54 protein-coding genes (2 of these 54 running past the window's edge) are annotated in these 56,979 nt (G+C 56.6%); 28 read left to right on the forward strand and 26 right to left on the reverse strand.

Going from position 1 to position 56,979, the window contains the following annotated elements; translation table 11 throughout:
* The 3 genes from B7444_RS09485 to B7444_RS16770 form a co-directional block, all read right to left on the reverse strand.
* A protein-coding gene (locus tag B7444_RS09485) for a glutaminase (RefSeq protein WP_186810564.1) crosses the window boundary here: on the reverse strand, nt 1-520 show its 5' portion. The gene continues 419 nt to the left of window position 1, outside the view; 520 of the gene's 939 nt are visible here — the first part of the coding sequence; its start codon is at nt 518-520; the stop codon falls past the left edge of the window.
* A 60-nt stretch (nt 521-580) separates the two neighbouring features.
* The gene (cysG, locus tag B7444_RS09490) at nt 581-1,978 is read right to left on the reverse strand and encodes a siroheme synthase CysG (protein WP_007282192.1); all 1,398 of its coding nucleotides are present in this window, start codon (nt 1,976-1,978) and stop codon (nt 581-583) included.
* 138 nt (nt 1,979-2,116) lie between these two features.
* Nucleotides 2,117-2,269 (reverse strand): hypothetical protein, encoded by a 153-nt coding sequence (locus B7444_RS16770; RefSeq protein WP_007282194.1) that lies wholly within the window; start codon nt 2,267-2,269, stop codon nt 2,117-2,119.
* A 214-nt stretch (nt 2,270-2,483) separates the two neighbouring features.
* On the opposite strand from B7444_RS16770, the gene B7444_RS17360 reads away from it, so the two are divergent.
* From B7444_RS17360 to spt, 9 genes are all read left to right on the forward strand, one after another.
* On the forward strand, nt 2,484-2,609 hold the full coding sequence (locus B7444_RS17360; RefSeq protein ID WP_007282195.1) for a hypothetical protein: 126 nt from the start codon (nt 2,484-2,486) through the stop codon (nt 2,607-2,609).
* A gap of 83 nt (nt 2,610-2,692) precedes the next feature.
* A complete protein-coding gene (locus B7444_RS09495) occupies nt 2,693-3,268 on the forward strand; it encodes an HD domain-containing protein (protein WP_007282196.1) in 576 nt (191 codons plus the stop codon).
* A 153-nt stretch (nt 3,269-3,421) separates the two neighbouring features.
* Complete coding sequence (locus tag B7444_RS09500; protein ID WP_007282197.1) at nt 3,422-6,058, forward strand: TonB-dependent receptor; 2,637 nt, start codon at nt 3,422-3,424, stop codon at nt 6,056-6,058.
* Between the two features lie 691 nt (nt 6,059-6,749).
* Nucleotides 6,750-7,118: a hypothetical protein gene (locus B7444_RS16775; RefSeq protein WP_186004331.1), complete on the forward strand. Its 369-nt coding sequence runs from the start codon at nt 6,750-6,752 to the stop codon at nt 7,116-7,118.
* Entirely contained in the window at nt 7,115-7,480 is a 366-nt protein-coding gene (locus B7444_RS09510) for a hypothetical protein (protein ID WP_016737763.1), read from the forward strand. The genes B7444_RS16775 and B7444_RS09510 overlap by 4 nt, the downstream gene beginning before the upstream one ends.
* Before the next feature lie 2 nt (nt 7,481-7,482).
* Nucleotides 7,483-8,613: a hypothetical protein gene (locus B7444_RS09515; RefSeq protein WP_007282201.1), complete on the forward strand. Its 1,131-nt coding sequence runs from the start codon at nt 7,483-7,485 to the stop codon at nt 8,611-8,613.
* On the forward strand, nt 8,613-10,421 hold the full coding sequence (locus B7444_RS09520) for a fatty acyl-AMP ligase (protein WP_186810565.1): 1,809 nt from the start codon (nt 8,613-8,615) through the stop codon (nt 10,419-10,421). Before B7444_RS09515 ends, B7444_RS09520 begins: the two co-directional genes overlap by 1 nt.
* Before the next feature lie 102 nt (nt 10,422-10,523).
* Entirely contained in the window at nt 10,524-10,778 is a 255-nt protein-coding gene (locus tag B7444_RS09525) for an acyl carrier protein (RefSeq protein ID WP_007282203.1), read from the forward strand.
* Nucleotides 10,775-11,968, forward strand: coding sequence for a serine palmitoyltransferase (gene spt, locus B7444_RS09530; RefSeq protein WP_007282204.1), 1,194 nt, complete (start codon nt 10,775-10,777; stop codon nt 11,966-11,968). Before B7444_RS09525 ends, spt begins: the two co-directional genes overlap by 4 nt.
* Before the next feature lie 59 nt (nt 11,969-12,027).
* On the opposite strand, the gene B7444_RS09535 is transcribed toward spt, so the two are convergent.
* Both B7444_RS09535 and B7444_RS09540 read right to left on the reverse strand, forming a co-directional pair.
* Nucleotides 12,028-12,972 (reverse strand): hypothetical protein, encoded by a 945-nt coding sequence (locus B7444_RS09535; protein WP_007282205.1) that lies wholly within the window; start codon nt 12,970-12,972, stop codon nt 12,028-12,030.
* The gene (locus tag B7444_RS09540) at nt 12,965-13,915 is read right to left on the reverse strand and encodes a diacylglycerol/lipid kinase family protein (RefSeq protein WP_007282206.1); all 951 of its coding nucleotides are present in this window, start codon (nt 13,913-13,915) and stop codon (nt 12,965-12,967) included. Before B7444_RS09540 ends, B7444_RS09535 begins: the two co-directional genes overlap by 8 nt.
* A 125-nt stretch (nt 13,916-14,040) precedes the next feature.
* Here B7444_RS09540 and B7444_RS09545 point away from each other — a divergent pair, with 125 nt between their 5' ends.
* The 6 genes from B7444_RS09545 to B7444_RS09570 are packed head-to-tail and all read left to right on the forward strand — an operon-like array spanning nt 14,041 to nt 19,837.
* Nucleotides 14,041-14,949, forward strand: coding sequence for a metallophosphoesterase family protein (locus B7444_RS09545; protein WP_035730096.1), 909 nt, complete (start codon nt 14,041-14,043; stop codon nt 14,947-14,949).
* Nucleotides 14,946-16,097, forward strand: a complete 1,152-nt coding sequence (locus B7444_RS09550) for an LptF/LptG family permease (protein WP_007282208.1) — start codon at nt 14,946-14,948, stop codon at nt 16,095-16,097. Before B7444_RS09545 ends, B7444_RS09550 begins: the two co-directional genes overlap by 4 nt.
* A complete protein-coding gene (locus B7444_RS09555; protein ID WP_007282209.1) occupies nt 16,094-17,194 on the forward strand; it encodes an LptF/LptG family permease in 1,101 nt (366 codons plus the stop codon). Before B7444_RS09550 ends, B7444_RS09555 begins: the two co-directional genes overlap by 4 nt.
* Nucleotides 17,191-17,988, forward strand: coding sequence for a sterol desaturase family protein (locus tag B7444_RS09560; protein WP_007282210.1), 798 nt, complete (start codon nt 17,191-17,193; stop codon nt 17,986-17,988). The genes B7444_RS09555 and B7444_RS09560 overlap by 4 nt, the downstream gene beginning before the upstream one ends.
* Nucleotides 17,985-18,740 (forward strand): nucleotidyltransferase family protein, encoded by a 756-nt coding sequence (locus tag B7444_RS09565; RefSeq protein WP_007282211.1) that lies wholly within the window; start codon nt 17,985-17,987, stop codon nt 18,738-18,740. The genes B7444_RS09560 and B7444_RS09565 overlap by 4 nt, the downstream gene beginning before the upstream one ends.
* The gene (locus B7444_RS09570) at nt 18,737-19,837 is read left to right on the forward strand and encodes a glycosyltransferase (RefSeq protein ID WP_007282212.1); all 1,101 of its coding nucleotides are present in this window, start codon (nt 18,737-18,739) and stop codon (nt 19,835-19,837) included. The genes B7444_RS09565 and B7444_RS09570 overlap by 4 nt, the downstream gene beginning before the upstream one ends.
* Here the strand turns inward: B7444_RS09570 and B7444_RS09575 are convergent.
* Nucleotides 19,803-20,693 carry a glucosamine inositolphosphorylceramide transferase family protein gene (locus B7444_RS09575; RefSeq protein WP_007282213.1) on the reverse strand — a complete coding sequence of 297 codons (891 nt, stop codon included), beginning with the start codon at nt 20,691-20,693 and terminating at the stop codon, nt 19,803-19,805. The two genes, B7444_RS09570 and B7444_RS09575, sit on opposite strands and share 35 nt — an antisense overlap.
* 81 nt (nt 20,694-20,774) lie before the next feature.
* On the opposite strand from B7444_RS09575, the gene B7444_RS09580 reads away from it, so the two are divergent.
* From B7444_RS09580 to B7444_RS09590, 3 genes are all read left to right on the forward strand, one after another.
* Nucleotides 20,775-21,302 carry an MmcB family DNA repair protein gene (locus B7444_RS09580; RefSeq protein WP_007282214.1) on the forward strand — a complete coding sequence of 176 codons (528 nt, stop codon included), beginning with the start codon at nt 20,775-20,777 and terminating at the stop codon, nt 21,300-21,302.
* Nucleotides 21,303-21,313: 11 nt separating this feature from the next.
* Nucleotides 21,314-22,102: an inositol monophosphatase family protein gene (locus B7444_RS09585; RefSeq protein ID WP_007282215.1), complete on the forward strand. Its 789-nt coding sequence runs from the start codon at nt 21,314-21,316 to the stop codon at nt 22,100-22,102.
* Between the two features lie 91 nt (nt 22,103-22,193).
* Entirely contained in the window at nt 22,194-23,069 is an 876-nt protein-coding gene (locus B7444_RS09590; RefSeq protein WP_007282216.1) for a lipid-binding SYLF domain-containing protein, read from the forward strand.
* A 43-nt stretch (nt 23,070-23,112) separates the two neighbouring features.
* Here the strand turns inward: B7444_RS09590 and mltG are convergent, their stop codons facing one another.
* From mltG to B7444_RS09625, 7 genes are all read right to left on the reverse strand, one after another.
* Entirely contained in the window at nt 23,113-24,150 is a 1,038-nt protein-coding gene (gene mltG / locus B7444_RS09595; RefSeq protein ID WP_007282217.1) for an endolytic transglycosylase MltG, read from the reverse strand.
* Nucleotides 24,151-24,168: 18 nt separating this feature from the next.
* Complete coding sequence (gene fabF / locus B7444_RS09600) at nt 24,169-25,452, reverse strand: beta-ketoacyl-ACP synthase II (protein WP_007282218.1); 1,284 nt, start codon at nt 25,450-25,452, stop codon at nt 24,169-24,171.
* A 123-nt stretch (nt 25,453-25,575) separates the two neighbouring features.
* Nucleotides 25,576-25,815, reverse strand: coding sequence for an acyl carrier protein (locus B7444_RS09605; protein WP_007282219.1), 240 nt, complete (start codon nt 25,813-25,815; stop codon nt 25,576-25,578).
* 202 nt (nt 25,816-26,017) lie between these two features.
* The gene (gene fabG / locus B7444_RS09610) at nt 26,018-26,758 is read right to left on the reverse strand and encodes a 3-oxoacyl-[acyl-carrier-protein] reductase (RefSeq protein ID WP_007282221.1); all 741 of its coding nucleotides are present in this window, start codon (nt 26,756-26,758) and stop codon (nt 26,018-26,020) included.
* Nucleotides 26,759-26,770: 12 nt separating this feature from the next.
* Nucleotides 26,771-27,715 carry an ACP S-malonyltransferase gene (fabD, locus tag B7444_RS09615; RefSeq protein ID WP_015074785.1) on the reverse strand — a complete coding sequence of 315 codons (945 nt, stop codon included), beginning with the start codon at nt 27,713-27,715 and terminating at the stop codon, nt 26,771-26,773.
* 71 nt (nt 27,716-27,786) lie between these two features.
* The gene (locus B7444_RS09620; protein ID WP_231502922.1) at nt 27,787-28,533 is read right to left on the reverse strand and encodes a hypothetical protein; all 747 of its coding nucleotides are present in this window, start codon (nt 28,531-28,533) and stop codon (nt 27,787-27,789) included.
* A 23-nt stretch (nt 28,534-28,556) separates the two neighbouring features.
* Nucleotides 28,557-29,435 (reverse strand): class I SAM-dependent methyltransferase, encoded by an 879-nt coding sequence (locus B7444_RS09625; RefSeq protein WP_007282224.1) that lies wholly within the window; start codon nt 29,433-29,435, stop codon nt 28,557-28,559.
* 960 nt (nt 29,436-30,395) lie between these two features.
* Between B7444_RS09625 and B7444_RS09630 the strand changes: the two genes are divergently transcribed.
* Entirely contained in the window at nt 30,396-31,175 is a 780-nt protein-coding gene (locus tag B7444_RS09630) for an acetoin reductase (RefSeq protein WP_007282225.1), read from the forward strand.
* Between the two features lie 48 nt (nt 31,176-31,223).
* On the opposite strand, the gene B7444_RS09635 is transcribed toward B7444_RS09630, so the two are convergent.
* The 4 genes from B7444_RS09635 to B7444_RS09650 all read right to left on the reverse strand — a co-directional run bounded on the left by B7444_RS09635 (nt 31,224) and on the right by B7444_RS09650 (nt 35,751).
* Entirely contained in the window at nt 31,224-31,955 is a 732-nt protein-coding gene (locus B7444_RS09635) for a glycine betaine ABC transporter substrate-binding protein (protein WP_035730094.1), read from the reverse strand.
* 75 nt (nt 31,956-32,030) lie between these two features.
* Nucleotides 32,031-34,190 carry a M13 family metallopeptidase gene (locus tag B7444_RS09640; protein ID WP_007282227.1) on the reverse strand — a complete coding sequence of 720 codons (2,160 nt, stop codon included), beginning with the start codon at nt 34,188-34,190 and terminating at the stop codon, nt 32,031-32,033.
* A 14-nt stretch (nt 34,191-34,204) separates the two neighbouring features.
* The gene (locus tag B7444_RS09645) at nt 34,205-34,837 is read right to left on the reverse strand and encodes a Dabb family protein (protein ID WP_007282228.1); all 633 of its coding nucleotides are present in this window, start codon (nt 34,835-34,837) and stop codon (nt 34,205-34,207) included.
* A 92-nt stretch (nt 34,838-34,929) separates the two neighbouring features.
* Nucleotides 34,930-35,751 (reverse strand): acyl-ACP desaturase, encoded by an 822-nt coding sequence (locus B7444_RS09650; protein WP_035730093.1) that lies wholly within the window; start codon nt 35,749-35,751, stop codon nt 34,930-34,932.
* A 116-nt stretch (nt 35,752-35,867) separates the two neighbouring features.
* On the opposite strand from B7444_RS09650, the gene bioB reads away from it, so the two are divergent.
* Complete coding sequence (gene bioB / locus B7444_RS09655; protein WP_048855159.1) at nt 35,868-36,893, forward strand: biotin synthase BioB; 1,026 nt, start codon at nt 35,868-35,870, stop codon at nt 36,891-36,893.
* Between the two features lie 112 nt (nt 36,894-37,005).
* Entirely contained in the window at nt 37,006-38,310 is a 1,305-nt protein-coding gene (locus B7444_RS09660; protein ID WP_007282232.1) for an Hsp70 family protein, read from the forward strand.
* Between the two features lie 31 nt (nt 38,311-38,341).
* On the opposite strand, the gene B7444_RS09665 is transcribed toward B7444_RS09660, so the two are convergent.
* From B7444_RS09665 to B7444_RS09685, 5 genes are read right to left on the reverse strand one after another with little or no spacing between them, the layout of a single operon-like run.
* Entirely contained in the window at nt 38,342-39,166 is an 825-nt protein-coding gene (locus tag B7444_RS09665) for a hypothetical protein (protein WP_007282233.1), read from the reverse strand.
* On the reverse strand, nt 39,163-40,116 hold the full coding sequence (locus tag B7444_RS09670) for an MlaD family protein (RefSeq protein ID WP_007282234.1): 954 nt from the start codon (nt 40,114-40,116) through the stop codon (nt 39,163-39,165). The genes B7444_RS09665 and B7444_RS09670 overlap by 4 nt, the downstream gene beginning before the upstream one ends.
* A complete protein-coding gene (locus B7444_RS09675) occupies nt 40,116-40,844 on the reverse strand; it encodes a P-loop NTPase family protein (protein ID WP_007282235.1) in 729 nt (242 codons plus the stop codon). The genes B7444_RS09670 and B7444_RS09675 overlap by 1 nt, the downstream gene beginning before the upstream one ends.
* Nucleotide 40,845: 1 nt before the next feature.
* Complete coding sequence (locus B7444_RS09680) at nt 40,846-41,661, reverse strand: MlaE family ABC transporter permease (RefSeq protein ID WP_007282236.1); 816 nt, start codon at nt 41,659-41,661, stop codon at nt 40,846-40,848.
* Nucleotides 41,658-43,976 (reverse strand): cache domain-containing protein, encoded by a 2,319-nt coding sequence (locus tag B7444_RS09685; RefSeq protein WP_007282237.1) that lies wholly within the window; start codon nt 43,974-43,976, stop codon nt 41,658-41,660. The genes B7444_RS09680 and B7444_RS09685 overlap by 4 nt, the downstream gene beginning before the upstream one ends.
* A 246-nt stretch (nt 43,977-44,222) precedes the next feature.
* Between B7444_RS09685 and ygfZ the strand changes: the two genes are divergently transcribed.
* Together ygfZ and hisI are read left to right on the forward strand one after the other, a co-directional pair.
* Nucleotides 44,223-45,065 carry a CAF17-like 4Fe-4S cluster assembly/insertion protein YgfZ gene (gene ygfZ / locus B7444_RS09690; protein ID WP_231502920.1) on the forward strand — a complete coding sequence of 281 codons (843 nt, stop codon included), beginning with the start codon at nt 44,223-44,225 and terminating at the stop codon, nt 45,063-45,065.
* Entirely contained in the window at nt 45,062-45,472 is a 411-nt protein-coding gene (hisI, locus tag B7444_RS09695; RefSeq protein ID WP_007282239.1) for a phosphoribosyl-AMP cyclohydrolase, read from the forward strand. Before ygfZ ends, hisI begins: the two co-directional genes overlap by 4 nt.
* Here hisI and B7444_RS09700 read toward each other — a convergent pair.
* Genes B7444_RS09700 through B7444_RS09710 form a run of 3 tightly spaced genes read right to left on the reverse strand, consistent with a single transcriptional unit; the run spans nt 45,460 to nt 48,214 of the window.
* Nucleotides 45,460-46,239 (reverse strand): ribonuclease T2 family protein, encoded by a 780-nt coding sequence (locus B7444_RS09700; RefSeq protein WP_007282240.1) that lies wholly within the window; start codon nt 46,237-46,239, stop codon nt 45,460-45,462. The genes hisI and B7444_RS09700 overlap by 13 nt on opposite strands.
* Nucleotides 46,236-47,096, reverse strand: coding sequence for an S-formylglutathione hydrolase (fghA, locus tag B7444_RS09705; RefSeq protein ID WP_007282241.1), 861 nt, complete (start codon nt 47,094-47,096; stop codon nt 46,236-46,238). The genes B7444_RS09700 and fghA overlap by 4 nt, the downstream gene beginning before the upstream one ends.
* Nucleotides 47,097-47,098: 2 nt before the next feature.
* A complete protein-coding gene (locus B7444_RS09710; protein ID WP_035730091.1) occupies nt 47,099-48,214 on the reverse strand; it encodes an S-(hydroxymethyl)glutathione dehydrogenase/class III alcohol dehydrogenase in 1,116 nt (371 codons plus the stop codon).
* Nucleotides 48,215-48,450: 236 nt separating this feature from the next.
* On the opposite strand from B7444_RS09710, the gene B7444_RS09715 reads away from it, so the two are divergent.
* The 5 genes from B7444_RS09715 to B7444_RS09735 all read left to right on the forward strand — a co-directional run bounded on the left by B7444_RS09715 (nt 48,451) and on the right by B7444_RS09735 (nt 52,904).
* A complete protein-coding gene (locus tag B7444_RS09715; protein ID WP_007282243.1) occupies nt 48,451-49,326 on the forward strand; it encodes a bestrophin family protein in 876 nt (291 codons plus the stop codon).
* 54 nt (nt 49,327-49,380) lie between these two features.
* Nucleotides 49,381-49,968: a CarD family transcriptional regulator gene (locus tag B7444_RS09720; protein WP_007282244.1), complete on the forward strand. Its 588-nt coding sequence runs from the start codon at nt 49,381-49,383 to the stop codon at nt 49,966-49,968.
* A gap of 156 nt (nt 49,969-50,124) precedes the next feature.
* Nucleotides 50,125-50,925 (forward strand): SDR family NAD(P)-dependent oxidoreductase, encoded by an 801-nt coding sequence (locus B7444_RS09725; protein ID WP_007282246.1) that lies wholly within the window; start codon nt 50,125-50,127, stop codon nt 50,923-50,925.
* A 3-nt stretch (nt 50,926-50,928) separates the two neighbouring features.
* Nucleotides 50,929-51,309 (forward strand): response regulator, encoded by a 381-nt coding sequence (locus B7444_RS09730; protein ID WP_007282247.1) that lies wholly within the window; start codon nt 50,929-50,931, stop codon nt 51,307-51,309.
* 11 nt (nt 51,310-51,320) lie between these two features.
* On the forward strand, nt 51,321-52,904 hold the full coding sequence (locus B7444_RS09735; RefSeq protein ID WP_007282248.1) for a tetratricopeptide repeat protein: 1,584 nt from the start codon (nt 51,321-51,323) through the stop codon (nt 52,902-52,904).
* A gap of 5 nt (nt 52,905-52,909) precedes the next feature.
* On the opposite strand, the gene B7444_RS09740 is transcribed toward B7444_RS09735, so the two are convergent.
* A protein-coding gene (locus B7444_RS09740; RefSeq protein WP_007282249.1) for a translocation/assembly module TamB domain-containing protein crosses the window boundary here: on the reverse strand, nt 52,910-56,979 show its 3' portion. It continues 70 nt past the right edge of the window; only the last 4,070 of its 4,140 coding nucleotides appear in the window; its start codon lies beyond the right edge, outside the window; it ends in the stop codon at nt 52,910-52,912.

Raw genomic sequence — 56,979 nt, forward strand, 5'->3', positions numbered from 1 at the left:
AATTCGCAAGAGCTTTGTTTCGAAACCCGGTTTCTTCTTCCTGAGTTGCAACATCTCGGTCAATCAGAATGGTATCTGGATCAGCACTCAGCGGACGTAGAAGACCCAGCAGTTCATTCTGCGCGTCTTCCAAGCCGTAATGCGAAACCAGAATGTCCGAAACAACAATAGCCCCCGCATTAATGAACGGGTTTCTGGGTATTCCATTCTCGTTTTCAAGCTGAATAATGGAATTGAAAGCGCTACCTGACGGCTCCTGACGCACACGGCTCCATAAGCCCGCATCCACTGCGTTCAGGGCGAGAGTCAGTCCAAAAACCTTGGAGACGCTCTGGATGGAAAACGGCTCTTCAGCATCACCGACAGTATGACTGCCGCCCTCCGCATCAACAATCGCCATTCCAAACCGCCCCAGATCGACTGATGCTAGAGGCGGGATATAATTTGCCACCTGCCCCCGATCCGTCTCAGCACGCATTTCGTCTGCGATTTCCGAAATTGTGGCAGTCAGTGACGTCATGCAATACTTCTCCGGGTCAGGCATGGCGCTTCATCAAGTAACGCCATAGAGGCAAAATTCTTACAGTGAAATCACACGATGGCGGACGACTTCACCAACAATAACGAGTGCCGGCGATGACACCGCCGCTGTAGCCGCCTGGTCAGCGATTGTAGAAAGCGTTCCGGTCAGAACACGCTGAGCAGGTTGCGTTCCCCTTTCCACAATCGCGACTGGCCAGTCCTGCGGAAGACCGTTTTTCATAAGCCCTGCCATAAGCTCGGGCAGCGTTGATATTCCCATATAGATCACCACAGTCTGCCGCCGATCCGCCATATCATCCCATGGCAGATCCAGAACGCCGTCAGCACGCGCATGCCCCGTTACGAAAAGGCAGGCCTGTGCACAATCTCTGTGGGTCAGCGGAATGCCAGCATAAGACGCACATCCGCTTGCAGCCGTAATACCAGGTACCACGCGGAACGCGACGCCTGCTTCTACGAGAGATTCAATTTCCTCTCCCCCACGCCCAAAAATAAATGGGTCTCCCCCTTTAAGACGTAGAACGCGTTGGCCAGCCTTTGCATGACGGATCATCTCGGCATTGATAGCAGACTGCGGCATGGCATGACGGTCGCGCTGTTTACCAACGAAAATCAGCTCAGCGTCCCGCCGCACACGCTCCAGAAGAACCTTGGGAAGAAGATTGTCATAAAGCACGACATCGGCATTCTGCATGAAATGCAGTGCCTTGAGGGTAAGAAGATCCGGATCACCGGGACCGCCTCCCACCAGCCAGACCTCTCCGGCTTTTTTCTGCTCTATCAGAAGTTGATCAAGGATCCGATCCGCCCGGACATCATCTCCGGAAAGTGCAGCTTCAGCACCCGCTCCATCCAGAAAGTCTTCCCAGACCCGTTTGCGGTCCTGAACAGCAGGATATGTCCCTGAGACGCGAGGCCGCCGAGACTGCATGTAGGCTGCGAGGCGGCCAGTTCCTTCTGGCATCCAGCTTTCAATCTGCTCCCGGAGACGACGTGCCAGAACGGGCGCTCCACCAGCCGTGGAAATCGCTACCCGAACCGCTCCTCGTCGCACCTGGGCAGGCGTAATGAATGTTGAGGGCTCCGGGTCGTCAACCGCACAGACGGGGATATTCAGACTGTCTGCAAGAGCAGCAACAGTCCGGTTAACGGCTCTGTCGTCCGTCGCAGCATAGACAAGACGACACCCCGGCATGACCTGCCTGAGCATCTCATCATCAACCCGACCACCCACATGTCGAGCCAGGCCTTCATCCACCCAACCCTGAACAACGCCATTCAGGGTTTCAGCAACAATCTCGATCTTTGCACCATGATCGAGCAGAAGCCGTCCTTTGTTGACGGCGACCTCGCCACCTCCAACAAGGAGAACACGGGCGCCTTCAAGACGAAGGGAAATGGGAAACCAGCCTGTCTCAACCCCGGATGCGGGCATCTCTGTATCCATACGCTTTCAGAAAACAGTTCCAGAAAGGAACACCTTCCTACTCACTACACTCCCGTACCTGACAGGCAAAGCCGGTCAGACACTCACGAGCACAGACACCTCCCTCTATCAGACGAAAAACGCCTTTTAGCGAGGGCCGTACCCACCGCCACCGCCCATATATGGACCACCACGATAATCATGATGGTGATGATGCCAGTCATGCCCATGAGGGCCGTAGCAGGCCATCAACGGCAGCATCAGACCAAACCCCAGAAACAGTGTCGCAAAACGCTTCATCACATATTTCCTTTTTCAGAACTACGAGAAGCCTAGTTCGGCAATATGGCCTCATTCAGGCCAAATCCGTACGGCGCATAAGCGGCCTATGTCGGCAAAAACAGTTGGACCACCCGGCCATTTCTGAAAGGGGCGTTATCTTTTCGGAGGATTTGTCCTATAGTCCTGCCAAGTGCCCGAGACCTCTCCTGTGCACTTTCACCCGGAGTGCGCCATGGCCCAGTTCCTCGTCAAAGCTTTCAAATCCCTTCAGAATGGAATTGGTTTTCCGGTTCTTCTCGGTATTTTGGCGACGCTGGTTCTGATTGGCTACCTCATCCTGTATGCGCTGGTCATGTAACGCGACAAAGCACTCCTATCTCCCATGATTTTTTGACGACCTGCTCTTCTGGGCAAGAAGACCCAACGACCGGAACTGACTGAATGACCATTACCGAGATTGAAAGACGTCTCGATTTCCTGCGTGAAGCCTCAAAACTGAAAGACGTGCTCCGACGCTCCTTTACGCGGGACGGCCAGCCGGAAAGCACTGCCGAGCATACATGGGGCCTTTGCCTGCTGGTCATTACCTTTGCAGACTATCTTGAAGGCATTGACCTGCTGCGACTGTTGAAAATCTGCATCCTGCATGACCTGGGCGAAGCCATTCATGGAGATGTTCCGGCAATCTCGATTGAGGCGTCTCTCAACAAATCCCAGCAGGAGCGGGAAGATCTTCTGACCGTCATGGCGCCCCTGCCTGACGACCTCAGAGCCGAGTTCCTTGAACTCTGGGACGAATACGAAAACGCCTCCACTCCTGAAGCCAGAATGGCCAAAGCTTTCGACAAGATCGAGACGATCTGGCAGCACAATACGGGAATCAATCCGCCTGATTTTGATCACCAGTTCAACCTGACCTATGGCCGCCGTTACACAGACCATTCCAAGCTCACGCGCGCCATAAGGGATGTGATTGATCAGGAAACCTTGCGGAATGCAGAAAAAGTCTCCCCCTGAGGAGGCCATTTTCTGCTGTCGTATTGCTCGACAAAACGAAACGTATCCGTCACAATAGGCCTGTTCCAATATCCTTTTCAGAACACAGGTTCTAACCTTATCGCCCTATCAGCAGGACTGAAGGCTATTTTCGCGGAGATCAGCGGGCCGACAATGAATAGCCGTACTCAGGGCCATCTTGCCGCCATCTCGTCTCGTTTCGTCATACGAAAACTTTCATATTACGGTCTCGGGACCGCCCTCTCCTGCGGAACAGCACTGGCGCAGGTTGAACCATCTGCGACAACGCCAGTAAGCAGCACGCAGACAGAAACTCCCTCCACGACTGAGCGGATCGTCGTAACAGGTCACAAATCTGAAGGCACAGTCATCGGCTCACCCAAGCCACTGATGCAGATCGGAGCAGACGAAATTCGCTCTTACGGGGTCGATACCGTTACTGACCTGCTCACGACCCTCTCCCCCGAAACACGTTCAGGGCGTGGGGCCACCGGGAATGCACCCGTTATCCTGTTGAATGGCAAACGGATTTCCGGTCTCCAAGAAGTTAACGACCTACCATTCGAAGCCATATCCCGTGTAGAAATCTTCACGGAAGAAGAAGCCCTGCGTTATGGCTACGCCGCAGATCAGCGCGTGGTGAACATCATCACGGTCAAACAGTTTCACGCAATTCGAGCCCGCGCCTATAGGGAAACCTCGACAGATGGCGGCGGCGAAAATGCTGCCCTCTCGCTCAGTTTCACCAGGCTACATGACGACCGACGCATCAATCTCAGTGCACGCTATACGGCAAGTGCATGGCTGCGAGACAGCCAGCGGGGCGTAGTTCCTCCTGCAGCCAGTTCGCTTTATTCCACACAGGGAAACCTTGCCACAGCTGATGACAGCAGCCTTGATCCGGTACTCGATCGCCTCACCGGACAGACCGTCACGACAGCGGGCAGCCCGTCACTTCCTTACGGACAGGCCGCCACGCTGAATGATATTCTGCCCTCTGTGAATTCACTGACCAGCAGCACGAATGCCTCTGCCTACACTCTGCAACCGCGCAAACATGACCTCTCCCTGAACGGGGTCTATGCCGACCATCTGACTGAAGACGTCACAAGTTCCATCAATCTGAGCTTTGACCATCAGGATCAGATCAGCCTTCAGGGCCCGGCGCGGGGAATAGTGACAATACCAGCCGGGAATGCCTATTCGCCCTTTTCACAAGATGTTCTGCTTTATCGTAGCTTCAGCAATGTCCGCCCTCTTCAACAAACGGGACACACTGACACAGGCCATGCAGGACTGAACTTCAACGGTAACCTCGGAAGCTGGAAATGGAATGGCGAGGGCAGCTACGACTATGCACGAACAGTAACAGAAAGCCAGACCGGCCTCTCCCTGACAACGGCCCAGGCGGCTCTGAACAACGGAGACCTGTCCTTCGATCCATGGTCTACAATCTCGTCATCATGGCTCAACAGTCGACTGGTCAATCATGGTCGTACGACCAGCAATCAGGGCCAGATCAGCGGCCTGCTGTCCGGCCCAGTTTTTTCTCTCCCGGCAGGTGAAGCTTCAACAAGTATCGCCGCGACCGGGATACTCAGCAAACAGAACGCAGCATCTTCTGTTAACGGGGTTACATCCCGGTCATCGATCAGCCGAGATATAGGAACCCTGCGGATCAACGGGGATCTGCCGATCGCCAACAGCAAGCAGCATGTCCTGTCCTTTCTCGGAAAACTTGATGCCAACGTGAATGGTGCAGTGAGCCAGGTCTCCCATTTTGGAACACTCGGCACCCTCGGCGGCGGTATCACGTGGTCCCCGACAAGCTGGGTCCAGCTTCCCTTCTCGGTTCTACAACAAACAGAGGCCCCGGCAGCTTCATCTCTCGTCGCCCCAACCATCGAGACGCCAAACGTCACGACCTATGATTATGTGCGCGGTGAATCCGTGCAGGTCACAACCATTTCCGGCGGCAATCGCAATCTTCATTCCGCAGACCGTCACGAGCTCAGTCTGGGCGTCATTCTCTCCCCGCCTTTTCTGGAAGGATCACGCCTGCACCTCAACTATGTGCATGACAACACACACAATCCCGTTCTTTCACTCCCGACCGCCACAGCAGCTATTCAGGATGCGTTTCCCGACAACTATCAGCGCAACGCAAGCGGTGTTCTTGAAACCGTAGATCTGCGACCCGTGAATGCCAACAACGAGAAACGCACCGAGTGGAATGCCACCTTCTCGCTTTCCCGTCCCTTTGGAGACGATCATGAGGCGGCCGGTCATAAAAGACATGCCGGAGGTGGCGCCGAAGGACGATACTACGTTGTCCTGACACAGGTCTGGCGTCTTGATGATACCATCAGGCTACGCTCCGGGTTGCCGGCCATTGATCTGCTGAATGGTGGCACCATCGGAGGGACGGGCGGAAAACCGAAACACGAAGTTGAACTTCAGGCTGGCGCTTACAAAAATGGTTTTGGCGTGCGACTGGATGGAAAATGGCAGTCCGGCACCACCACACTCGGAAGCACCTCAGCGGGAAGCCTCTATTTCAGCAGCCTCGCAACACTCGATCTTTCCGTCTTCGTGACACTGGGAGATATGCCGCATTGGCAGAATCGGAACTGGGCAAAAAACTTTCGTATCATGCTGTCGCTGGACAACGTCTCCAACAATCGCATTCACGCGCATAACGGGCTGGGCATCACCCCTGCAGGCTATCAACCTGCTTTCATGGACCCGATCGGACGCACGATTGGCCTTTCTCTACGCAAGACACTCTGACGCAGGATGGCTTCCGTATACTGAATCCAGGAAGCAGGCGACGCTACATGCGCAGCAGTAGTTCATGGATCCTGCGAGACTCAAGCGCCTGTCTGGCATTGGATACCACTGAGCCTGCAATATGTTCCGCGTACTGGAAGATATTCTCCATATCAATTCAGACGGTATATCTCGCCATGCTTTTCTCTATTTTCCGGCAACTATCCGATCGTCTGTTTTTAACAGTTTTTTAATTCTATTGGCAGATGAAACAACGTTTGGTCAGCTATTTCCAAGATATTTTGATATACTCCCTTGGGCAGGGCATTTTCACAGCGCGCAGCCCCCCATCATCTTTCGCCTCTTTCACGATTTCGAATGACACGCATTTTCGAAAGGCGACTGAAACAACAGGCCAGCACGGTCCTATTTTTCTACTTCCAAGACAATACGGGGCAGAATAAGGCGCCAGAAATTCCTGGTTTTCTGGAAATTTTTTCCATTCTAATCAATGACCTCACGACTGACCCTATGTACCTCGCACACATGTGCAATGTTCGGTCATAAAATGTGAGTTTTGATTTTCGCTTAAAAGCCTATTTCTGAGGCCCATATATGACAACGATCTGACAGTGATGAAAGTTTCCATACCCTGATGTCGGACGCAAAACGGTCTCAACAGCCTCTGAAAGCGGTCCGCAGTCGACGTGTCATGAGAAATGTAGGCGTACTGCTGGGAGGACGCGCCATCAACGCTCCACACAGCCGCATCCATATTTGGCCGACAACTCATCTACTCGGAAGTCACGGATGTGAGTTGATCGCCATGATGTATCCATTCGCCCGGACGATGAGTGATCTGTGGATTTTAAATTCTGGCAGACCAGTTCTGAAATATGGGTTGCACCTCCTGACCAGCCTCAATTCCGCTCTGGCTCTGACATTCAATCATATCGGTACGCCTGGCGTTGGAACCTATGTGGGGTCAGCCAGATCGCCTCTGGCATCGCCCAGCCAACATCCATTATCCAAACAAACGTTTATCCGGAAATGGGTCACCTCTGGCGTGAGTTCGCCATGACACACCTGTATCGCCTTATCCTTCTGGCGGCCTTGGCAGTGAGCAGCATTGGCGCCTGCCTGCCAATCGCAACCCTTCTCTCTGGAAAACCCCTCCTTCAGTTCTATATTGGTAAGAGCGGAGCCATGCAGACGCTTCCCGTAATCCTGTGGCTACTGGCCGCGGAGGTCGTGGTGGTCTGGAGGCTTCCGCGGGAGCCTTTGTTTTTCAGAACCAACTGCTCCAGCCCGGCAAGATCAGTCCGCCTGTTAGACTGCCTCGTTTTCTTTCCCAAACTTGCGCTGGCTGTTCGTCGCTACGGACTGATCGGTCTGGAGCTTTTACTTGTCCTTCGAACCCCTACATTGCGGACGGCAAATTGACTATGAAAGTCGTCTTTCCTCTGATTGCACAGCGTCATCAGACGCTGCATGCCCTGCCGATTGCGCTCGAAATGTCGGCCCGGTATCCCGAAATTTCCGTACATGTCGCCTGCCTGACCAGCAGCCATCTTGAACTGGCGCGCTCCCTGGCAACGCTCTATCCGGAGTCACGCGTTCAGTTCGATCTTCTTCCTATCTCGGAAAACCTGCGTCATCGCATTGAGGCTCAGGGCCTGCGTGTGCTTGACAGACTTCTGGGGCTTTTCTTTTCCCGCCGGTATTTTCGCGGCTTTGAAGCAATTATCGTTCCGGAAGCGACGTCCCTGCAACTTCGCAATATGGGCGTCCGCACGCCCCGCATGATCTGGACTGGTCATGGAGCCGGGGATCGTGCCATCGGCTTCGCAAAGCATCTGCGAAAGTTTGATTACCTGCTCGTACCCGGCCGGAAGGTCGAAGATCGCATGTTGAAGAAAGGCATTATTCGCCCAGGTTTCTATCATCGTGGAACATACGCGAAATTTGACCTGGTTCGGCGAATGCATGCCCGCAGACAGCCACTCTTCAGCAACAATCGTCCGACCGTTCTGTACAATCCACACTTTGTGCAGAAATTTTCTTCTTGGAAGGCTATGGGGCGCGACCTGCTGGACTTCTTTGCCCGACAGGACCAGTACAATGTGATCTTTGCACCCCACTTCCGCCTCTTTGACAATAATCGTGATGAGGGAGAAGCTCTCAAACGTGATTATGAGAGTGTTCCGCACCTTATCGTGGATCCAGGAAGTCAACGCAGTATCGACATGACCTACACCATGGGTGCAGATCTCTATCTCGGGGATGTCAGCAGTCAAGTGGCAGAATTCATGATAAAACCCCGGCCTTGTCTGTTTCTGAATGCTCATGAAGCAGACTGGCAGAACAACCCGAATTATCAGTCATGGACGCTTGGGCCTGTTACGGATAATATCGCCCATCCGGCTGAGGAAATTGTTAAGGCGTTTGAGACACACTCACGTTTTCTTGAGATTCAGCGCCAATATGTACTAGAGACATTCGAAACTCTAGGCGAACAGCCTACGGCCCCCGCTGCTGCGGATGCCATTGTCGATTTTTTACAGAAAGCCGCCTGATGTCCGGCGACCCTAATGGAGCTAGTCTAGGTTTGACCGAGGACAACCAGAACCCCATCACCCATCCCGCTCCAACGCCCAGCCGCTCTGGTCTGGTCAGACGGTACGGAAACTTCCCAAGCTTCGCTGCAGCACTTGATTATGCAGCCCAGGGCGAGAGTGGATTCAACATCTACTCCGGACGTGGCCAGCTTCTGGAAGCTCTGCCCTACCGCGTTCTGCGGGAACAGGCGGTCTCGATGGCCCGACGTCTTCTGGGTCTTGGACTGGCTCCCGGAGACCGGGTCGCGATTGTTGCGGAAAGCGATGGCGATTTCGCCCGCATTTTCTTCGGTTGTCAGTATGCCGGTCTGGTTCCTGCTCCCCTTCCGCTTCCTGTCGCCTTTGGTGGCAAGGAAGGATATGTGTCCACGCTTCGTGGCATGATCCAGGTTGCGGCTGCTCGTGCCGTTGTTGTGCCGGATGTGATTGGAAGCTGGACGTCTGATATCGTTGACGGCCTGGACCTGATCTTTGGCGGTTCGCCTGCCGACCTTCATCGCCATGCCGAAGCCAGCGTCGAACTGCCGGAAATCCGGTCTGAAGACCTGTCCTATCTACAGTTTTCATCAGGCAGCACCCGCTTCCCGATGGGCGTCTCCGTGACGCAGGCTGCCGGCATGGCCAATGCCCGTGCCATTGCCCGGGACGGCCTGAAGGTTCATCCGGCAGAAGACCCGCGTGATGATCGCTGTGTGTCCTGGCTCCCGCTTTATCATGACATGGGACTGGTCGGGTTTTTCCTGACGCCACTCACATGCCAGTTGACGGTCGATCTGCTGCCGACGCGTGAATTTGCCCGTCGCCCCCATGTCTGGCTGGACCTGATCTCGCGGAACCGTGGTACGATCGCCTACAGCCCGTCGTTCGGATACGAGCTCTGCTCACGTCGTAGCGGTCAGGCCGAACTGGATCTCTCATGCTGGCGCATCGCTGGCATCGGCGGTGACATGATCCGCCACCATATCCTTGAAGGTTTCGCTGAGCGTTTTGCTTCTAATGGTTTTGATGCACGCGCTTTCGTCGCCAGTTATGGCATGGCAGAAGCCACGCTCGCCATTAGTTTTGCTCCGCTGAACACTGGCATCCAGACAGATACGATCGACCTGCGGACTCTGGAGAAAGATGGCCTCGCCCAGCCCTCCAACGACCCGTCTCATGCTCTTCGGACATTCGTACTCTGCGGCGAACCGCTCCCTGAGCATGAAATTGAGGTTCGCGACCCGTCAGGTAAGGTCCAGCCTGACCGCCATGTCGGCTGCGTTTTCGTTCGTGGCCCCAGCCTGATGTGCGGCTACTTCCGTCGTCCGGAAGAGACAGAAGCTGTTCTGGACGCTGATGGCTGGCTGAATACAGGCGATCTTGGCTATCATCTGAATGGCCAGATCGTCGTCACAGGCCGTGCCAAGGATCTGATCATCATCAATGGCCGCAATATCTGGCCTCAGGATCTTGAGTGGTCCGCTGAAAGCGAAATCAGCACCCTGCGATCACGTGACGTCGCTGTTTTTTCGGTTGAAACAGAAACCGGCGAGAGCATTGTGGCTCTGGTGCAATGTCGCGCCACCGAAGAAGAAAACCGCAACAGCCTGCGCGACGAAGTCACCAGCCTCTTCCGTCGTCAGCATGGCGTTGATGTCCGGGTGGTTCTGGTACCACCTCGCACGCTTCCACAGACGTCTTCCGGAAAACTGACGCGTGCTCGCGCCAAGGCAATGCTACTCTCGGGTCAGTTTGACCTGGAACAGGCTGCAAGTTCAGCGGTCTGAAAAACATCAGTCCGCCCCCTTGCACAGAAGGGGTAGCGGACTGACGTGCTTTGACGCATAAAGCGTCCCCAAAACTGCATAGAAGACCGAGAGTTCAATTTCATGACTGACAGCGTCGCCGGCATCTCCGGCATGATCATCGAAAAACTGCTCGCCAACCCGAAAGTTCCTCGGGACATCAATGGCAACAGCAAGATCGTCGAAGATCTGGCTTTCGATAGCCTGGCTGTCATGAACTTCGTCATGGAAATTGAAGACGAACTGGATGTTTCGGTCCCGCTGGACAAGCTGGCCGACATCCGGACCATCAACGATCTGGCTGCATGCCTGCATACCCTCAAGGCCAGCCAAGCGTGATCGATATCTTCGCCAAGCACGCGGCGCTTCGTACGGCCTACGAGGGGCTTACCGCAGTCTCACCGCGCAATCCCTTTGAAGTTGTGATCGAACGACCGCTGTCGGCCACGGTCGGACTTATTGAAGGCCGTGAGACGCTACTGTTCGGCACCAACAACTATCTTGGTCTGAGTCAGTCTACACGTGCGGTCGAAGCGGCCGTTGAAACTGCCCGCACCATGGGCGTTGGCACAACGGGTTCCCGAATTGCCAATGGTACGTTCGGTCTGCACCAGCGCCTTGAAAAGCGTCTTGCGTCATTCTTTGGTCGCAAGCACTGCATGGTGTTCTCCACCGGATATCAGGCTAATCTGGGCACAATTTCCGCGCTCGTGAACAAGGACGATGTCCTGCTTCTCGATGCTGACAGCCATGCCAGCATTTATGATGGTGCAAAGCTTTCCGGCGCGCAGGTCATCCGGTTCCGCCACAATGATCCGGTTGATCTGGAAAAGCGTCTTGCACGCCTGAAAGATCATCCCGGCGCGAAGCTGATTATTGCTGAGGGCATCTATTCCATGACGGGGAATGTTGCCCCGCTGGACAAGTTTGTGGACATCAAGACGCGTCACGGCGCTTACCTGATGGCAGACGAAGCGCATTCCTTCGGCGTTCTGGGTGAAAATGGCCGCGGTGTGGCAGAAATGCAGGGCTGTGAAGATGGCATCGACTTTATTGTCGGCACCTTCTCCAAGTCTCTTGGTACGGTCGGTGGGTACTGCATTACGGACCACGATGGCGTGGACCTGATGCGCCTGTGCTCTCGTCCCTACATGTTCACGGCTTCCCTGCCTCCGGAAATCATCGCAGCGACCCTTGCCGCTCTGGATGACATGGAAGCGCGCCCGGAACTGCGCGTAAAACTCCAGGAAAACGCCGCTCGTCTGCACGCAGGCCTCAAGGCAGCGGGTCTCCAGACAGGGGAGCATGTTTCTCCAGTTGTGGCAGTTACGCTTGAGAACATTCCGCAGGCTGTGGGCTTCTGGAATGCCCTGCTGGAAAACGGCGTGTATGTGAACCTGTCTCTTCCACCAGCAACGCCTGACAACCGCCCTCTCCTGCGGTGCTCCGTCATGGCAGCGCACAGCGCGGAAGAAATCGACAAAGCAACTGCCGTCTTCAAAGCTGTCGCAGAACACTTCCATGCCTGAAGACCTGCATCTTCAAGCATGAGAAAGGGGACCTTTTCTAAGGTCCCCTTTTTTGTATCTTAACCTGGCGACTGAGCCTGTTTCTTCAAACGCTGCATGCGCCGTAGGAGAACTGGAAGGAAGACAAGCGGGTGTTTCCGCTCTCTTTCAGAAAGGCTCAGATCCACTCCCGTGTGCCGCTGGATCTTCCAAGCGAGATAGGACGCTCCGTTCTCAAATGTGAAGGCAGCTTTTATCAGGCGGACAACATTCCGGGGCTTGCCGGTCTGGCCTACCAAAGCCCACCGTCGGGCGGCTCGCTTTCGAGCTACAGAAGAGAGAACAGGCTCCAGCATATTGCCGATTGCCGAATAACGCAGATGAGCGCGCGCCCACCCTAACGGTAACATCGCTGCAAACCGGTCTTCCTGACCGGCGATCAGACTGTGCCCCCGCCCCTTCTTCTCAACCCGCAGTTCAGAATCATATGTTCGCGCGAAAAGGGACTGCCAGTATTCAACGGCCGTCATGCGTGACTGCCCAAGAAGAGCAGCCCAGCAGGACGCTGTCGTAACGCATCGCGCAATCAGATCGAGAAGCGTATCTGCTGCTTTTTCATCCCGCACCCAAATGAGCCTGACAGGCTGACAGAACCTGGCCCACAGGGTTGTGTCCAGCGTGCCGAGGGTTGTGCGCTCTTCAAACTGCTGCCGTGAAAGGACGGCGATCTTGGCACGAAGGATACGCTCTCCGGCCTTGAACTCCGCATAGCGGACATTGGGCGGCAACAGGAGGTTGCCAGTGCGGGAGATCAGGCCGCCTGTAAAGCCGGAGGCATTTTCCGTCACAATATAGAAATCGAGAATACCCTCGAAATCTTCCGTCCTCAGGACAGAACCGTAAAACAGAATTCCAAGAGGCATCTGTGGGCAGGCAGACGCCACAGCGTCCGCGAAAGCCACGACATCTGGGTGAACCGGGGTCGTCAGTTCCCCGATCAGAAATTTTTCAAGCGCATCAGGCATGGAGAAAACGGAACGCCGGCCCACGTTCAAGACGGATCTTCTCATGTTCGGACGGGGCAAAGACCTCTCCATCCAGAACGAAATCGCTCTTTGTCGTGAGCATCATGTCATCTGTGCGACCACTGACATAATCCGGATGCCGGCGCAGCCAGCGTGGTGCCCGACCGCACAGAAGTGCAGCCGTCGCGCGTGAGAGATTTTCAGGATGCGCGCCTACATCCAGATATCGCAATCCCTCAACATTCGGCTCAGCATCCCAGAAGGGCCAGATCCCGCGTGACAGCCGGGACAGACCCGTTACCAGAAACATGAAGCTGTCCCCATCATATGCATGACCGGAGGTTTCAACACGTAGTGGCTCGCCCGAGAGCCAGCTTTCCCGGCTTTTACGAAACATGAGGCTGACAACAGTGCTGAGCAGCGTAAAACCGACAGCCAGATCATGCGGCGCAAAGCGCACAACGGTCGGGGAATGTGCAATCCGAACCGCCCGTGCATATCCGGTACACCCTCCAAAAAGCCCGAGAACCGGTATGCGATCCGTTTCTGGCCATGATAGCCGAACCGGCGTCCGAATACTGGACCGCATGGCCGCCCCCTGCTGCAGGCGACGGATCGCTTCCATCCCGCGCAGCCCGAACCCGACATCATTGGCAATCAGATTGGTATTTCCAGACGCCAGAACTGCAATATCGGGCAACCGGTCAGCAGGATACACACGGGCAATAGCGGTCAGAGCAGTGCTGACCGTGCCGTCTCCGCCATCAATCACAATCGTCCGCACATCTCTTGCGCAAAGATGGCGCACATGCTCCGTCATGCCCTCCCGACTATCTGATGGAACGAAATTTTCTCCCAGAATCGCCTTGGCCTCCGCAGCAAAAACGGAACCACTGCGCCGGTTCTTGCGACTACGGGCATTATGAATAAGAGCAAATCGCACTATGGGGGGAATTCTTCGTGTTATGTTCGGAGCTATGCGGGCGGGTCTAGCACGGCTATGATGGTTCCACCAGAATATGGGTGTCTCCTTCTGGTAGAAAGACAGACTAAGGCCACGTTTCTCAAATGCCCCACACACGTCCCGCAGAAACACGCACTCCGCGGACAGCACGTGCCGTCACGTTGGCCCATCTGTCGGACCCTCATCTTCCACCCCCGCCGGTGCACTGGCGTGACGCCCTCAACAAGCGCGCCCTGAGCCTCCTCTCCTGGAAAAAGCATCGGCGTCACGTACATCTGGCGACAACATGCGCCGCGATCGTGCAGGACATTACCAGAAGTGATGTGGATGCCATTCTGGTCAGTGGTGACCTGACAAATTTCGGCACACCGGACGAATTTGCCCTGGCTGCCGACTGGCTGAAACAGCTTCCGGTTACCGCCATGGTCATTCCGGGCAACCATGACTGCATGATTCGCCAGCCAGCCGAAAAAGGCCTGCTCCAGTGGAAGACATGGTCTGCTACATCCTATCCGTATGCGCGCATTCATGATGGTGTGGCTGTTGTAGGTGTGAATTCGGGCGTGCCGACGCCGCCTTTCATGGCCTATGGGCGCGTTGGACGTAGGCAGTTAGCGCGGCTTGAAGCCCTTCTGAAACAGCTTGGAGACGCCGGGCTGTGCCGTGTTGTCATGATCCATCACCCACCCAGACGCGGTCTGGTGACATGGCGCAAGGCCCTGCACGACTACCGGGCCTTTGCCCGCGTCCTTAAGCGGACGGGCGCCGAAATCGTCCTGCATGGTCATTCCCATGACGCGACCCTGACCCACATTCCCGGCACGGACATTCCCCTGCTCGGCGTAGCCTCAGCGTCTCTTATGGACAAACGGGAACATCGACAGGCCTGCTGGAACCATCTTTCCATTCATGCGCAGGACGATGGCTGGGCCATTCAGATGTCTCGCCACAGACCCGATGGCCGGATTACGGAAAAAGCGTCCTGGGTACGTCCGCGGAACAGCCGCGCATGAAACAGCGCGCCACCATACTGGACCGGTATCTTCTCACGCAGATGATACCGCCGTTCGTGATTGCCCTGGTAGCGATGCTGATCGCATTGCTTCTTGAGCGGCTTCTGGCTCTGTTTGACTATCTGGCTTCGGCAGGAAGCTCCCTGGCGACCTGTATCAAGCTGCTGACAGATCTTCTTCCGCATTATTTCGGAATCGCGATCCCTGCGGCCCTCTGTATTTCCGTCTTCCTCACCATTCGCGGAATGAGCGATAATAACGAGATTGATGCGCTTGAAGCAGGTCGGGTTTCCCTTCTGCGCATCAGCCGCCCGTTCATGTTCGTCGGCCTCATGCTCGGTGCTGCGAGCGTTCTGCTTTACGGATATATTCAGCCGGTCGCCCGATATGATTACCGGGCAGGTTTCTATTTTGCCGCGCATACGGGATGGGCTCCGCATCTTCAGGCCGGCATGTTTGCATCGACATCCAGCACAGCCGTGATGACGGCAGATAATGTGAGCCACGCGGGAACACGGATGAAACGGATCTTCATTCGGGAAGTAAACAAGAATGGCATGGCCCACGTCATCACGGCTCAAACGGGACAACTCACCATTTCGAACAAGCTGCGCAGCACCCAGCTTGATTTATGGAATGGTGAAATCGTTGATGATCCCTTCCCCAATCATGCCAATTTCAAGCCGACAGTGACCCATTTTTCCCATGTGGTCCGCATTATTGATCGGCAGACCCAGGCAAATTCTTTCCGCTCCAGAGGAGCGGATGAGCGTGAGTTGACCCTGTTTGAGCTGGCTCATGACCTGCGGTACGGCGTACCCGGGATCGAATACCGCACACTCCGTGCGGAAATGGATTTCCGTGTAGCGCACGCTTTGGCGATCCCGTTCATCCCCCCTCTGGCCGTGGCGCTGGCCATCGGTTCGAGACGACGCAGATCCGTATGGGGCCTAATCGCCGTTTCGGCCATTCTGGTGGGCTTTGATCAGACCCTTATGTTTGGTCATAGTCTGGCGGCTACAGGGCGGCTGCCGATCTGGCTGGCCATCTGGGTGCCGCTGGCTCTCTTCTGTATCGCCTGTCCCGCCACGCTTCTTCGCCGCTCCCGCGGATCCTGGAGACGTCGCAAGCTGGTTCGTCCCTCATGACTGCACATGCCCCACAACACGTTCTGTACCGATACCTGAACCGCGCCCTTCTCGGGCGCTTCATGCTGTGCGGTGCGGTTCTTGTTTCCCTGCTCGAAATTCTGGCGCTTCTTGAAAAAACAACGCCCATCCTGAACCGAAATCTGGGCTTTCGTGGCATTCTGACGTTTGCATTTCTGCATCTACCAGCCCTGAGTGTAGAAATCATACCGCTGGCGTTCATGATCGGGGCGCTGTTCCTGCTCATGCAGATGACGCTTTCGTCAGAAATGGCCGCACTCCGCGCATCAGGCCTTTCGACTGTGGGGCTGTACCAGCGGTTTCTGCCTGCCGTTCTGATTGTCGGATTTACCGCGACGGCGGTGCAGTACTGGGTCATTCCCCCCTGCGAAAACGCCCTTGCAACGTGGTGGAACAAAACTGATCCGGATGCCGCAACACCGGACACACCTGCAAAACGCATTCTCTGGTTCCGTACAGGACCGACGCTTGTGCGGATCGGCCAGTATGCGAATGGTGGAGCCTTCCTGCGGGACGTGACGATTTACCACCGGGACGCCAGCGGCCTCCTGACAGGGACGGAGCACGCGGCAACACTCTCTTACGACGGGCAGATCTGGCATCCGACAGGGGCGCAGGATCTGACGCTCACGGATAACGGAGCGTTCGTAAAAATAACGGGGGGTGACAACCGCTTCGAAATTCCGGCCACCCCCAAGATGATTATGACCCTCTCTGAAGACAATGCTGCCGTTACACCAGCGCAGATCGGGGCTATTCTTCACAAGGGCGCCCCTGCCAGTCTGCCACGCGCGACATATCGCATGGCACTCTTCAGTGGCATCATTCTTCCATTTCAGATTGCAGTAATGCTTCTATTGGCGCTGCCGGTGATCTATATCCCTCCACGGGCAGGACTTCGAAATCCGCTTCCGGTCTATGTACTGGCTGCCGGCATGGGTTTCGTAATCCTGCAGGGAATGATTTCCGCACTCGGAAATGCAGGAACGCTTGGAGCACCTCTGGCTACCAGTGCGGGCCCGCTGCTAGGCGCCTTTTTGGGGATGACCTGGATCCTGCGGATGGAGGAAAAATGAGCAAGTCCAAACCCTGGCATAACATGTCGTCCCTGCGGACGGGCCGCAGCTTTGATCTGGGCAAGATGTCACTGCCCCAGTTGTGGATTGCCTACCTCACCTACCCGACGATCCTTCTCTATTTTGCGCTGATTGCCGCCGCAGCCTTTGGAGCCCTTCACTTCTCCCACAGCCTGTGGGACACACTGATCCCCACCCCGGTTGTAATCGCCGTTTATCCTCTGGCCTGGTACATGATCCATCGCTTCATCCTCCACGGGCGCTGGCTGTATCGGAACCACTGGACTGCGGCCCTGTGGAAGCGCATCCATTTCGATCATCATCAGGACCCGCATCTTCTGGATGTGCTGTTCGGATCACCCCTGAACACCATCCCCACGATGGCTCTTATCACCATGCCGATCGGGTATCTCATCAGTGGCTGGAGCGGCTCTTTCTGCGCGCTTTCCACGGCGCTGGTGATGACGTGCATCTATGAATTCTTCCACTGCATCCAGCATCTGGCTTACAAGCCGCGCTGGAAGTGGGTTGCCCATATCAAGCAACTTCACGTTCTGCATCATTTCCACGATGAAGACGGCAATTATGGCATCACAAATTATGTGCCGGACCGCCTGTTTGGCAGCTTCTATCGGGAAGCCCGCGATCGCGCCCGTAGCCAACATGTCTTCAATCTCGGCTACGACATCGAAGAAGCCAAGCGCTACCCTTGGGTCATGGATCTGACGGGCTCTGCTCCGAAAGATCGACCAGACGGTGCCCGTCCAGCCTCAGACCGCAGCCGCACGGCGTGACTCTTCCCGTTCTCGTTCTTGCCGGTTCCCGCGATGGTGAGCAGGATATCCTCGCCCAACTGGGGAAAGTGTCTCACAAGGCACTTCTCCCTGTTCGAGGGGAGCCCATGCTTGGGCGTGTTCTCAGAACACTTGACGCTACCCCGGGCCTTGGCCCCGTTACCATCAGCATTGAAGCCCCTGCCTGCATCCGTGATATTGCTGGCACGGCTCAGGTTCTGAAAGCCGCGCCCTCCCCCAGTGAGAGCGTTGCCGAGGCGCTGGCCCATATTGGTACGCCTTGCCTCGTCACGACCGCAGACCATGCGCTGCTCCGCCCCGAGTGGATCACGGAGTTTCTCGGCAAAACTGCGAACTGCGATCTGGCTGTCGGCGTTGCACTCAAGGCGACCGTTGAGCGGGATGTTCCCAATACAAAGCGCACCTATATCCGCCTATCGGACATGAGTTTTTCGGGGTGCAATCTTTTCTGGATGGGAACACCGCGCGCCGAGGCGGTCGTGGAGCTTTGGAAGCGCTTGCAGAAAGATCGTAAGCGCCCGCTGAAAATGGCGCGGACGCTTGGGTTCGGGACACTTCTCCGCGCTCTTCTGGGACGGCTGGATTCCAGAGCGCTCTGTCAGCGTATTGAAGCCCTGACAGGCGCACGCGTTCGTCTTGTCCCCCTGTCGGACGGTCAGGCCGCCGTAGATGTCGACAAGCCAGCCGATCTTATCCTGGCCGAAGAGCTTCTGGCACAACGTCCCTCATGAAAATTGCCTACGTTATCAATTCGCTGGAATGTGGCGGCGCGCAACTTCCCATCCCTGACATCATCTCCGTTCTCCAAAACCGGGGCGGCGAAGTGACGGTATTCAGCCTTGAGAAGCGGGACGGGCTTGCCATCCCCGTTCTGGAGAAGCAGGGGATCAAGGTTCGCGTCCGCTCCGGCAGCAATAAAGATCATCTGGCGGCATGGCGTTGGCTCCGTGATGAAATGGATGCTTTTCAGCCAGCCCTGATCTGGACCTCTCTGACCCGCGCAACCCTGCTGGGCCAAAGAGCGGCCAACAGGTTGGGCGTTCCGGCGGTTCACTGGCAGCACTCCGCCCGTCTGAAAAAGGGGAACAATATCCTGTTGCGTCTCCTGTGTCGGAAAGCCGCCCTCTGGGTTGCGGATTCCCCTACAGTCGAAAGCTTTTCGCGCAATAGCCTAGGCCTGCGAAACAAGGTCATGACCTGGCCCATTTTCCGGGCAAATCCGGCCAGCCCGAAAGCGGCAGCGTGGAAGAAGGGCAAAGTTGTTCGGATCGGTAGCCTTGGTCGGCTCCATGCGGTTAAAGGATACGACCTGCTGTTCGAAGCACTGGATCTTCTGCGCGACCATCCAGACCTGCCCCCCTATCGGGTGGTGCTGGCGGGCGATGGCCCTGAACGAGACGCTCTTGAGAAGATCGTTCAGGACAAGAAGCTACCCGTTGACTTTCTCGGGCACTGTGAAGAGCCTCTAGGCTTTCTTTCGAGCCTTCACCTTTACGTTCAGCCTTCCCATTGGGAAGGAATGTGTGTCGCGGCCCACGAAGCCATGGCCTGCGCATTGCCTGTGATTGCAACACCGGCTGGCGAAATCCCCCATACGATGGATGACGGGCACTCTGGCCTGGTTGTGCCATTCAACAATGCCCCCGTTCTGGCCAGCGCCATTGCAGAACTCATCATGCACCCGAAGAAGCTGCACGCCATGGGTACCCTGTCCCGCAAGCGCGTGCTGGACCGCTTTGGCCCTGACGCCTTCCTGAGACAGGGTAATACTGTCCTTGATCGACTACCCGGCTTTAGCCCAGCCCCAGACGACGCTTCACGTTCATAAAGTCTCGCTTGGGGCCAAACCCCACACGCTTCACATCCACAAGCGTGACCTGCCCGGCTGCAGATAGCGTGTGAAAACCATCAGGAAAGCGGCGACGGAGTACAGCCGGCGCGTCCAGAACCGCGTCCGGCGTGACCTTCGGCAATCCACGCTCCAATCCTTCGATTTTCAACAGGCGAATACCCTGACCGTAGGTGCCGCGGCAGTCCTGTGTGGGAAGGAAGATTTCCCCATCGACCACGATCGGCGTTCCTCCTGGCCGTGCCCCTGCGCGATCGTTCAGGAAAAGACCCAGAGACGTCCACGGCCCCATAAGGTCATCAGCCACCGAGAGATAGAGTGTTGACTGGCGCTCTTCTCGCGTACCGGCTGGCGTCCAGAACATCCACCACCGCCCGGCATGGTGGAAAGGCGTCGCATCAATGGCAGCTTCCGGGAAATTGAACGCCTCGACCTTTTCCCAACCCAGGGGGAACTGTGTTGCCCGGTAGAGGGTCAACCGGCCAGATGCACTGGCTTCTGGCAGAAGGTACGTCTCTTCCTCATGCTCGAACACATAGGGATAAGAAAGGTGCCAGTCTTCGCGCAGCACTTCTTCGCGCTCGATAAGCCGCCCGGTGCGGTCATAGACCAACACCTCGATGACGCCTTTCGGGCTGCGGTAATCATAGGCTTCTGCAAAGACATGCAGTCTTCCGTTACGCCATAATCCAAAGGGATCTGCGAGAAACCGATGATCTCCAATGTCTGGCAGGGTTGTGACCGCAAATCCGTTCAGGCTTCCCGCCCGGATCAGATCGGTCAGAGGAGCGTGGATGATGGCGCAACGCCAGTGATCCGTGCGCAGGAACGGCATGCCGACTCTCCTTGAAAATACAAACAGGGAAAAACGAGAACAGGGGCAGACGTAAAGCGCAGATCGGGGCAATATGGAACCATGAGTTCGGTTCTTTCCGAGATGACACCCGGTTTCCCCGAAAGACAACTCGCCATAAGGCGGGCTGTTCTGGCGCTTTGCCGCACCATGGGCTGGGCCGCGATCAATGAATTCGCCCTACCGTCAGCAGGGCGCCGTGCGGACGTCATGGCGCTTCTTCCTGATCACAGCCTGACGTGTATTGAGATCAAATCCGGCATTCGTGATTTCCAGACGGACCAGAAATGGTCCGACTATCGAAGCTGGTCGGACAGACTGTTCTTTGCCGTGGATGATGACTTCCCGCTGCATGTTCTGCCGGAAGACGTTGGCGTCATCACAGTCAGCCTCAGCATGGTTCCACATAGTCTGTTCCACAGCATCGTGGCGGAATGCGCCGTCATCCGGGAACCGGCGGAACATAAACTTGCCGCTGCCCGCCGCAGGACCATCCTGCACCTGTTTGCGACCACGGCAGCCAGCCGCCTCATGTCCCTTGAAGATCCCGCCCTCACTGCCTCCCTGCGTGCTGCACGCCGCACAGAATAGGAAATACCCCAATGAGTTTCGATCCTGTCGCCGTTCGCCTCGAAGCCGCCCGCAGTGTTGTTCGGGACGCGGCAATGCTGGCCCTCGCCATGCGCCCCGCCCCCGGAGGCCCGACAGGCACCCTGAAAGGACGGCAGGACTATCTGACGGAAGCGGACGGTGCCGTTGAGGCTCTGGTCAGCAAACGTATCCAGGAGCTCTTCCCGGAAGATGGCTTTCAGGGCGAAGAAGGCGGTGTTACGCGCAAAGGACAATTCCGCTGGGTTGTGGACCCAATTGATGGAACGTCCAATTTTGCGCGAGGCCGTGATCGGTGGTGTGTTTCGCTTGGGCTTCTTAAAGGGGATGAACCCGTTGCCGGTGTGATCGAAGCCCCTGCGCTCGGTGAGGTTTTCACCGCCCAGAAAGGTAAAGGCGCCTTTCTGAATGGCAAGCCCATCAAAGCCTCCCCGATCAACAACCCGCAGGAAGCCATGATCGAGATGGGCTGGTCTTCCCGTGTTTCGACCGAACTGTTTGGCGAAAAAGTTGGCGCCATCATGGCTCTTGGCGCCATGCCGCGCTCAGGTGGTTCCGGCGCTCTGGCTCTGACAGACGTCGCCTGCGGTCGCAGTGACGGCTATCTGGAAATCGTGATCCAGCTCTGGGACGTCGCGGCCGCTCTCATCATTCTGGAAGAAGCAGGCGCGGCTGTATCCCCTTTTCTTCAGACTGGAGGACTGACAGGCGGAGCGACCATTCTTGCGGCGGCTCCTGGCATTGCCAAGGTCCTTTCCGAAGCGGTTCAGGTGGAAATCTGAACTCCTTTCCCAATCCCCATTCGTGATTTGGCCTCATTTCCCGCATAGTGCGGGAAGACTTCAATTTTGCCGTTAGCAGAAGGTAAGCTTTATGACCCTGTCCGGTCTCCTGCGTTCGACCGTTCTTGCCGCCACAGGGTGTGCAACGCTCGCGGCGTGCTCTGGTACGTCCACCACAACAGCCAGCGAACAGCAAATCGTTGTCGACAAGGCGACAATCGCCGTTCAGGACCTGTTTGCAAATACGACCGCAACATCCCGTTCCCAGCAGCTACTGGCGCAGGCCAAGGCCGTCATGGTCTGCCCGTCCGTGCTCAACATGTCCTTCGGGCTCGGCGGCTCCGGAGGGCGCTGCGTTCTCATGAGCCGGGATGCGCGTGGCTCCTGGTCTGACCCGGCGTTCTATCGCCTGAGCACAGGCTCTCTCGGCATCCAGGCTGGGGTACAGAGCTCGGAAATGATCTTCTTCATCATGTCCCAGCGCGGCATCCAGGCCCTCCTGGATAGCCAGTTCAAGTTTGATGCAACGGCCTCCGCGTCCTTTGCGACCATCGGGACCGGCGCGGAGAGCAGTACCGCAGGCGCGAGAAACACTGACATCTACGCCGCTCAGAAGGCACAGGGTCTCTATGCAGGCCTCTCTCTTGGTGGCTCAAAGCTGACGGTGGATAGTGGGGCCAACAGGGCCTACTATAACCAGACTGTTGGACCCGAAGACGTCATCGTAACGATGCGCGTGAATAATCCTTCTGCTGATCCTCTCCGTCGCATGATGATGAATGTTGCCAAGCTGCCAACAGCATCCACTGCTCATGCAACAGCTGCCACCGCACCTGCGTCAGAGAACGCCACAACGGACGTCGATCCCGTAGGCAGCAGCCCGTATCCAAGCAACTACAACGCTTCACGCCCTTACAGCACACAGACGCGCGGAGTGCAGAGTTCGTCTCTGGCACCCGTCCACTAAACACAAAAAGCCCCGCATCTTTGAATGCGGGGCTTTTTTATTATCACTGTGGCGAAGCAGTTTTTTCTCGATAAGCCCGGATATTCTGGTCCTGCTCTTGCAGGGTCTCCGCAAAATTGTGACCGCCCTCTCCCGTCGCTACAAAATACAGGGCCTTGCTATCTGCTGGATGAGCGGCGGCTTCCAGAGAGGTAACACCGGGAGAACAGATTGGTCCCGGGGGCAGACCAGCCTCAAGATAGGTATTATACGGACCCGGCGTTTGCAGATCCTCGTGCATCAGCGGACGATCCAGCGTTCCGAAACCATCACTCAGGCCATAGATCACACTTGGGTCCGTCTGAAGACGCATCCCGAGTTTGAGACGGTTCAGAAACACCCGCGCCACCATGGGGCGCTCTGACGGTACACCCGTTTCACGCTCGATCAGGGAAGCCAGTGTCAGAAGTTCCTGTGGGCTCTGAATCAAGCCATCCAGAGCTTCCACATCCCGCTTTTCCCAGCTTGCCTGAAGCTGTTTATCCATCATGCGATGCAGACGATCTACGATGGCCTGTCTGGGCGTTCCCCACACATAAGCGATAGTCTGGGGCAGAACAGTGCCTTCTGCAATCTCTGGAACGTCTCCAGTCAGCACTGGCGCCTTACGGATGATGTCCGCAATCTTCTTGGCTGTCAGGCCTTCCGGAACGGTCAGCGGATGAGAGACAGGTTTGCCATGGCGCAGGATTTCAAGGACGTGCGCAACAGAGACACGAGATGGAAACTGAAATTCAGACGCATGAATCTGCCCCTCACGATGGGTCAGAAAAGCAGAAATGCGAAAAAATGCACCAGAGGCCCATGTGGGCGACAGGATACCGTCTTCCTGTAGGGCCTTTGTAACCGTGGCATTATTGCCGCGAGGGATCACAAAGGCCTTGGTTTCCGGAAGCGGTCCAGGGTCAGTATAATGGCCATATCCGGCCACCGCTGCTGCAATACAGAGCAACGGGACCATGAAAATTGCCAGCTTGCGGCCAGCCTTGGGGGGAAGAAGGGGTGCCTTGTTTTCTTCGCCGTCCGGCTGGCTGTCAGGCATAGACCGAAGTAACTCCGCTCAGCCCTCGCAACGCTTCAGAATAATGCTGGCGTTCGTGCCACCAAATCCGAAGCTGTTGGACAGGGCGACATCAACCTTGCGCTTCTGGGCCTTTAGAGCCACGCGATCAATGACGCTCTCGCGTGCCGGGTTCTCAAGGTTCAGCGTCGGCGGAACGATACCATCACGGATCGCCTGAAGGCAGAAAATGGCTTCCACGGCACCGGCTGCACCAAGAAGATGACCAATGGCAGATTTCGTGGAAGACATAACGAGGTTCTTGGCATGATCGCCGAAGAAACGCTCGACTGCATCCAGTTCCAGATCGTCAGCCATGGTGGAAGTGCCATGCGCGTTGACGTAGTCGATATCAGACGGCTGAAGACCACTGTTCTTCAGCGCGGCTTTCATGGCGCGGAATGCACCCTCATGCCCTTCAGCCGGGGCCGTGATGTGATGGGCGTCGCCAGACAGGCCATAGCCGCCGATTTCACCATAGATTTTGGCACCACGAGCCTTGGCATGTTCGTACTCTTCCAGCACGACCACGCCGGCGCCCTCGCCCATAATGAAGCCGTCACGGTCCTTGTCCCACGGGCGGGAAGCTTTGGTCGGATCGTCATTGGAGCCCGTGGAGAGCGCACGAGCGGAGCAGAAACCAGCAATACCCAGGGAGCAGATCGCTGCTTCCGCACCGCCGGCAATCATGACGTCTGCGTCCCCGTACTGGATCAGACGGGATGCATCGCCGATTGCATGTACGCCCGTTGCACAGGCCGTGACGACAGCGTGGTTCGGCCCCTTGAAGCCATAACGGATCGAAAGATGACCGGAAATGAGATTGATAAGTGCTGACGGAATGAAGAACGGTGACAGACGACGCGCCTTGCCGCTCGAAACTGTCAGGGAGCCTTCATAAATCGTCTGCAGACCGCCGATACCGGAGCCGATCATCACGCCTGTAGCGCAGCGATCGTCTTCGTTCTCAGGCTTCCAGCCCGAGTCTTCGACAGCCTGAATGGCAGCGGCCAGACCAAGATGGATGAAGCGATCCATTTTTTTCTGGTCTTTGACCGGCACCCAGTCAGACAGCGTGAGACCGCCTTCTTCGGTCGGTCCCTCAGGAACCTGACCAGCGACCTGCGCAGGGAGTTCGGAAGGATCAAAATGGGTAATACGCCCGATACCGGACTGCCCTTCGATCAGACGCTTCCACGTCAGTTCCGCACCCACCGCAAGTGGGCTGACAACACCGATACCGGTAACGACGACGCGTCTTCCGTTGATTGCATTCCCGCTCATCGATGCCTCATGTCTCACGTTATAAACGACCAGTACGGCGCAGCCTTGAGACTGCTCCGTTTATCCGCCCCTGTTTATTATAGGGCGGGATGGGACCAGCCTGAAGCCAGTCCCGAAAGCGCCTCAGGCAGCCTTCTGCTTTTCGATGTAGTCAATCGCGTCTTTGACGGTGGCGATCTTCTCAGCTGCATCTTCCGGGATCTCGACGGAGAAAGCTTCTTCGAAAGCCATGACCAGCTCGACGGTGTCGAGGCTGTCTGCGCCCAGATCGTCAATGAAAGACGCTTCCGGCGTGACCTTGCTTTCTTCAACGCCGAGGTGCTCGACAACGATCTTCTTCACCTTGTCAGCGATATCGCTCATCTGTTTGTTCCTTCTGCCCGTTCAGGGCGTTACAAAAAACTCTTATTGCCGTCTGCCAGTCCAGCAACCCTCATGGGCTTCCAGCGCAGGCCACCTCCCCTTGCGAAAAGGCGTTGCCGCCGGCCGAACCGGACATCGGCCTTCATCAGACCGGGCAAAGCAGCGCGCGATTAGCACGCTTTGACCTGAAACGCCAAGCGTCTCAGACCATGGCCATGCCACCGTTGACGTGCAAGGTCGTCCCGGTGACCCATGCAGCCTCGTCAGAAGCCAGATACACCACTGCCGCAGCCACGTCATCCGGGTTTCCCATCCGACCCAGTGGAATGGAGCCAACCAGCTTCTCGCGGATGCCTTCTGACAGCACATCCGTCATCGGCGTTTCAATGAAACCAGGGGCGACAACATTGACCGTCACACCGCGTGGCCCGGCTTCCTGAGCCAGAGACTTGCTCATGCCAACGATACCAGCCTTTGCAGCCGCATAGTTGGCCTGACCGGCATTCCCTGTTGTTCCAACAACGGAGGCAATGGAGATGATACGGCCAGCACGACGGCGCAGCATGCCTTTGAGGGCAGCGCGGGCCAGACGGAACGGGCTTTCCAGATCCACCGTCATGACCTGCGACCAGTCACTGTCCTTCATGCGGATGGCGAGTGTATCACGTGTCAGGCCTGCGTTGTTCACAAGAATGTCCAGCGGAGCACCAGCCACTGCCTCTGCCTTGGCAACAAGGCCATCGGCTTCGGATGCGTCTGACAGATTGGCAACTGCAATATGTGCGCGCGCACCGAGGCTATCGGCCAGTTCCTTCAGGGCCGCTTCACGCGTGCCGCTGAGAACAACCGTTGCACCGAGTGCATGAAGCTGACGGGCGATAGCTGCACCGATGCCACCGGATGCGCCTGTGACGAGTGCGATCTTGCCAGAAAGAGAGAACATGGTTCGTTGTCCTTACAGAGCCTTGAGCAGAGCTTCGATTTCAGCAGGGGTACCAGCATTGTCAGTCGCAAGGTCCGGAGCAATTCGACGGGCCAGACCACACAGGACCTTGCCTGCACCCAGTTCGTGCATGTTCGTCACGCCCATGGCGGCGATGGCTTGCACGCTCTCGCGCCAGCGAACGGTCCCCGTCACCTGTTTGACAAGCAGATCACGGATCGCCTCTGGATCATTCACTTTCGCGGCCGTGACGTTGGCAATGACGGGCACCTTAGGCGCATTCAGCGTTGCCTTGGCCAAAGCCTCTTCCATCTCACGAGCGGCCGGAGCCATCAGGGAAGAATGGAACGGCGCGGAGACCGGAAGTTTTACGGCACGCTTGATGCCCCGCTCCTTGGCCAGCGAAATAGCGCGATCCACGGCCTCCATATGGCCGGATACGACAATCTGACCACCGCCATTGTCATTGGCGATCTCAAGGACCTGCCCTTGAGCCGCATCGTCGCAGATCGACTGAGCCTGCTCGGCTTCAACACCCAGCAGAGCAGCCATTCCACCCTCACCCGCCGGAACGGCGCGTTGCATGGCCTGACCACGCAGACGCAGGAGGCGTGCACCTTCTGCAATTCCAAGTGTACCGGCGGCCGCGAGCGCAGAATATTCACCAAGAGAATGACCTGCTACGAGGGCCGCCTTATCCGTCAGGGGGAAACCACCTTCGGATTCCAGAGCGCGAACCGTGGCCAGTGAGACTGCGAAGAGAGCGGGCTGCGTATTTTCAGTCCGTGTCAGTTCGTCGGCATCGCCGGTGAACATGAGCTTGGAAAGGTTCTGTCCCAAGGCGTCATCGACTTCCTGAAAAACAGCGCGGGACGAGGCGAAGGCATCATGCAGGGCCTGCCCCATTCCAACTGACTGGCTGCCCTGACCGGGAAAGACAAAAGCGTGAACGGACATGGAGCCCCCTGCTGGCATGAAAAACAGGCTCAGGGTGATGCTGTTTCATGCGCGTTCTGTCAAATTCTGGGTTATCTGTCCGGCGTAAAAGTCAGATAGGCATCTCCCGGAATTTTGACGCGAACCTGCACAAAAGGCTTGGTGGAGCGGAAAATCGTTTCTTCCGAATAGTCCTGAGGACGCAGCATCACCGTTATGGGGTCTTTCCCTTCGTTCCTGGCCAGCATTGTGGCATGTCCGTCAGTCACAGCCTCAAAACGTGCTCCGGGAGCCAGATCAATCTTGAGCCGATGCGCATCTGGCATGAACCAGGACAGAATCACTCCCGTCAGATCCCGGATACAGGCGTTGATCTGCGTCAGCCAATGACGGGCCTGAACACCCGTAAATCTGTCACCCTGAGGCACTTCCACCCGAAGAGATAACTCCGTTCGGACATTATGACCGATCGACTCTGTCTGAAGAATTGGGGGATTTTCTGCTATGAGTGGAGCAGTACGCGGAAAGTGCATGTCCCGATCTGTGCCGAAGAACAGGGGAATGTCGCCCTGCTTACTATGAATGACGAGACGCGCTTTTGACGGAAGTTCGTGGTCGGGCAGCAATTCACCTGCAAAATGGAGTGATATTCCATCACGCGCAGCAGCCGGAAATTTTTCGAAGCGTTCATAAAAATGGGCGACGTCCTTGTAGGTCGCCACGCGAACAGCAGGTTTTCCCGAGACGGTCACATGCTCATCAGCAGCGTAAGCCGTGTGAACCGAGAGACAGAAGAGAGCCGCTGTAAGCCCGCATATCCGAAGTGTGCTGATCATCATACCCATTCACGACAAATGATGTCTTATCCGATCTTCTGCAAGACAATCAGAACCTGAGGCAGTCGCACAGGACTATCCAGATACTCAATCATCCGAAAAAGGCTGCCCCATGCCTTCAGAACATAATTCCGGGGAATAATGGCTTCTCCGTAATGCGCCTGAAAATGTGGAGGCTTTGCGGAAGAGGCATGCAGAAACCGGCCGGCCTCGAAATCCGAATTGGCACGTGCCTCATCAACAAAACTGTCTGCACAGGCTTCGTGCCATGGATGTTCCAACCTCATTCCGGACGCGCGACGCAGACGCTGTTCCGCGCAGAACGCCAGAAACCGACGGCTCTGCGTTGTCAGAACGACCAGCCCGCCCGGCTTCAGAAGCCGATGAAACTCTCGCATCCAATGGCCTGCAAGAAACTCATCCAGATGGGAAAAGGTGGACCAGGACGTCACCAGATCCAGACTTTCGGACACCATCGGGAGCGGAGGCACCTGCCCAGCCTGAAGAAAGCCAAGAGACGGATTGGCACGACGGGCCGCCATAAGAAAGCGATCCGTATTCTCCACGCTCATAAGAGACTGTGGCCGCACGTCTTTCATGAACAGACGCGCTGTCCGTCCCCAGCCACATCCGAAGTCCAGCAGAGCTGTCTCAGGCCGAACCGGTCTACCGGCATACGCGCAGTAAGCCTTGATTTCACGGTAGAAAACATGCGCCTCATGAATGGAGACCTCTCCATTATGCCCGTGAATTTCACGCTGGACGTCGTCTGGTGGGAAGTCTGGCATCCGAACGCCACGAACCTCCCGCGCGAAAACAGAAGCCGTCAGAACATGCAGCCATTCTTCGTCGCTGAGACTGTGAAAAGCCTCAAAAACTGCATCCGTCCTGTCGGAATGAGTCATTCTTCTACCGTTACACCCTGCTAGTAACGATTAATTAACGCATCTTTACCAACAAGAGAACCAGCCGAGACTGCTTTCCGGCAAATACCCCATTCACAAGCCATATCCGCGTCGTTTTTTACATGAACTGGATATGACTTTTGAAACCCGACAGAACTGCATCCAGAAGGTTAGATTGCGCATTCGGCTGTATATAAACGGGACGTACAAGCTTCCCGCGCGCGCAAAAGTCCCATATTGAAGCAGGGTAGCCAGCAGTGAAATCCGAGATTTCTCAGACATCCGCCCGGCGTAATGCCTTACATCGACCTGGTAATGGCTCCAGCAAATCATTGGTATTGTCGACGAGGAAACTCCGGCACGCTTGTCTTGCGGGAATCATCCATCGGGAGGGATGTTGAAATCAGAAGACTTGGAGCCCAACCGACAACACACCCCATAACCTGCCCTAATACCGGAGACGAGACAAAAATTTCACCGAACAACAAAAGACCTTCACTATTTAGAAATTTATACAATAAATAATAACACATAAATTATTCATTATCTTCTCAAATACAACAATTCATAAACCATAATTTACTTCGTATAATATTTTATTACTAAAAGATAAAAATTTGAATAATATTATAAAATAGAAAATAATTCCGTTTTCAGTCCCTATCAAGAATGCGATTTTAAAATCCAAACCCTCATGGAAATAAACTATATTTTATTAGTATTTATAAAGATAACGTAAATTATATATTTTTCATATTAAATTCCAAAAATAGAAATACCAGTTACTATAAATAATTAATCCCTGAAAATAATGTAATGTGAATGTCATACAAACACTTTTTTGTGGATATTTCCGAAAATGTGTCTTTTTTTGTGGAAAATCAAAACCGGTAAGCAGAAGAGGTTTATCGTTCACGCGAACCACATGTCGTGGCGTGTGACGAGAGAGGAAATTTCTGCATGTCTCTTTCTGGTAAGATTGCCGCTGTAACCGGGGCGGCTCAGGGTATCGGCAAGGCCATTGCTCTTCGTCTGGCCCGCGAAGGTGCAGACATCATCCTGCTGGACGTCAAACAGGAAACTGTTCAGCAGGCTGCAAAGGAAGTTGAAGCTCTTGGCCGTCGCGCCATCGCGCTGACGGCAGATATCAGCAACCGCGATGCATTTCATGCGACCCTTAAAGACGCCTCCGACCAACTCGGTGGCCTCGACATCATGGTCAACAACGCCGGGATCTGTCAGGTCAAACCCATTCTGGACGTGACACCGGAAGAGGTTGAAAAAATCTATCGTATTAACGTACAGGGCGTCATCTGGGGCATCCAGGCCTCCGCCAAGATTTTCCAGGCCAGCGGCAAGAAGGGCAAGATCATCAATGCCTGTTCCATCGCCGGACATGAAGGCTTTCCGCTTCTTGGAATTTACTCTTCCACCAAGTTTGCCGTCCGCGCCCTGACACAGTCTGCGGCCAAGGAACTGGCTTCTTCCGGCATCACCGTGAATTCCTATTGCCCCGGTATCGTCGGAACAGACATGTGGGTCGAGATCGACAAGCGCATGTCTGAAATCACGGGTGCCGACATTGGCGCGACTTACAAAAAATACGTCGAAGGGATCGCCCTCGGCCGCGTTGAAACTGCCGATGATGTCGCTGGCTTCGTGGCATTCCTGTCTGGCAAGGATTCGGATTACATCACCGGCCAGTCCATTCTGATCGACGGCGGCCTCGTTTACCGTTGATCCGAGATCACAAAAAAAAGGGCCGGATTTCTCCGGCCCTTTTGATATTCAAGCATCACGAGGAATGAGGCGACCGCGCTGCCAGGCTTCGGCAGCTTCATCCGGGTCCTGCCCCTCCACGCCGATCATATAGTCCAGCGCACTCATGACTTTGTTGCCGAGCATCATCTCGGAAAGCTCATCCAGCAGATCCGTGTCCGCTTTGCGGGCCACGTCTTCACGCAGGATCATGCGAGCGGACATTTCACCACCCAGCAGCTTGCCCGGATCTTCAACCAGCGTCAGAAAAGACGTGTGAAACACAGCATGCGGCTGTGTTGCAACAACGAGAGGTGCTTCCCCTTCGGCCTGAGCCTTTTCCAGACGTGCGATCAACGCGGCTTCCCCGACCACTTCCATCGGAAGGGTGGACAGGGCCGGAAGCTGCTTCAGGGCTTTTTCAAGAACTTCCCGGCTGTCATCCGCCACGATGACACGATCGACTTCAGCGGACGTCAGAGTGTTGACCGGACCAACCACCTTCAATGCTGCAAAGGAAACCTGCGGCTGGTACAGATCACCGATAACGCGGGAGCCAGGACCGGAAAATTTCTCGTCTCGCGGGAACCAGGCAGAAACCAGAAGATCAACTTCCCCTTGCTCCAGCGCTTCTTCAATATCTTCCGGGTCGAGGTCCAGGAATTCGACCTCTACTTCATGCGCTTCGAGAACACGGGCGACCGCACTGGCGCACCCGGCATGAAGCGAGGTGTACAGATGGCCGATCGTCATTTGCGTCATGAGGCAGGTCCGTCAGTCGAGAAGTTGAAACGTGAGACCGTGGAATAGGCCTCACGCTTCATTTTGTCACGACCCTTACCAGATCTTTACGCGCTGATCCGGGGCCAGATAGAGCTTGTCTCCCTCTTTTACGCCAAAAGCATCATACCAGGCATCGATATTGTGCGCGGGCATGTTCACACGCGTGACAGCAGGCGCATGTTCGTTCGAAAGAATCTGCTGACGCAGCGCATCCGGACGATCCTTCTCACGCCAGACCTGTGCCCATCCCAGGAAGACGCGCTGATCTCCCGTGAGACCATGTACAGTCGTTTCCGGCTTGCCATGCAGGGAGTCATGATAGGCCTGTAGACCCAGGTTCAGACCGCCAGAATCAGCGATATTCTCACCCATCGTCATCTTGCCATTCACATGCGTGCCCGGCAGAGGCTCCTGTGCGTCATACTGAGCACCAAGACGGTCTGCGAGCTTCTGGAACGCATCGGAAGACGCCTTGCTCCACCAGTCACTCAGACGGCCATGCTCATCGTAATGACGACCCTGATCGTCAAAGCCGTGGCTCATCTCATGACCGATCACGCCACCGATGGCGCCATAATTTACAGCCATATCGCCCTTCGGATCGAAGAACGGCGGCTGGAGAATAGCAGCCGGGAAGACGATTTCATTCATCGTCGGGTCGTTGTAGGCGTTTACCGTCTGCGGCGTCATGCCCCATTCGTCACGGTCCACCGGCTTGTCGAGCTTGTTCAGCTCATGCTGCCAGTTGAATGCAGCGCCACGCACGGCATTGCCGTACACATCGCCCTTGCGAACAACGAGGTTGCTGTAATCCCACCATTTTTTCGGATAACCCACCTGAAGGGCGAAATGATCCAGCTTGTTGAGAGCAGCCTTACGGGTCGGTTCGTCCATCCATGTGTTGTGCTCAAGGCGGTCATGGAAGGAGGACTTCACTTCCTGCACCAGAGCCGTGATTTGAGCCTGAGCAGATGGCGGGAAATAACGGGCCACGTAGATCTGGCCGATCGCCCAGCCCATGGCACCGTTCGTTACACGGGTTCCGCGCTTCCAGCGAGGGGACTGCTGAGCAATGCCTGAGAGCGTCTTACCGTTGAAATCGAACGAAGCGTCCGAGAAGTCATGTGACAGATAGGTGGCCGCATTGTCCGCCAGATGGAAAGCAAGCCAGGCCTGAAGCGTGTTGTAATCTGCGGCTTTCAGAACGCGTGACATGGCGGCAATGCCTTCCGGCTCGCGCACATCCACCTTGCGATCTGCCAGACCTTCAGCCGGAAGACCTGCGGTCGTCAGGAACGTCGTCCAGTCGAAATCCGGCGCGATCTTCTGAAGCTGGGACACAGGCATCGGATTGTAGATCTTGAGCGGATCCCGGGTCTGGTCACGAGGGACTTCAACCTTGGCCAGCGCCGTCTCCAGATCCACCACGGCCTGCGCATTCTTCGCCGCATCCGGCCAGCCTTCAAGCGTCAGCATCCGGGCAATATATGCCTGGTAAGCCTTCTTCTTGTCGGCCAGCTTGGGGTCCGTGTAGTAGCTGATGTCCGGCAGACCGAGACCACCACTGACACCGATGCTCATGCCCTGATCAAGCATCAGCATATAGTGCTCCGGGTCCTTCTGGTCCTGCTCAACGCCAATCTGGAACGTCGAGAATGCCATGGACTTCAGGGACGAACCGAAAGCTTCCGCGAGGCTTCTGGCGTCATTGACCTTGTGAATTTTTTCCAGATCTGCCGCCAGCGGCTTGGCACCAAGCGCGTCTACAGCTTTCTGATCGAGGAAGCTGGCATAGAACGTGCCAATCTTGCCCATATCATCGGACGGTTCCGCCGAGACATGCTTCTGGGCCTCGTTCAGGATTGCCTTCTGACGCTCCATGGACAGTTCATAGAGAATACGGAACGGCCCGTAGCTGCTCATATCCCTTGGAATTTTCAGGTTCTTGAGATAGGTGCCATTGGCATATTCGAAGAAGTTGTCGCCAGCCTTGACGCTGCGGTTCATGCCGGCTTCATCGAAGCCCCAACCTGAATTGTAACCGGCGGCCTGTGCACTGACAGAGGTCAGACCCATGGCCAGTGCAAGCAGGCTCGCACCCTGCGTCAGGCGGCGTTTAACAGAAACTGTAGTCTTCACATTGTGCCTCATGTTCTGGCGGTTGCCGTAGCATGAGGCATAAAAGATCACGTCGTCAAAAAACCGTCCATACAAACAGAGACTTTTTGTTACTTTCCGCTTTTACGGGAAGTCTTGCGGGCCTTTTCTGCCGGAGCGGAGACAACCAGCACGTCATAATCAAAGATCATAATCTTATCGATATAAGGCTCTGCAAACTCCTTGAAGGCTTCATGAGCCGGGTCAAAGAATGCCGGATCTGTCACAACAGGCTTGCCCACGTAGTAATTGCGGTCACCTTCCGAGCGGAAGGTCACAAGAAAGGCCTGCTGCAAGCCGCCCTCGACCCCCTCGCCGCTGTTTTGAAACCCCGTCTCCAGGCTCACGACAACAGACCGGCCATCCGGGCGACGACTGTCCTGCGCCAGATGCAGGAAGCGGGCCGCGACTTCAGCGCGCTGTGCAGGTGTCGCATCCTTCTTGTACTTGAACATAACCATGTGACGCACCGTGCCGACATGCCAGTCCGCCGCCGTGAACTGGGCATAACCGACCTGTCTCGCCAGTTGCTGGCTCGCAACCGTGGCACTAGCCGGCGCGTCACTCGTGACAGGACCAGAGGTTGCAATCGGCAGGGAGTACGGGTCCGCCTTGGCGGCAAACCCCTGGGACAGCCCGGCCACGGACATCAGGGCTGCGGCACCCCAGACGAAGCGACGGGATAGAAGTGAACGGACGTCCATTCTCAAGCTCCAGTATCAAGACAGAAAATGCACTTCTTCATGACACAAAACTGCGTCTTCCGTCTTGTGAATTTCAGCGGCCCATAAAGCGATCAGGCCGCAACCTGACGCTGGAATGCCCGCTTGCGCCACTGGATCAGCCGATAGACACCGTTCGCCGCAAGCTTCTGAAGCTTTGAGTGAGGCGTAAAGCCGATGGTCTTGAAGATCATGGCGGTCACACGATCAATGTGCTTCTGCTGATAGAAGCCCATCGCCTTGGACATGTAGGCCGCGATGCAGCGCTTGTGATCGTAAGGAACATCCTCCCCCTCATTGGTCGTGTGATAGGCAGAAGCGAGCTCGTCGTCCTCACTTTCCGTCACACGTCCCAGCGCAATGCGGGTCCGCGCCCAGACACTGAGCTTCTCGCGCTTCAGGTAACGGTGCATGTGGTCATAGAACAGCTTGAAATGCCGGTACTCGTCCGCAGCAATCTGCTTGCAGATGGCTTTCAGAAGCGGCTCATCCGTTGCATCGGCCAGAGCCGTATAGAACGAAGACGTCCCCGTCTCGACCATGCAGCGCGCAATCAGTTCGCCCGTGCGGGAACCACGAATGGACGCATCAACATCTGCATCAATCTTGTAACTTGCCCTGTAGCGGTCAAAGGCTTCTTCATAATCCCAGCTCGGGTCAGCCAGCATCGCCCAACGACCCAGCGCATCACCATGCTGAACTTCTTCTACTGCCCAGTTCGCCGCGGCGGCACTGAAATCAGGATCACCAACAAAGACCCGACGCAGATATTCCGCGTAATCCAGACCGTTCTTTTCCACGACTGAAGCAGACTTCACCAGAGGAATGATATCCGGGTCCACGCGGGATGGATCAAAGGAGTCCCAGTCCATCTGCTCGATACGCCAGTGTTTCATTGCTTTGCCTCGTCCGTTTTCCGGCTCATAATCATGACGATGAGATGACACGCCGGGGCCATTTTGGGTAGGTGTGACGCAACAACGTTGGAGAAAGCCCCGTGACGGCTCAGAAAATGACACAGCCAGACGTCCGCCACGACTGGACGCGCGCTGAGGTTGAAGCGCTGATCAACCTCCCCTTCCCGGACCTGATGTTCCGCGCCCAGGAACTGCACCGTCGTTATTTCGACCCCACAAAAGTGCAGATTTCTACGCTTCTTTCGATCAAGACGGGTGGCTGCCCTGAAGATTGCGCCTACTGTCCGCAGAGCGCGCGCCATGAGAAAAGCGTGAAGGCCGAGCGCCTGATGGCGCTCGACAAGGTCATGAAAGAAGCCCGCGCCGCCAAGGCAGCAGGTGCAGGCCGATTCTGCATGGGCGCAGCATGGCGCTCTCCCAAGGATCATGATCTCGATTCTGTCTGCGAGATGATCGAAGGCGTCAAATCCCTCGGCCTCGAAACCTGCGTCACGCTCGGGATGCTGGATTCCACGCAGTCCCAGCGCCTCAAGGATGCGGGGCTGGATTATTACAATCACAATCTTGACACGTCCGAAGAGTTCTACGGCTCCATCATCTCGACCCGCACCTATCAGGAACGTCTCGACACGCTTTCCAACGTGCGGGACGCAGGCATCAATGTCTGCTGTGGTGGCATCGTGGGTATGGGTGAAGACCTGTCCGACCGTGCTGGCCTGCTGATGACACTGGCCAATCTGCCGAAGCACCCGGAAAGCGTACCGATCAACCTGCTCGTGCGCGTGGAAGGTACCCCGCTGGGAGACGTCGAAGCCGTCGATCCGATCACCTTCGTGCGCATGATTGCCACGGCCCGGATCATGATGCCGCAAAGCCATGTCCGCCTTGCGGCTGGCCGTGAGAACATGACGGATGAAGCCCACGCCCTGTGCTTCCTGGCGGGTGCCAATTCCATCTTCTGCGGTGAGAAGCTTCTGACCACGCCGAACCCTGCCGAACACCGGGACCGTCAGCTTCTGTCCGCTCTGGGCATGACGCCGATGGTTCAGTCCGAAGCGGAAATGGGCACCCTGCGCCCTGCTGTTCCGGACGTTGCCGCCTGCGAGGCCGCCCTGTCCTGACAGACTGTCGGGAGCGTCTCACCTGGGGCGCTTCCGGCTTTTTTCTCTTGGCGCGGCTGCCGTTCTTTCCTAAACCCTCGCCCTTCGCGAATTCGGGACGGGACCAGCCAGCATGACGACGCATTCTTCCACAGCGCGAAAAATTCGCGTCGGCATCGACTTTGGCACCACAAACAGTGTCGTGGTCATTGCAGACGAGCAGGGCAATACACAGCCTGCTGTTTTCAACTTCGTAGATAGTCCCTCTTCCGAGACCTGCCGGACCCTGCTCTGCCTCTGGCTCGATCAGGATGGAAAAAAGCGCGTTCTTCAGGACGCCATCGGGCTCGATGCGATCGAAGCCTATCTGGACGATCCGGCGGAAAGCCGTCTCATCATGTCCATGAAGACCTATCTCGCTCAGGGCTCCTTTCGCGAAACCCGCGTCTTTTCCACCACCATGACGCTTCAGAACCTGATTGCACGGTTTCTTCGGTCCCTTATGGACAAGGCTGGCATCAGCCCGGCTCAGGTCAGCGCTACGATTGGTCGCCCTGTACGTTTTGCTGGCGAGCTTGCAGATGACGAACTGGGCGTAAAACGTCTCAAAGAGAGCTTTGTCGAAGCTGGGTTTGCAGAACCCAATGTCGTTCTTGAGCCGGAAGGCGCTGGCTGGCGGTTCATGCAGCGTCTCGATGCACCCGCAACCGTTCTGGTCGGAGACTTTGGTGGCGGTACAAGCGACTTTTCCGTCATGCGCTTTGATCCGCACGGCTCTCCCCGCACGGTGACACTGGGCCACTCTGGTGTTGGGATTGCGGGAGACCAGTTCGACTTCCGCATCATAGACAACGTGATCGCCCCAGCCCTCGGACGGGACACAACCTACCGCGTCATGGGTGGACAGCCCCTCCCCGTTCCGATCGAATGGTATGCGAGCCTGGGTCGCTGGCACCGTCTGTCCCTGATGCGGACACCACAGACCCTCCGCAACATCGAAGATGTCGCGAAGACAGCATCGGACCCGCAGAAGCTCCGCAATCTGCTGCGTCTGATCGAAGACCAGGAAGGGCACAACCTCTATCGGGCCATCGGTCAGGCCAAGACCGATTTATCCCGGCAGGACAGCACGGTCCTGCGCTTTACCCACAAGGATCTCAAAATCGAGCAGCCGATCACACGCGCTGACTTTGAGAACTGGATCCGCCCCGATCTGGACAAACTGGCCGCAGCTATCGACGACGCGCTTGAGCGTACTGGCCTGGGAACAAAGGGGATCGACCGCGTGTTCCTGACCGGCGGCACCTCGTTTGTGCCCGCCGTTCGTCAACTGTTTATCGATCGCTTCGGGGCAGACCGCGTCGATAGTGGTTCGGAATTCGTCTCCGTTGCCGAAGGTCTGGCACTCATCGAAGTGGAAAACAGCGCCACCGCCTGAACGCTGCAAAACCGGACGGCCTATGTCCCAATCAGCGGGTAGCCGCCGCCTGAACGCTCGTGGTGGAAACCGTGATGGACGCTTTCTCCACACGGCCGGTTTCCTGCAAACTGCGGCTCGACAGTTCCTGCTGACGTAAAGCAGCGGCAGTGCTCATGTCTCCCTGTGCTTCGGCTGCCTGCGCGGCCACAAGAAGGGCACGTCGCATCCCTTCGTAATCCTGCGCATCCCGTCTTTTCTGCGTAAGGGACATGGCCTGATCCAGTGCAAGGGCTGGCGCATGATTGAGGAGTGCCAGACGCGCCGCCAGATCCTGATGATCCAGCATAGCAGCAGACTCTTTCGAGGGCGCCAGCAATGCTTCCATATGGGTTAACTGCGTTGTGTCCCCCTGATCTGCTGCGCTCAAACCAACCAGATAAGCAGCCCGGTTCCGGACCGTCGTATCTGGCGACTGAAGAGCCAGAAGAGCTGCGGCTTCAGAGCCTGTCAGATCATGTTGCCGGTACAGGGCCGCGCTTCTGACAAGCTCCAGATCACTTGTCTGGCTATACTGACGGAGCGTCAGCGCCTTTTCCGTACGATCCAGAGCCGCCAGGACATCAGCCGGCTTGTTTTCTTCCAGCAACGTCGTGGCAAGGTTGAACCCCGCATCATGGATCTGAGCAGCATCATCACGAATCAGCGCACGGTCCATGGCGGTGTGATATTGGCTCTCTGACTGATCAGGGTGCCCAAGTTCGAAAGCGCTTCGACCGGTTTCCATCGCATTTTCATACGCCTGATCCGGGTCAGGGCCCTTGCTGACTGACGAGCAACCAGCCAACAGCAGGCACAGGAACATCGCGCGCTTCATGGACGAACAGCCTCCGCGGGCAGACGATGAGACGGCGTTTTTTGTGCACTTCCGCCAAGGAGCCACAGGCCCCGCAGTTGATCGGTCAGTTTGCGCAGACTGTTTGCACTGGCTTCCGCCTGCGAGATCAGAGCCGGAATCTGTGCTGTTGCCGCATTGGTATGGGCAATCGTTTCCTGAACCTGGGGCATGCTCTTTTTCAATGTTGCAGACGCAGATCTGGCGTTCTCCATCGTGCCATCAGCTTTGGTCATGACGCCACCAAGCTGTTTTTCAATCGGCTGAAGGCGCGCGATGACTTCATTCAGGTTCTCAAGAGCCTGATTGGCACGCTGGAGGGTATCATCCTTGACCAGAAGGCCACCCACAGTTCCCTTGCCTGCCCGCATGTCCGTCAGCATGTCGTTGACCTGCTTGGTAATGGCCTGAACGCTATCCATGGCAGGCACCAGCTTGTTCCGAACATCTGTGACAGTCTGGGTAATAACGTCCGCAGGATTGGCTTCCACAGTCGCGTTCAGAACGGCGTAGCCCCAATCCATGTCCTCGCCTCTCCCACGTCCCAGTTCGATATAGCTTGCGCCAGCGACAACAAAACGATGCCGAATTACGGCTGAACTGTCTTGCTTGATGAAGGGCACAAATTGGGGTTCGATATAGCCTTCCGCATACATGCGACCCGTGCTGTTCAGATCAAGATGGCGGATTTCACCGGCATGAACGCCCATGATCTCAATGTCATCGCCAATCGCCAGACCTGCAACGCCGGTTTCAGGCAGCACGAAATGGATCTTCTTTTCCGGTGTCAACCACTGCTTGAGGAAGCCAGCTTCCGCAACGGCAACCGCAAACAGCACGATGGTCGCAAGAACCAGCAGCCCAACCCATTCATCCGCATAGCGGTTCTGAAAAAGTGGACGGGCAGTGTCGGGGCGGCGTACGCGAAACATCAAGACCCTCGCATCGAAAACAGTCCATCATCATAAAGACGCAGGCGAATGCTCGCATCCGACTCATAGGACCGCCAGCTACTGTCATCGGGTGCAAGCCAGACAACCGCACAGCCACGATCCCGCGCATCGGTCAGAGCTGACAAAAACGCGTTGAGGAGGGGACCATTCTCGCTCCCCATGGGGTTTTCAAGCAACAAAAGCGCGGGTTCCCCCAGAAAAGCCCGCACGCAATCCGCCCGGCATCGGTCCAACGGAGAGAGCTTCCCCGGAGAAATGACCGGCAAGCCGGGGAGACCAAACTGCATGCCAAGCTGCACGGCCCGTTGCATCAGACGCTCTTCCGGCACGCGAGTATGATATAACTGCGGCCAGAGAATATTCATGTGGGTACCATACAGGTCGATCCAGCCGCCATTAGCCACCATCCGGCCGATGCGTCCACGGAGAGCCGCGACACGACGCCCATCCAGATCGGACCATTCCAGCCCCATGCATCGAACGTGCCCATCGTCCAGGTCCACAAGCCCGACACACATATCCGCAAACAGGCTGGCCTGCTGCATGTCCCGGCATTCGATCAGCGCACAATCTCCGGGGTTTAAACGCAGATTGTAGCGCACGGATGCCAGCCCGGCGCCATCAAACCGGGGCCGCGCATCCAGGAGTTCCAGAACCGGCTCAAGGATATTCAGTTCTGCCACGGGAGTTTTGTTCTCTTCTGCCATGTCAGTCCAACCAGACGCTCAGGGCGACGTTGATCGTCATGATAGACATGATACCGCGGGCAAACCCACGCGGCAGAAGGGAGGCAAGGTCATCTTCCGTCGTTGCGTCCATGCCGGAGAGGCAGGAGCAGACTCCGACGGCAAACCCGCTGAAGATGAATTTCGCCGGAATGGCGAAATAGTCCACCGGGCGCATACTGCTCACGACCTGATCCAGAAACGCCCAGACCGGCATGGTAATGACGTCCTCCACCCGGCAGACGGCATACCCCACTAATAAAGCAGTCAGACTGAAGACGATGCCCAATGTGAAACCGCTGATGGTCATGGCAAGGCTTCGGGGCAGCAAGAAAGCTAAAAAGGGGTCAATGCCCATCCCTGTCAGCACGCGCATCTGTCCACCCGTTGTGAGTGTTCCCAGTTCCGTCAGCATCAGCATCCCTGATCGGCCCAGCAGGATGACGCCCACAAGAACAGGTGCAATTTCACGAACCATAACGGTTGAGAGGATGGAGCCGGTCATCTGCGCCATGCCAGCGAACCCCAGCCAGTACACCGCCTGAGCCACGATCCCGAAGCCGGTCAGGGCCGCCGTGACCAGAACACTCAACAGTCCGCCGCCGGTCGCCTGCTGGAGCGAGTGCCAGAACTCGATCCGCACTGTACGCCGCCATGATGTGGGAGACAGACCAAGCCGCAGAACACCCCAGGCCGCCCCGACGACCATCAGCGTAAAGCGCATCTGGGCCCGCGTGACGCGCCCCAGAGAAGCAAGTGCGTTCTGAATCCGGGAAATACGTTCGGAGGGGCTTTTCATCGGCGCCCCGCCAGAATGAAGCTGCGGGTCACGCCGCTATTGGGAAGATAGAACATTCCCCGCGCGCGGAAGAGGAAATGCTCCCGAAGCTGAAGGTAAGCCTGCTCCGAAACCTGGATCGTTCCCGCATCCGGGGCGCTGGCCGCCAGAAGCTCGGCAACATTGATTGCTTCGCCCCATAGATTGAAAACCGCAGGGTCACGGCCCAGCATTGCTGCCATCACCGGTCCGACGTCAATGCCAACCCGGAAGACCGGGTCGATATCAACCGACGCCAGAAGTGAAAGACACGCCTCACGGATGGACACCGCCGCATCGGCCAGACGCAACATGGCATTCGGATCCGGTTCCTGCGAACACCCCCCCACCAGCACCAGACGATTGCTGACAACCTGTACGGAGAACAGTCCCGTTTCCCGGGAAATGCGCTGGATGTCCTCACTGAGCGAAGACACCACCTTCATGGATCGCTCGGCGCTATGGCGATCCATGGCATAGGGGTCTGCGAATGAAATGACCATGACGGGCACCTGCGGATAGATCCCGCTGGGAACAGACTCATCCTGAACACCGGACGCTGGCGGCAAGAGAAATCCCTCGTCATAGCGCGTGTCTTTCAACTGATGGGTCAAACTCGGACGGGCCTCGGCCTGACGATCGTTCTGATCAAACACCTGCGAGAAGCGAAGCGCCACGACGGACGAGACAATCGCCACGATATGCTCCATCGCATCAGCCCTGGACGGGTTCTCAAGTACGATGGCGCCAACAGCCTGATGCCCACGCATCACCGGATGAAACACCAGTGATGTGGCCTCTACAGCCCTCATGATGAGGCGCTGGAAATTCTGGCTGCGCTCATCCTGCACTGCATCGTCAATGAACAGGGAATGCCCTTCCATCAAGGCTTCAAACAGCAGGGAGTTTTCGCGCTTCGTGATTTCAATGCCTGTACTGTGGACGTCCCGAACCGGATCGAACGCATCCTCGCAGAGCAGCCTCTCTCCGTCCGGCAACAGCCGCCACAGACTGGCACGACGGGAGTTTGTGCGAGCCGCCAGAGCTTCCGTCAGGATCGGAACATCGTGGGACGCCTCAAACAGATCCGGCGTGCTGGCAATCTCGTAAAGAGAAGCGTTTTCCGCACGCATTTGTTCACGTCCGATTTCGATGCGCCTGCGAAGCCTTTCAATACGACGCCCCTGAATGATCAGTCCTAATGCCAGCAGAGAGGCAAGCCCAACCACCAGCGCCGAAAACCACATATTCTGCCGACGTGCCGTAATGGCGAAATCCGAGAAATCGTTTTCAGGAGCATTCAGCAACAAAACCCAGCGCCGGTGCACGAACGGCAGTGCTGTCGCGATGGTGACGTAATTTTTCCCCCGTGCCGAAACCAGGCCAGGGCCCGGGCCTCTTATCTTGAACGTATTGAGTGCCCGGATGAAAACAGGCTGTGTCTTGGGATTAAGGTGCATGTTGGCCGGGTCGAAGGCCGGTTGTGTTCCATCATCTGTCGCTGTTTGACCGGCAATGATCTGGCCGTGCATATCGACGATGACCGCCTTGCCGCTCCGCCCCACCTGAAGGTTGCTCAGGAAAGAGGTCAGCCGGTTCAGGGCAATGTTAGTTGCAAAGACTGCCTGATGGCCATCATTCGTCTGAAAGGCCATGGATGCCGTGATGGTGAACTCCCGCGCCGCCAGATAGGCGTAAGGGTCAGTCCAGTAGAGAGCCCCCTCTCCGCGCCCGATACGCTTTATGGCCCCGCGAAACCATGGCCGGGTCGTAACATCATAACCGTCAGCCGGATCAAAACCCGTCCCAACGACCTTGCCACTCTGATCGACATAAGTGTGGCGATAGACACCGTGGCCATTCTCGATCTGAAAGTGCGTCTGCTCGTAATCCTGACCATGCCGTGTGACCATCCAGAACTGCTTCTGGTCACTGGCAAGATAAAAGCTGTCGACCTGCGGCATGTGCGCCAGCATGGAACGTCCATAGAGCATGAACGCGTCTGGGGAGGCATCCGTAAGTGGCTCACGGAACATGTCCTGCGCGATGGTTGCGCTGTCGGAGGCGGGAGAAAGGTAATTCTGGACCTCTTGCGTCACGTATTTCTGCTGGCTTCGCAGAAGATCGCTGGACAGGGAAATCGCGCCCTGACGGGTCGTCCGGTAATTATGAAGACTGATGGTGATAATCGCCGCGATGACGAGCAGCACGCCAATAATCGGGCCGAGAAACTGCAGGACCTTCTGCCGGCTACTGGCAGGACTACGTGTCGGGTCAACAATCTCGGCGGCTGACAAGGGCTTTTACTCCGGGATCACGGATATTCGGATACTATTTCTAACACTCAGTAACATGCCAATATCCTCTGCTCCATGATTGATCGCAACCCGCCTGTCGGGTGACAAACGCATGAGGCCTCAAGATTTTTACTTTCTGGCAATAAAATTTCGTCAATTCCAACCTCTATACACAAAGACCATAATCCGTATCATACCAGTCCTGTTTCACTGACTCTCATGTGATGCTCGGGAGGCCTCCTGAGAGTGTCACGCTTCAAGAACCCTCGGTGCTTCTTCATGCTTGACCTGCTGCCCTACCGTTCCGTTCTAGCCTTCACGAGCGCTGGTCGCGTGTCTTTTCTGCAAGGACTGATCACGAACGATGTCCAGCTTCTGACACCAGACACAGCTCTCTGGAGTGCTCTTCTGACACCACAGGGGCGATGGCTGAGCGAGTTTTTCCTGTTCAGCACGCCAGACAGCATTCTGATGGATTGCCCGGCAGATCATGCCGAAATGCTGTCCAAAAAGCTGTCCCGGTTTCGCTTAAGGGCTGACGTCAAAATTGAAACTACGGACTTTCAGGTGCTTGTCGGACATGACAGTTCGCCTCCAGCGGATGCCGTCTGTGTGGCGAATGATCCACGAGGTGACGGTGCAGGGTGGCGGGCTGTGGTGCAGCAGGCTCCTGAGAATGCAGGGCATGGAGACAACTGGCTGAAGAGACGACTTGAAAAAGGCCTCCCCGAAGCAGCCGATTTTGAAAGTGAAAAGACGCTGGCCCTTGAAGCCAACATGGACCTTCTGCACGGTGTGTCGTGGAAAAAAGGCTGCTATATGGGCCAGGAACTCACGGCCCGCACACATTACCGGGGGCTATTACGCCGGCGCCTCCTGCCCGTTCAAATTCAGGATGAAGCTTTTCCTGAAACCGGCGGCACGCTTCTTATGGGCGACAAGGAAGTTGGAGAACTGCGCTCTCGCCAGGGATCCCGCGCCTTGGCCATGCTACGTCGTGAAGCGTGGTCGTCTCCAGAACTTGCTTTTGAAGGCAAACCGGTCTCCGTTGTCTGGCCTGACTGGTTCCCTCTGGAGATGCGTTCGTGACCTATACCCCGCCTGCACCCGCCATCATTGATGACATTGTCAGCCAGACGAAATTCGATGCGAATGGCCTGATTTCCGCCATCGCGCAGGACACGAACGGCGTCATCCTGATGCTGGCCTGGATGAATGCGGATGCTCTTCGGGAAACGCTGCTTACCGGCCGCGTCTGCTATTGGTCCCGCAGCCGCAAGTCCCTGTGGCGGAAGGGCGAAACGTCAGGCCAGCAGCAGCATCTTCTGGAAGCCCGACTGGACTGTGACATGGACGCCGTTCTCATGATCGTGGATCAGACCGGCGTGGCTTGCCATACGGGCCGTCGAAGCTGCTTTTATCATGGGGTAACCCCGGACGGGCTGCGCGATACAGCACAGCCCGAAATTAGCGCCGAAGAACTTTACGGGCGCTGATCGGTAACAGTCGCCCCTGCCCCGGGGAGTGGCCAGCCCGGCATCATGAACGTTGCCGGGCAGTTATCCTGCACCTGCGGAGATGACCGATAAGACCCATTGGCCGGAAAAGTCGAGAGTTTCTTCGGATCCAGCGTGAACCAGAGCTGCGTCAGAACGACTTTCCCATCATGATCGGGTTCGCACTGAAACTGGAGCGCCCGTTCTTCCCGCACACCTGTCAGTTGCACGAACATGGTCAGCAGGTTGTCTTTCTTCACCTGAAAACCGCTATGCTGCGCCAGCCACTGCCCATAAGCCGATGAGGCGAAACGGTCCCGCAACTGCATGGACGTGATGAAAAACTGATCCGCATCGTAGCCGAAACAGCGGGCATGTTTGGTATATTCATGCACATGCAGCGGATGCTTCAGATGAGGAACGACGCTGGCCAGTGCGTTTTCTGTTGCAGGCTGGAGCGTCGGCGGCGTGTCATCGTGGTCATAGATGTCACAGCCTTTCATCCACCACTGCTGGACAGGGACATTCTGCGCCTCAAGCGCGTGCGGCTCTGACGCCCAGAGACCATGCAGACCAATCAGATGGCTATGCGGCTGACTGGCTGTACAGCCTCCGCCGGTCGCGCAGAAACCCGGCTGCCAAGTCAGGGCGAGCGTGTCATGACTGAAATCCGTATGAGTGACAGGTGTCAGGGACGGTCCGACAGGCGCCTGTGACGAAACACACCCTCCGAGAACAAGGAGGGCAGCAACAACAAGGCGCTTCATGCCTTCAGTCCTTTGGCGTGATGGTTCAGATGATCGGCAATGAAGGTCTGGATGAACCAGTAGGAGTGGTCGTAAGCGTCATGATGTCGCATTTCGAGCGACTGCCCACTTTCTTTTGCGGCCTCGACAAGAGCATCTACCCGTAGATCGGACAGGTACTGGTCCTGCAATCCCTGATCGACGAGGATTGTGGCGGGATGCTTATGGCCGTTCCTGAGCAGGAGCGTAGGATCGCAGTCGCGCCATTTCGACGGGTCTCCCCCGAAATAGGCGTCAAAGGCCTTCTGCCCCCATGGGATCACACTCGGATGGCAGATCGGGGCAAAAGCGGAAACTGTTTTCCAGAACTCGGGGTAACGAAGTGCCTGAACGAGCGTACCCATGCCTCCCATGGAATGGCCCATGATGCCCCGACGGTCTCCATCCAGCGGGAACAGTTTTTCCGTCAGAGCAGGCAATTTCCGATGGATATAACTCTCCATGCGATAGTGCCTGCTCCACGGTTCAGCCGTAGCGTCCACATAGAACCCTGCTCCTGACCCAAGATCATACGCATCATCTTCGCCCGGGGTACCCGTGTCACGGGGTGACGTGTCCGGGGCGACCAGGGCAATGCCATGCTCTGCTGCGAAGCGGATGGCGTTGGATTTGATGAGGAAAGTCTCATGATTACCGGTCAAACCGGCGAGCACATGAATGACCGGAACCTTCTGACCCGCCAGAGCCTCTTTGGGGAGAAAAATCGAGAAGGTAGCGGGAACGCCCAGAACGTCTGAATTATGCTTCAGAACGCGTAAGGAGCCGCCACAACAGGTATGCTGGCCTAATGTTTCAATAACGGGGGTCTCAATCGACATACTCAGAACTCCACAACGCTGCGAATACTCTCGCCACGCGCCATGAGATCAAAACCGTGATTGATCTCGGAAAGCTTGAGCTTGTGGGTGATGAGGGAATCAATGTCGATCCGCCCGTCCATGTACCAGTCCACGATTTTCGGGACATCGGTACGGCCTCTCGCGCCTCCGAATGCAGAGCCGATCCACCGGCGGCCGGTCACAAGCTGAAACGGACGTGTGCTGATTTCCTGACCCGCTCCCGCGACACCGATAACGCAGGACACGCCCCAACCACGATGTGCGCTTTCCAGAGCCTGACGCATGAGCGTGACGTTGCCGACACATTCGAACGTGTAGTCTGCGCCTCCACCCGTCATTTCGATCAGATGTCCGACCAGATCGCCATTAGGCCCCAGATCTTTTGGATTCACGAAATCCGTCATGCCGAACTGGCGCGCCATGGCTTCACGGCCTGGATTGACGTCCACGCCGATGATGCGCGTTGCGCCTACCATCTTTGCGCCCTGAATGACGTTCAGGCCGATGCCCCCCAGTCCGAAGACTGCCACGGTAGAACCTGGCTCGACCTGTGCCGTAAACATGACAGCGCCAATGCCCGTCGTCACGCCGCAGCCAATATAGCAGACCTTGTCGAACGGGGCGTCCGAACGGATTTTTGCCAGTGAAATTTCTGGCAGAACCGTATAGTTCGCGAAGGTTGAACAGCCCATGTAGTGATGGATAGGCTGGCCCTTATAGGAGAAGCGCGACGTTCCATCAGGCATTACGCCCCTGCCCTGCGTGGAGCGGATGGAAGTACAGAGATTCGTCTTACGGGACAGGCAGGACGGGCATTCCCGGCATTCCGGCGTGTAAAGCGGGATCACATGGTCTCCCGGCTTCAGGTGCTTCACACCCGGCCCGACTTCCCGAACAATACCGGCGCCCTCATGTCCCAGAATGGCAGGAAACAGGCCCTCAGGGTCCTGTCCGGACAGCGTGTACTTGTCAGTATGGCACAGACCGGTCGCCTTGATCTCGACCAGAACCTCGCCTTCTTTAGGACCCTCAAGTTGAACGGTATCGATTTCAAGCGGCCTGCCTGCTTCAAACGCGATCGCGGCAATGACATCCATCTGACTGTCTCCCTGCATACAGTGCTGCCAAGGTGTCGCATTCGGGAAACGGGATGCAAGAGGCGCGTTATGGTTTCCTGCGGTCTTTCGAAGCAGACCTGTCGAACGGAAAAGTTTCTATCCCGGTCTGACTGGAAAAACTGCGCAAAACATTGGACATCTTTTGGTGTTGGCCGGTCACACTTTTCACGGTTAGTTTCAGAAGACATTCCGTACTCAGGCAAGGAGCCTTCGGCTTGATCGTTAATCGCCAACACGGCCTGGCCATTCTCTTCAGAGAATCCCTGCCACCTATTCTTCTGCTGGCCCTCTGGGATCTTGTTGTCGTTATCCTTTTCCAGATTTACCATCAGGAATGGATGGACCAGCCCGCTCTCCCCATTTCCCTGATGGGCTCCGCGCTGGCCATCTTTCTGGGCATGCGCAACAACGCCGCCTATGCACGTTGGTGGGAAGGACGGACTCTCTGGGGATCTATCACCAACAACTGTCGCTCTTTCGGGCGTGAAGCCGCATCATTGCTGGGCGGACGCCCTGATCTTGCACGGTACATGGCCGCTTACCCTCACGTGCTGCGTGCTGCGCTGCGTGGGGATTCTACCGGTGAGGAAGTCGAAAGACTGCTTCCGACGGATGTTCGCGCCAAGGTCTTCGCGTGCTCCAACACCGCCAATGCACTGCTTTACGAAATCGGTCTCGGCGTACAGCAGGAAGTGGAACTCAAGAACATTGATGGTGCCGTTCATGGCACGGTAGATCGTATCCTTTCGGATATTGCCAACGCACAGGGCGGTCTTGAGCGTATCCGCAATACGCCACTTCCGGTCCAGTATTCCGTCATTCCCGAGCTGGCAACGCATCTGTTCTGCATCATCCTGCCCCTGTCGGCAGTTCAGACGCTGGGCTGGATCACGCCGCTCGGCTCCAGCGTGATTGGACTGCTGTTCCAGATGCTGGATCGCAGTGGCCGCGACCTTCAGGAACCGTTCATTGCCAGTGTGCATGCCCTACCGATGCACACCATGGCCCGGACCATCGAGCGCGATCTTCTGCAACCGATCGGAGAACCTGCTCCGGCACCGATCCAGCCCAAGCACGGGGTCCAGGCATGATTGAAGTCGGATAATGCAGGACAGGAGGGCGTTTTTCTGGTATCATCCCAAGTTATGAACACCTTCAAGACCCCCCCGAAGGGCGGCATGACCGATGAAATGGCTCGTGCCGCAGCCAAGTACACCGCCCGTCAGACCGATCCCGAGCACGATTCAGATCCGTTCAGCGAGGGTGATTCCATCGTTTACGCAGCTCATGGCGTAGGACGGGTGGAAAAGATCGGTATGGTCGAAGTGGCCGATACCATGATCGAGATGATCCAGATCTCGTTCCCTGGAAACCAGATGACTCTGCGCATCCCGCTGGCCAAGGCCCGCAAGGCTGGCCTGCGCAAGATTGTCACCCGGGACATCGTGGACAAGGCAATGACGGTCATCAAGGGCAAGCCACATGTCAGCAAAGGCATGTGGGCCCGTCGTGCCGTCGCTTATCAGGAAAAGATCAACTCCGGTGATCTGATCCAGATTGCGGAAGTCCTCCGTGACCTGCGTCGGAACGTGGACAGCCTTGATGGCAGCTTCTCCGAGCGCAAGCTTTTCGAAGCCGCACAGGAACGCTTCGTTGCGGAAGTTGCCGTCCTCGAGAACACAGACCCCGCAACGGTTCTCGAGAGCCTGACCAAGACCATGAAGGCCGCCTGAGCCTTCCAAATTCTGTGATGTTTTCATGTCATTATGAAAACATCACAGCTTGAAAAGCATCCTTCAGGCCTTTTCCGCGTTGGCGATATGGAAGGCCGCTCCCAGATGCCCTATCCCATCTTTAAATCATTGACGCTCAGGAAAAGGTAAGGACCTATGGCCGCCCCTTACAGCAATCGTTTCGCCGGCAAGAAAGTACTCGTTACGGGTGCATCCCAGGGTATTGGTGAGGCCACAGCCCTCCGCTTTGCAGAAGAAGGCGCTCAGGTCGCACTGAATGGCCGCAAGGAAGACAAGCTGATTGCTGTCCGCGATAAGCTTCCGAAGGTTTCTGGCGGTGAACATCCGATCGCCACAGGTGACATCTCCAAGGAAGCGGACGTCCGCCGCCTGATGCGCGAAAGCATCGAGGCCATGGGTGGACTGGATATTCTGGTCTGCAACGCAGGTTACCAGATCCAGTCTCCGTCCGAGGACATCAAGCTGGAAGACTTCGAAGGCGTGATGGCCGTCAATGTCACTGGCGTGATGTTGCCATGTCGCGAAGCCATCAAGTACTGGCTTGAAAACGGCATTCAGGGAGCGATCGTCGTGAACTCCTCTGTTCACCAGATCATCCCGAAGCCTCACTATCTCGGCTATTCTGCTTCCAAAGGCGCCGTAGGTAACATCGTCCGCACGCTGGCTCTGGAATACGCAAGCCGTGGCATCCGTGTGAACGCGGTCGCACCGGGTGCCATCGTGACGCCAATCAACATGTCCTGGGTCAATGATCCCGTGCAGTACAAGAACGTGTCTGATCACATTCCGATGAAGCGCCCAGGCGAAGGCCGGGAAATTGCTGATGCCGTCACGTTTCTTGCGGCGGAAGACAGCACCTACATCACAGGTCAAACCCTCTATGTGGATGGCGGCCTGACGTTGTATGGTGACTTCGAAAAGAACTGGTCCTCGTAATTCATGACACCTTCCCTCACTGTTCTCATCATTGAAGATGATTTCCTGATCCGTACCTGTCTTGTGGAATTCCTGCAGGACAGCGGACTGATCGTGAGGGAAGCCGGAACCTGCGCTGAAGCGATCGCCTGCATTACTTCAGAGCCGAGACTTGATGCCCTTGTGGCAGACATGGCCCTTCCTGATGGCGATGGCATGAGCCTTAGCCATCAGGCACGCCAGCGCTGGCCCAATATTCCGGTCATCTATATCAGCGGCCATGGCGATCTGCGCCGGGATGAGACGTCTGGCGATCCGGCACAGGATCGCTTTCTTTCCAAACCCTATTCTCTGGCCGCCATCCTGAAAGCTATTCAGGAGATGGCAGAGCCGGTTTCCGGCTAGGGCAGGTATCCATGAGCAGTGTTAGCGACATCGCGTTACCGTCCCCTGTTGATCACCGCCTGAAGGAGGCGGATCAAAGTCTGAGAGCCGGCGACGCAGAAACTGCTCTTGATATGCTCCTCCCTCTTCCGGAGAGCGATGCCGTTCATCTGACCAGAGGCCGCGCGTTCTTCCGCCTTGCCCGGTATAGGGATGCAGCAGCAGAGCTTGAAAAAGCCACCCGACCCTTCGGGGGCCATGCGGTTGCCGCCCTTATCGACGAAGCGGTGGCCCTTCGTCGTAGAGGTGACCTACTCTTCCTGCTTGCGGAAAGCCGTAAAATTGCACCGCATGATCCGCGCCTTCTGGATGCACAGGGGAATATTCTCATGCACCTGGGTCGCTTCGATGAATCGGAGATCTGTCTGCGGGAAAGCCTGAAACGCCGACCGAATGACAAGGGCACTCTCAATCTTCTGGCCATGAACCTGACCGAACAGGGACGCTTCGATGAAGCACTGGCCATTCTGGACAATCTTCGTCAACGCGCTCCTGATGAATGGGGGCCGGGCTGCAACATGGCTGCTATCCTGAACAACATCGGGCGCCTTGAAGAAGCGGCGAACATCTATCGGGAAACCATTCCCCTCGCCCCGAACGAAGCTGCCCTCAGGCTCAATCATTCCATTGCAATGCTCAAGAGCGGCCGTATGGCTCAGGGCTGGGCCGAACATGAATGGCGCTTCGGAATCCCCGGGCACACGAACCTCCCGCAGAACCGCCTCCTGCCCAATATCACGCCCTCCCTGAACCTTGAGGGAAGGCGCATCCTCGTGACGCAGGAGGAAGGTCTCGGCGATACGCTAATGTATCTCCGGTATATCCCGGCTCTGGCGCGAACAGGAGCCATTGTTCATATCTGGGGCACTTCCACGCTTGCGGGGCTATGCCGCCGCGTTGAAGGCGTCACCATCGTTCAGCATGGCGGCGAGACACCGGAATACGATTATCACTGCCCGTTCATAAGCCTTCCCCGCGCGTTCTCGGCCACGCCCAATGCCATGGGAGCACCTGTTCCCTATCTGCACGCAGACCCCGTCAAAGTCAGCCAGTGGAAGAAAATCCTTCGTACCGACCGTAATTTGCGTGTTGGTCTGGTCTGGGCAGGTGGTGCGCGGCCGGAAAATACAGGTGCACAGATGGTGGACCGCCAACGCTCCATGCCCCTCTCGGCACTGGCTCCGCTGGCCGACCTGGAGGGTATCAGCTTCTATTCCCTCCAGAAGGATGAACCAGCCCTGCAAAGGCTCGATTTTCCAGGTCCGCTGGTGGATTTCATGCCGCAGTGCCTTGATATGGACGACACGGCTGCCCTCGTCTCATGTCTCGATCTGGTCGTGTCCGTAGATACGTCCATGGTGCATCTGGCCGGAGGACTTGGAAAACCTGTCATCATGATGGACAGGTTTAACAACTGCTGGCGCTGGCTTCACGGCCGGGACGACAGCCCGTGGTATCCGAAAATGAAAATCGTCCGCCAGACCCGTTTCCGGGACTGGTCGGACGTCGTGACCCGGGTCAAATCACTGCTTGAAGAAGCGGTTCGCGTTTCTTAATCAGTTCAGTAATCGAAACCATAAGACAGGCCGATACTGGATCCCGGATCGTTTTCCGGAGTGGTGAAGCCTGTCACCTGTCCACCTGTTCCGACCGTCGTGTTGAGCTTGAGGCGCTTCGTCAGATCAATCTGAACCTGGGCCTGCGTGCCGGAACCGGATGTCGCCTGTTTGGCGCCTACATAGACGCCCTTCATGACGTATTTTCCGGCTTCCACGCTGGTGCCGCCGTTATCGACGCCACTGCCACCGCCTACCGCCAGGCGATCAAGCCCAAGTGCATTTCGCACCTTCCCGAGCGGATCAAAGGACGACCCCCCTGCAAGCTGAGCCACGGCGGCTGCAAGTTCTGCAAGCTGCGTCGTCGAAAGGGAATGGGCGTCTGTGCCGAAGAGCAGAATGGCCAGGACTTCATCCCGCGGCTGTGTCGGCACGGATGCGAAGTCGATCTTCGGCGCGCTGGCGTACCCTGTGACCAGAAGACTCGCCAGCGTTCCCTTGGCATTACGATCCGCCCGGAAATCCAGGCTCGGATCGAGCTTGTGGTTCACACCCGTGCCATTAAACGCGACACGGCCATGCGTGAAGTTCAGGTTGATTCCGGCAAGGTTGAAGTTGCCGCGCTTCATGTCGAAACCACCGGTCACTGATGGTGCACTGCTGGTACCACCGACATGCAGTTTGCCCTGCATTTCGGCGTCCAGACCATGCCCCTGCACCACGAACTGTCCCGGCGAGACCACGTCGATAGCCAGACCAATGATCAGAGCACTGGTCGTGTCCGGCGCCTTCTGGCCGGGACGCACCACATCCAGTTGCGCCACAGAGGCCGGCATGGAGTTAGGGATATTTACCGTCACGCTCGGAAGAACAATCTTCCCGTCCACATCGACCCGGGTCGTGGCCTGTCCGTGAATATGGAGGTCCGTGTTGATGGTGGCCGTTACCAGATCACTGGAAATCGGTCGCGCCTTGTTGGAAACGACCTTGATATCCACCGGCAGCCCCGGACGGAAAACACCGACCGTCCCTGTCAGACCAATCGTTCCCTGCCCTGCATGAGCCAGAACGTTCTGAAGCGTCAGGGTGTCTCCTGACGCCACAATGGCACCATTGATATCCGTCAGGCGGACGCCCTGCGCATAGTGATCAAAAGAAACATTCCGCAGGTCGACCTGTCCTGTTGCCCGAGGCTGGGTCGCGTTTCCGGTGACGTTAAGATTGATCCCGACCTGGCCCTTTGTCGCCATGCCGCTCGCACCCAGAACACCGTTCGCAACAGACAGATCCACATGGCCCGTCGTATTCAGGGCGATCGCACCATCCGTCGAGGTAGGAGCCATCCCACGAACGGCCAGAGCCACCTTGGGACCCGCCGAAAGCGTCGCATCCACCTTTGCCGTTTTTCCGGCAAGACCGATATTCGCCAGAATTTCCGCGGCGGGTAATGAAGCGGCCGGTCCCGTCTGCATTTTCAAACCATGGGCGTTGAGAGACACGGTTCCGGTCGGTGCATCCAGTGTTCCGCCCAGATTGGCCTTTGCAGAAATGGTACCACTCGCGGCGAGGTCTGGCGCGAATGGCTTGGCAATTGCAGGCGTCAGACGGTCCACAGTTGCGGTCAGGGCAAGCCGGGGCTTGATCGAGCCGGCAACATCAATCGTTGCAGGTGCAACCCCCTTCGGCGCCAGCGTCGCACGCAGATGATCCACGCCCATGATATCCCCGAAGGACACATTGGCTGGCCCACCCAAGCGGATATATTCGTCCTTTGCCATAGCCGTCAGACGGTCAATACGAACGGTCTTCTTCGGAAGGTTCAGCAGGACCGCTGTATCGACGTTAGCGGGTGCCCCCATGACGTTCTGAAAAGCCCCGTTAAGCGTCAGGGCCATCGCGGATTGCGGTCCTTTGACCGTTGCGTGAGCCTTGCCGGTAATATCCTGCGAACGAACACCCGCCAGATCCAGTGTCAGATCCGGGGCCGGATCATCAATCGGATTGGAGATCATGCCCTTCAGAGTCAGGGACTGTACGCTCGCCTGAGCCATGGCCAACGCACCATCTAGCCCGAGTTTGACCTGTGGCGGTGCGCCTTGCGGCTCGGTCGTATGAATGGAAAGAGCCAGATGTCCCTTGATGGCCTGACCGATCAGACGCTGGAAATCCGCAAGGTTCTTGACGCTGAGATCCAGATCACCCAGCGGCACCTTGGCGCCACTGGGTAGGCGAAGTTTGCCCTGCCCGGTAAGGCTGTTCCAGCTCAGCTTGTTCAGATCAACATGGAATGCGCCATCATCCGTTTTCTGCACGGCACTATCCAGCACCAGCGGCGCGTGATCCAGCGTTCCGTGAGCGGTCAGCGTACCCTGTGGATGTGAGGGCAAATGCTGGAAATCCGCATTCAGTGCTACTGGCCCCTTCGCAACATCCTTTGTCCCGAACTCGCCTTCCAGACCGGCTTTGACAGCCAGATCATCGGTCGGTCCATCCGCCGTGGCCGTCAGGGTCGTATTGCCGAGGAGCGTCGGGCTGACCTGCTTCAGATCAGGCAGCGCAACCGTTGCCTTCGTCTGCATCCGGTTGCCATGCGCCATATCCACGATGGCCGAGACCAGAACATGGAGCGCCTGACCATCCAGCCCGAAATTCTTCACCGTCAGAACATTGGCCGGAGACTTGCTGAGTTGCAGAGCCAGATGGCCGTCCTTGCCGATCAGATGCAAAGCCTGCGGCTGGCCGCCCGTGATGGAAATCGTGCCCGCGCTCTGGAGGGTCAGGTCATCATGATCCGTCACCGGCATGGCGAAATCAGCCGCCAGTGCAGCGTTTCCGCTCAGATCCGTGCTGCCCATGGCGGCAAGCGGGTGCAGGTCCGGCAATGTCAGCGTGACGTGACCGGATGCTGCAGGCTTAAGTGTCGTGTTTGCATTCATCTGGATCAGCGGGTGACTGACTGTCGCCACAACCGGCATGGTCGCCGTAAGCGGGTGCGCCGTCACATCCAGCGTCAACGGAGCAGATGCCAACAGTGTGGGCTGGGGTCCGGGTACACGCAGACCCGTCAAGGCGGCCTGAAGATGCGCGATCGTATCTTCGGGTTTGGGCGTTTCGGTCCCGTCAAATGTCGCGTGCAGATGCCCGATGGAAGCTCCACCTGCGGTCAAGGCGTCGATGTCCAGAAGGCCCTGTCCAGCAGGAGCTTTCAAAGGCCCGTGCAGATCAGTGTTCAGAGCAATCGCATTCCAGCCAATTCCCGGCTTCAGGGTCATGGCAGGCGCATTGGCCTTGACGTGCAGGGTTGCAACATTGGTGTAGAGATTGATCTGACCGGTTGATGAGGCCGTAATCGGACCGGCGCTCAGCCCGAAAACAAGATCGGCAGCAGTGCGCGGTCCGGACAGGTTCAGGTGCGTATCTACAGGATCAAGCTGCGGGAACTGTCCGAGCGTAGTCGCAAACCCGTTGACGCCTTCCTTATAGGTAAGCTCCAGAGCAATACGGTCTTTGGGGGTTTGAGCCGCCAGCGTCAGGCCACCCGGTGCATCCAGACGGTTCAGTTGCAGCGCGATATCCATCTTCGGAAGCGACTGCACTGTTACGCCATTCAGGAAGGGCGCGATTGAGGCGATATGCGCATGTCCGTTCAGCGTGAAGACCGTAGGTTTACCCGTGAAGTCAGGCCCGATTTCGATACGGCCAACATTCAGCGCATCCAGATCCACCCGAATGTTGAGCTTCGACGGGTTGGACTTCGTCTGTGTTTCAGTCGTCGTCTGCGTCGTATCCGAGACGGGGCTGCGGAGCAGCGCGAGACGGCTGGCACTCAGAACCTTGACGTGCGCATCCATGCGCAGAAGGGAGAGCGGAGACCAGCGAAGTTCGAAATGGTCCAGCTCCAGCCAGACACCCTTGCTGTCCTTCACGCGAAGTTCCGCCAGCGTCAGATGCTGCGGAAGCACACCCGACAACCCGGCGATCTGCACCATGCCACCCGTCAGTGGGCCGACTTTGCTTTCGATCAGCCGCTGCCCTGGCCCGATATTGATGCCAATGAGCACCACTGCGAGCGCCA

Origin of the sequence: Gluconobacter thailandicus F149-1 = NBRC 100600 (assembly GCF_000964465.1) — a bacterium.
GTDB classification, from domain to species: domain Bacteria; phylum Pseudomonadota; class Alphaproteobacteria; order Acetobacterales; family Acetobacteraceae; genus Gluconobacter; species Gluconobacter thailandicus.

What these genes read in the sequence shown, in the direction of transcription:
- B7444_RS09585 (WP_007282215.1), top strand. Translation starts at nt 21,314, where the DNA reads ATGAGTTTCGATCCTGTCGCCGTTCGCCTCGAAGCCGCCCGCAGTGTT.
- B7444_RS09665 (WP_007282233.1), bottom strand. Translation starts at nt 39,166, where the DNA reads ATGAAGCGCGCGATGTTCCTGTGCCTGCTGTTGGCTGGTTGCTCGTCA.
- B7444_RS09550 (WP_007282208.1), top strand. Translation starts at nt 14,946, where the DNA reads ATGAAACAGCGCGCCACCATACTGGACCGGTATCTTCTCACGCAGATG.
- B7444_RS09580 (WP_007282214.1), top strand. Translation starts at nt 20,775, where the DNA reads ATGAGTTCGGTTCTTTCCGAGATGACACCCGGTTTCCCCGAAAGACAA.
- B7444_RS09725 (WP_007282246.1), top strand. Translation starts at nt 50,125, where the DNA reads ATGGCCGCCCCTTACAGCAATCGTTTCGCCGGCAAGAAAGTACTCGTT.
- B7444_RS09555 (WP_007282209.1), top strand. Translation starts at nt 16,094, where the DNA reads ATGACTGCACATGCCCCACAACACGTTCTGTACCGATACCTGAACCGC.
- fabG (WP_007282221.1), bottom strand. Translation starts at nt 26,758, where the DNA reads ATGTTCTCTCTTTCTGGCAAGATCGCACTCGTCACAGGCGCATCCGGT.
- B7444_RS09545 (WP_035730096.1), top strand. Translation starts at nt 14,041, where the DNA reads ATGCCCCACACACGTCCCGCAGAAACACGCACTCCGCGGACAGCACGT.
- B7444_RS09710 (WP_035730091.1), bottom strand. Translation starts at nt 48,214, where the DNA reads ATGGATGTCATTGCCGCGATCGCGTTTGAAGCAGGCAGGCCGCTTGAA.
- B7444_RS09575 (WP_007282213.1), bottom strand. Translation starts at nt 20,693, where the DNA reads ATGCCGTTCCTGCGCACGGATCACTGGCGTTGCGCCATCATCCACGCT.
- B7444_RS09525 (WP_007282203.1), top strand. Translation starts at nt 10,524, where the DNA reads ATGACTGACAGCGTCGCCGGCATCTCCGGCATGATCATCGAAAAACTG.
- B7444_RS09645 (WP_007282228.1), bottom strand. Translation starts at nt 34,837, where the DNA reads ATGGACGTCCGTTCACTTCTATCCCGTCGCTTCGTCTGGGGTGCCGCA.
- B7444_RS09510 (WP_016737763.1), top strand. Translation starts at nt 7,115, where the DNA reads ATGACACACCTGTATCGCCTTATCCTTCTGGCGGCCTTGGCAGTGAGC.
- B7444_RS09560 (WP_007282210.1), top strand. Translation starts at nt 17,191, where the DNA reads ATGAGCAAGTCCAAACCCTGGCATAACATGTCGTCCCTGCGGACGGGC.
- B7444_RS09625 (WP_007282224.1), bottom strand. Translation starts at nt 29,435, where the DNA reads ATGACTCATTCCGACAGGACGGATGCAGTTTTTGAGGCTTTTCACAGT.
- B7444_RS09495 (WP_007282196.1), top strand. Translation starts at nt 2,693, where the DNA reads ATGACCATTACCGAGATTGAAAGACGTCTCGATTTCCTGCGTGAAGCC.
- B7444_RS09515 (WP_007282201.1), top strand. Translation starts at nt 7,483, where the DNA reads ATGAAAGTCGTCTTTCCTCTGATTGCACAGCGTCATCAGACGCTGCAT.
- fabD (WP_015074785.1), bottom strand. Translation starts at nt 27,715, where the DNA reads ATGTCCGTTCACGCTTTTGTCTTTCCCGGTCAGGGCAGCCAGTCAGTT.
- bioB (WP_048855159.1), top strand. Translation starts at nt 35,868, where the DNA reads ATGACACAGCCAGACGTCCGCCACGACTGGACGCGCGCTGAGGTTGAA.
- B7444_RS09520 (WP_186810565.1), top strand. Translation starts at nt 8,613, where the DNA reads ATGTCCGGCGACCCTAATGGAGCTAGTCTAGGTTTGACCGAGGACAAC.
- B7444_RS09630 (WP_007282225.1), top strand. Translation starts at nt 30,396, where the DNA reads ATGTCTCTTTCTGGTAAGATTGCCGCTGTAACCGGGGCGGCTCAGGGT.
- B7444_RS09660 (WP_007282232.1), top strand. Translation starts at nt 37,006, where the DNA reads ATGACGACGCATTCTTCCACAGCGCGAAAAATTCGCGTCGGCATCGAC.
- B7444_RS09700 (WP_007282240.1), bottom strand. Translation starts at nt 46,239, where the DNA reads ATGAAGCGCCTTGTTGTTGCTGCCCTCCTTGTTCTCGGAGGGTGTGTT.
- B7444_RS09590 (WP_007282216.1), top strand. Translation starts at nt 22,194, where the DNA reads ATGACCCTGTCCGGTCTCCTGCGTTCGACCGTTCTTGCCGCCACAGGG.
- B7444_RS09500 (WP_007282197.1), top strand. Translation starts at nt 3,422, where the DNA reads ATGAATAGCCGTACTCAGGGCCATCTTGCCGCCATCTCGTCTCGTTTC.
- B7444_RS09730 (WP_007282247.1), top strand. Translation starts at nt 50,929, where the DNA reads ATGACACCTTCCCTCACTGTTCTCATCATTGAAGATGATTTCCTGATC.
- mltG (WP_007282217.1), bottom strand. Translation starts at nt 24,150, where the DNA reads ATGCCTGACAGCCAGCCGGACGGCGAAGAAAACAAGGCACCCCTTCTT.
- B7444_RS09605 (WP_007282219.1), bottom strand. Translation starts at nt 25,815, where the DNA reads ATGAGCGATATCGCTGACAAGGTGAAGAAGATCGTTGTCGAGCACCTC.
- fabF (WP_007282218.1), bottom strand. Translation starts at nt 25,452, where the DNA reads ATGAGCGGGAATGCAATCAACGGAAGACGCGTCGTCGTTACCGGTATC.
- B7444_RS16770 (WP_007282194.1), bottom strand. Translation starts at nt 2,269, where the DNA reads ATGAAGCGTTTTGCGACACTGTTTCTGGGGTTTGGTCTGATGCTGCCG.
- B7444_RS09680 (WP_007282236.1), bottom strand. Translation starts at nt 41,661, where the DNA reads ATGAAAAGCCCCTCCGAACGTATTTCCCGGATTCAGAACGCACTTGCT.
- B7444_RS09650 (WP_035730093.1), bottom strand. Translation starts at nt 35,751, where the DNA reads ATGAAACACTGGCGTATCGAGCAGATGGACTGGGACTCCTTTGATCCA.
- B7444_RS09635 (WP_035730094.1), bottom strand. Translation starts at nt 31,955, where the DNA reads ATGACGCAAATGACGATCGGCCATCTGTACACCTCGCTTCATGCCGGG.
- B7444_RS09535 (WP_007282205.1), bottom strand. Translation starts at nt 12,972, where the DNA reads ATGCCTGATGCGCTTGAAAAATTTCTGATCGGGGAACTGACGACCCCG.
- B7444_RS09720 (WP_007282244.1), top strand. Translation starts at nt 49,381, where the DNA reads ATGAACACCTTCAAGACCCCCCCGAAGGGCGGCATGACCGATGAAATG.
- cysG (WP_007282192.1), bottom strand. Translation starts at nt 1,978, where the DNA reads ATGCCCGCATCCGGGGTTGAGACAGGCTGGTTTCCCATTTCCCTTCGT.
- B7444_RS17360 (WP_007282195.1), top strand. Translation starts at nt 2,484, where the DNA reads ATGGCCCAGTTCCTCGTCAAAGCTTTCAAATCCCTTCAGAATGGAATT.
- fghA (WP_007282241.1), bottom strand. Translation starts at nt 47,096, where the DNA reads ATGTCGATTGAGACCCCCGTTATTGAAACATTAGGCCAGCATACCTGT.
- B7444_RS09670 (WP_007282234.1), bottom strand. Translation starts at nt 40,116, where the DNA reads ATGTTTCGCGTACGCCGCCCCGACACTGCCCGTCCACTTTTTCAGAAC.
- B7444_RS16775 (WP_186004331.1), top strand. Translation starts at nt 6,750, where the DNA reads ATGAGAAATGTAGGCGTACTGCTGGGAGGACGCGCCATCAACGCTCCA.
- B7444_RS09735 (WP_007282248.1), top strand. Translation starts at nt 51,321, where the DNA reads ATGAGCAGTGTTAGCGACATCGCGTTACCGTCCCCTGTTGATCACCGC.
- B7444_RS09570 (WP_007282212.1), top strand. Translation starts at nt 18,737, where the DNA reads ATGAAAATTGCCTACGTTATCAATTCGCTGGAATGTGGCGGCGCGCAA.
- B7444_RS09675 (WP_007282235.1), bottom strand. Translation starts at nt 40,844, where the DNA reads ATGGCAGAAGAGAACAAAACTCCCGTGGCAGAACTGAATATCCTTGAG.
- B7444_RS09620 (WP_231502922.1), bottom strand. Translation starts at nt 28,533, where the DNA reads ATGATGATCAGCACACTTCGGATATGCGGGCTTACAGCGGCTCTCTTC.